45 protein-coding genes, 1 tRNA gene and 3 pseudogenes (1 of these 49 running past the window's edge) are annotated in these 57,671 nt (G+C 59.7%); 33 read left to right on the top strand and 16 right to left on the bottom strand.

Features of this window, described 5'->3' with window-relative positions:
• The 14 genes from ACZ9IM_RS17455 to ACZ9IM_RS17390 all read left to right on the top strand — a co-directional run.
• Positions 1 to 699: the 3' portion of a WecB/TagA/CpsF family glycosyltransferase gene (locus ACZ9IM_RS17455; RefSeq protein ID WP_476224554.1), read on the top strand. Its footprint begins 9 nt before the window's first position; the window shows 699 of its 708 coding nt (coding positions 10-708); its start codon lies beyond the left edge, outside the window; its stop codon occupies positions 697 to 699.
• A 23-nt stretch (positions 700 to 722) separates the two neighbouring features.
• Positions 723 to 1,802: a glycosyltransferase gene (locus ACZ9IM_RS17450; protein ID WP_476224552.1), complete on the top strand. Its 1,080-nt coding sequence runs from the start codon at positions 723 to 725 to the stop codon at positions 1,800 to 1,802.
• On the top strand, positions 1,799 to 2,911 hold the full coding sequence (locus ACZ9IM_RS17445; RefSeq protein WP_476224551.1) for a glycosyltransferase: 1,113 nt from the start codon (positions 1,799 to 1,801) through the stop codon (positions 2,909 to 2,911). Before ACZ9IM_RS17450 ends, ACZ9IM_RS17445 begins: the two co-directional genes overlap by 4 nt.
• Positions 2,908 to 4,221: an O-antigen ligase family protein gene (locus ACZ9IM_RS17440; RefSeq protein ID WP_476224550.1), complete on the top strand. Its 1,314-nt coding sequence runs from the start codon at positions 2,908 to 2,910 to the stop codon at positions 4,219 to 4,221. The genes ACZ9IM_RS17445 and ACZ9IM_RS17440 overlap by 4 nt, the downstream gene beginning before the upstream one ends.
• 17 nt (positions 4,222 to 4,238) lie before the next feature.
• Positions 4,239 to 5,192: a glycosyltransferase family 2 protein gene (locus tag ACZ9IM_RS17435; RefSeq protein WP_476224549.1), complete on the top strand. Its 954-nt coding sequence runs from the start codon at positions 4,239 to 4,241 to the stop codon at positions 5,190 to 5,192.
• A 13-nt stretch (positions 5,193 to 5,205) separates the two neighbouring features.
• On the top strand, positions 5,206 to 6,624 hold the full coding sequence (locus tag ACZ9IM_RS17430; RefSeq protein ID WP_476224548.1) for an oligosaccharide flippase family protein: 1,419 nt from the start codon (positions 5,206 to 5,208) through the stop codon (positions 6,622 to 6,624).
• 82 nt (positions 6,625 to 6,706) lie between these two features.
• Positions 6,707 to 7,771: a UDP-glucose 4-epimerase GalE gene (gene galE / locus ACZ9IM_RS17425; RefSeq protein ID WP_476224547.1), complete on the top strand. Its 1,065-nt coding sequence runs from the start codon at positions 6,707 to 6,709 to the stop codon at positions 7,769 to 7,771.
• Positions 7,768 to 9,240, top strand: coding sequence for a family 16 glycosylhydrolase (locus tag ACZ9IM_RS17420; protein WP_476224546.1), 1,473 nt, complete (start codon positions 7,768 to 7,770; stop codon positions 9,238 to 9,240). Before galE ends, ACZ9IM_RS17420 begins: the two co-directional genes overlap by 4 nt.
• A gap of 100 nt (positions 9,241 to 9,340) precedes the next feature.
• Positions 9,341 to 9,646, top strand: coding sequence for a hypothetical protein (locus ACZ9IM_RS17415; protein ID WP_476224545.1), 306 nt, complete (start codon positions 9,341 to 9,343; stop codon positions 9,644 to 9,646).
• Between the two features lie 349 nt (positions 9,647 to 9,995).
• Positions 9,996 to 11,186 (top strand): methyl-accepting chemotaxis protein, encoded by a 1,191-nt coding sequence (locus ACZ9IM_RS17410; protein WP_476224544.1) that lies wholly within the window; start codon positions 9,996 to 9,998, stop codon positions 11,184 to 11,186.
• Positions 11,183 to 11,830 carry a hypothetical protein gene (locus ACZ9IM_RS17405; RefSeq protein WP_476224543.1) on the top strand — a complete coding sequence of 216 codons (648 nt, stop codon included), beginning with the start codon at positions 11,183 to 11,185 and terminating at the stop codon, positions 11,828 to 11,830. Before ACZ9IM_RS17410 ends, ACZ9IM_RS17405 begins: the two co-directional genes overlap by 4 nt.
• A gap of 357 nt (positions 11,831 to 12,187) precedes the next feature.
• On the top strand, positions 12,188 to 13,474 hold the full coding sequence (locus ACZ9IM_RS17400) for a CmpA/NrtA family ABC transporter substrate-binding protein (protein ID WP_476224542.1): 1,287 nt from the start codon (positions 12,188 to 12,190) through the stop codon (positions 13,472 to 13,474).
• A gap of 15 nt (positions 13,475 to 13,489) precedes the next feature.
• A complete protein-coding gene (gene ntrB / locus ACZ9IM_RS17395; RefSeq protein WP_007907331.1) occupies positions 13,490 to 14,341 on the top strand; it encodes a nitrate ABC transporter permease in 852 nt (283 codons plus the stop codon).
• A gap of 65 nt (positions 14,342 to 14,406) precedes the next feature.
• Positions 14,407 to 15,198 (top strand): ABC transporter ATP-binding protein, encoded by a 792-nt coding sequence (locus tag ACZ9IM_RS17390; RefSeq protein WP_008074309.1) that lies wholly within the window; start codon positions 14,407 to 14,409, stop codon positions 15,196 to 15,198.
• A 335-nt stretch (positions 15,199 to 15,533) separates the two neighbouring features.
• On the opposite strand, the gene ACZ9IM_RS17385 is transcribed toward ACZ9IM_RS17390, so the two are convergent.
• Complete coding sequence (locus tag ACZ9IM_RS17385) at positions 15,534 to 16,478, bottom strand: proline iminopeptidase-family hydrolase (protein ID WP_476224541.1); 945 nt, start codon at positions 16,476 to 16,478, stop codon at positions 15,534 to 15,536.
• Between the two features lie 93 nt (positions 16,479 to 16,571).
• A complete protein-coding gene (locus ACZ9IM_RS17380) occupies positions 16,572 to 17,330 on the bottom strand; it encodes a LuxR family transcriptional regulator (RefSeq protein WP_476224540.1) in 759 nt (252 codons plus the stop codon).
• 180 nt (positions 17,331 to 17,510) lie between these two features.
• On the opposite strand from ACZ9IM_RS17380, the gene ACZ9IM_RS17375 reads away from it, so the two are divergent.
• The 6 genes from ACZ9IM_RS17375 to ACZ9IM_RS17350 are packed head-to-tail and all read left to right on the top strand — an operon-like array spanning position 17,511 to position 23,699.
• Positions 17,511 to 18,398 (top strand): proline iminopeptidase-family hydrolase, encoded by an 888-nt coding sequence (locus ACZ9IM_RS17375; protein WP_427625263.1) that lies wholly within the window; start codon positions 17,511 to 17,513, stop codon positions 18,396 to 18,398.
• Between the two features lie 3 nt (positions 18,399 to 18,401).
• Complete coding sequence (locus tag ACZ9IM_RS17370; protein ID WP_429580920.1) at positions 18,402 to 19,349, top strand: ABC transporter permease; 948 nt, start codon at positions 18,402 to 18,404, stop codon at positions 19,347 to 19,349.
• A complete protein-coding gene (locus ACZ9IM_RS17365; RefSeq protein WP_218395056.1) occupies positions 19,346 to 20,200 on the top strand; it encodes an ABC transporter permease in 855 nt (284 codons plus the stop codon). The genes ACZ9IM_RS17370 and ACZ9IM_RS17365 overlap by 4 nt, the downstream gene beginning before the upstream one ends.
• The gene (locus ACZ9IM_RS17360) at positions 20,197 to 21,183 is read left to right on the top strand and encodes an ABC transporter ATP-binding protein (RefSeq protein WP_401170938.1); all 987 of its coding nucleotides are present in this window, start codon (positions 20,197 to 20,199) and stop codon (positions 21,181 to 21,183) included. Before ACZ9IM_RS17365 ends, ACZ9IM_RS17360 begins: the two co-directional genes overlap by 4 nt.
• A complete protein-coding gene (locus ACZ9IM_RS17355) occupies positions 21,180 to 22,151 on the top strand; it encodes an ABC transporter ATP-binding protein (protein WP_476224539.1) in 972 nt (323 codons plus the stop codon). Before ACZ9IM_RS17360 ends, ACZ9IM_RS17355 begins: the two co-directional genes overlap by 4 nt.
• A 33-nt stretch (positions 22,152 to 22,184) precedes the next feature.
• Positions 22,185 to 23,699 carry an ABC transporter substrate-binding protein gene (locus ACZ9IM_RS17350; RefSeq protein WP_427625256.1) on the top strand — a complete coding sequence of 505 codons (1,515 nt, stop codon included), beginning with the start codon at positions 22,185 to 22,187 and terminating at the stop codon, positions 23,697 to 23,699.
• A gap of 77 nt (positions 23,700 to 23,776) precedes the next feature.
• Here the strand turns inward: ACZ9IM_RS17350 and ACZ9IM_RS17345 are convergent, their stop codons facing one another.
• From ACZ9IM_RS17345 to ACZ9IM_RS17290, 12 genes and pseudogenes are all read right to left on the bottom strand, one after another.
• Complete coding sequence (locus ACZ9IM_RS17345; RefSeq protein ID WP_476224538.1) at positions 23,777 to 24,724, bottom strand: Csu type fimbrial protein; 948 nt, start codon at positions 24,722 to 24,724, stop codon at positions 23,777 to 23,779.
• A gap of 72 nt (positions 24,725 to 24,796) precedes the next feature.
• Positions 24,797 to 27,154, bottom strand: coding sequence for a fimbria/pilus outer membrane usher protein (locus ACZ9IM_RS17340; RefSeq protein WP_476224646.1), 2,358 nt, complete (start codon positions 27,152 to 27,154; stop codon positions 24,797 to 24,799).
• 215 nt (positions 27,155 to 27,369) lie between these two features.
• Positions 27,370 to 28,158: a fimbrial biogenesis chaperone gene (locus ACZ9IM_RS17335; RefSeq protein ID WP_427627749.1), complete on the bottom strand. Its 789-nt coding sequence runs from the start codon at positions 28,156 to 28,158 to the stop codon at positions 27,370 to 27,372.
• A gap of 30 nt (positions 28,159 to 28,188) precedes the next feature.
• Positions 28,189 to 28,685 (bottom strand): annotated as a pseudogene (locus ACZ9IM_RS17330) (Csu type fimbrial protein).
• A gap of 56 nt (positions 28,686 to 28,741) precedes the next feature.
• Positions 28,742 to 29,131, bottom strand: a pseudogene (locus tag ACZ9IM_RS17325) (spore coat protein U domain-containing protein); the annotation flags it as partial.
• A 110-nt stretch (positions 29,132 to 29,241) separates the two neighbouring features.
• Positions 29,242 to 29,742 (bottom strand): Csu type fimbrial protein, encoded by a 501-nt coding sequence (locus tag ACZ9IM_RS17320; RefSeq protein ID WP_192344530.1) that lies wholly within the window; start codon positions 29,740 to 29,742, stop codon positions 29,242 to 29,244.
• Positions 29,743 to 29,933: 191 nt separating this feature from the next.
• Positions 29,934 to 30,500, bottom strand: coding sequence for a Csu type fimbrial protein (locus ACZ9IM_RS17315; protein WP_476224537.1), 567 nt, complete (start codon positions 30,498 to 30,500; stop codon positions 29,934 to 29,936).
• 142 nt (positions 30,501 to 30,642) lie between these two features.
• Positions 30,643 to 31,707, bottom strand: coding sequence for a 2,3-butanediol dehydrogenase (locus ACZ9IM_RS17310; protein ID WP_476224645.1), 1,065 nt, complete (start codon positions 31,705 to 31,707; stop codon positions 30,643 to 30,645).
• Between the two features lie 89 nt (positions 31,708 to 31,796).
• The gene (locus ACZ9IM_RS17305) at positions 31,797 to 32,909 is read right to left on the bottom strand and encodes an acetoin dehydrogenase dihydrolipoyllysine-residue acetyltransferase subunit (protein ID WP_476224536.1); all 1,113 of its coding nucleotides are present in this window, start codon (positions 32,907 to 32,909) and stop codon (positions 31,797 to 31,799) included.
• Complete coding sequence (locus ACZ9IM_RS17300) at positions 32,906 to 33,925, bottom strand: alpha-ketoacid dehydrogenase subunit beta (RefSeq protein WP_123494889.1); 1,020 nt, start codon at positions 33,923 to 33,925, stop codon at positions 32,906 to 32,908. The genes ACZ9IM_RS17305 and ACZ9IM_RS17300 overlap by 4 nt, the downstream gene beginning before the upstream one ends.
• A 33-nt stretch (positions 33,926 to 33,958) precedes the next feature.
• Complete coding sequence (locus tag ACZ9IM_RS17295) at positions 33,959 to 34,936, bottom strand: thiamine pyrophosphate-dependent dehydrogenase E1 component subunit alpha (protein WP_095631147.1); 978 nt, start codon at positions 34,934 to 34,936, stop codon at positions 33,959 to 33,961.
• 33 nt (positions 34,937 to 34,969) lie between these two features.
• Positions 34,970 to 36,028, bottom strand: a complete 1,059-nt coding sequence (locus tag ACZ9IM_RS17290) for an ATP-NAD kinase family protein (RefSeq protein ID WP_476224535.1) — start codon at positions 36,026 to 36,028, stop codon at positions 34,970 to 34,972.
• A gap of 373 nt (positions 36,029 to 36,401) precedes the next feature.
• Between ACZ9IM_RS17290 and ACZ9IM_RS17285 the strand changes: the two are divergent.
• Positions 36,402 to 38,288: pseudogene (locus ACZ9IM_RS17285) on the top strand (sigma-54-dependent Fis family transcriptional regulator).
• 111 nt (positions 38,289 to 38,399) lie between these two features.
• Positions 38,400 to 40,400 (top strand): peptidase U32 family protein, encoded by a 2,001-nt coding sequence (locus ACZ9IM_RS17280; protein WP_476224534.1) that lies wholly within the window; start codon positions 38,400 to 38,402, stop codon positions 40,398 to 40,400.
• Between the two features lie 206 nt (positions 40,401 to 40,606).
• Here ACZ9IM_RS17280 and ACZ9IM_RS17275 read toward each other — a convergent pair.
• Positions 40,607 to 40,681: transfer RNA gene (locus ACZ9IM_RS17275), tRNA-Gln, on the bottom strand.
• Positions 40,682 to 40,833: 152 nt separating this feature from the next.
• Here ACZ9IM_RS17275 and ACZ9IM_RS17270 point away from each other — a divergent pair.
• The 4 genes from ACZ9IM_RS17270 to ACZ9IM_RS17255 all read left to right on the top strand — a co-directional run bounded on the left by ACZ9IM_RS17270 (position 40,834) and on the right by ACZ9IM_RS17255 (position 47,088).
• Positions 40,834 to 41,946, top strand: a complete 1,113-nt coding sequence (locus ACZ9IM_RS17270; protein ID WP_476224533.1) for a CapA family protein — start codon at positions 40,834 to 40,836, stop codon at positions 41,944 to 41,946.
• Positions 41,947 to 42,368: 422 nt separating this feature from the next.
• Positions 42,369 to 44,108, top strand: a complete 1,740-nt coding sequence (locus tag ACZ9IM_RS17265) for a dipeptidase (RefSeq protein ID WP_476224531.1) — start codon at positions 42,369 to 42,371, stop codon at positions 44,106 to 44,108.
• 90 nt (positions 44,109 to 44,198) lie between these two features.
• A complete protein-coding gene (gene dapF / locus ACZ9IM_RS17260) occupies positions 44,199 to 45,017 on the top strand; it encodes a diaminopimelate epimerase (RefSeq protein WP_476224530.1) in 819 nt (272 codons plus the stop codon).
• A 97-nt stretch (positions 45,018 to 45,114) separates the two neighbouring features.
• A complete protein-coding gene (locus ACZ9IM_RS17255; RefSeq protein WP_476224644.1) occupies positions 45,115 to 47,088 on the top strand; it encodes a preprotein translocase subunit YajC in 1,974 nt (657 codons plus the stop codon).
• Between the two features lie 92 nt (positions 47,089 to 47,180).
• Here ACZ9IM_RS17255 and ACZ9IM_RS17250 read toward each other — a convergent pair whose 3' ends face one another.
• On the bottom strand, positions 47,181 to 48,746 hold the full coding sequence (locus ACZ9IM_RS17250; RefSeq protein ID WP_476224529.1) for a carbohydrate porin: 1,566 nt from the start codon (positions 48,744 to 48,746) through the stop codon (positions 47,181 to 47,183).
• 167 nt (positions 48,747 to 48,913) lie between these two features.
• Here ACZ9IM_RS17250 and ACZ9IM_RS17245 point away from each other — a divergent pair, with 167 nt between their 5' ends.
• From ACZ9IM_RS17245 to ACZ9IM_RS17215, 7 genes are all read left to right on the top strand, one after another.
• Positions 48,914 to 50,188, top strand: coding sequence for an ABC transporter substrate-binding protein (locus ACZ9IM_RS17245; RefSeq protein WP_476224527.1), 1,275 nt, complete (start codon positions 48,914 to 48,916; stop codon positions 50,186 to 50,188).
• A gap of 21 nt (positions 50,189 to 50,209) precedes the next feature.
• On the top strand, positions 50,210 to 51,172 hold the full coding sequence (locus ACZ9IM_RS17240; RefSeq protein WP_476224526.1) for a carbohydrate ABC transporter permease: 963 nt from the start codon (positions 50,210 to 50,212) through the stop codon (positions 51,170 to 51,172).
• Complete coding sequence (locus ACZ9IM_RS17235) at positions 51,169 to 52,011, top strand: carbohydrate ABC transporter permease (RefSeq protein WP_427627728.1); 843 nt, start codon at positions 51,169 to 51,171, stop codon at positions 52,009 to 52,011. Before ACZ9IM_RS17240 ends, ACZ9IM_RS17235 begins: the two co-directional genes overlap by 4 nt.
• A 27-nt stretch (positions 52,012 to 52,038) precedes the next feature.
• Positions 52,039 to 53,184 (top strand): ABC transporter ATP-binding protein, encoded by a 1,146-nt coding sequence (locus tag ACZ9IM_RS17230; RefSeq protein ID WP_427627726.1) that lies wholly within the window; start codon positions 52,039 to 52,041, stop codon positions 53,182 to 53,184.
• Complete coding sequence (locus ACZ9IM_RS17225) at positions 53,181 to 54,683, top strand: glycoside hydrolase family 32 protein (protein ID WP_476224525.1); 1,503 nt, start codon at positions 53,181 to 53,183, stop codon at positions 54,681 to 54,683. Before ACZ9IM_RS17230 ends, ACZ9IM_RS17225 begins: the two co-directional genes overlap by 4 nt.
• A gap of 75 nt (positions 54,684 to 54,758) precedes the next feature.
• Positions 54,759 to 55,751, top strand: a complete 993-nt coding sequence (locus tag ACZ9IM_RS17220; protein WP_476224524.1) for a LacI family DNA-binding transcriptional regulator — start codon at positions 54,759 to 54,761, stop codon at positions 55,749 to 55,751.
• Between the two features lie 271 nt (positions 55,752 to 56,022).
• On the top strand, positions 56,023 to 57,671 hold a 1,649-nt coding region (locus ACZ9IM_RS17215; protein ID WP_476224523.1), incomplete at its 3' end, for a DUF5801 repeats-in-toxin domain-containing protein.

Here is a 57,671-nt window from a genome sequence, read left to right as displayed (position 1 = left end):
CTGGAATTAATCGGGCATTACGCACCCAATCTGCTGGACGCCAACAAGGCATTTTCCTTCATCAATTTTGCGTCCGTCGGCGGTCTGCTCGACCGGCCCCCGACTTCCATCGCCTATTTTTGCGACGGCATGCTGATGTCGACCTTCATGTCGCGCATCACCGGGCGCACGATCGGCCGGGTCAGCTTCGACTTCACGTCCATCGCCGATTCTGTGTTCAGCTATGCCGAGAAACACGGCAAGCGCCTCTATTTTGTCGGTGCCCTTCAAGCCGAACTGAACCTGTTCCTCAATAAGATCAAGGCTCGCTACCCCGCCCTGATTGTCGCCGGTCATCACAATGGCTATTTCGATGCAGCACAGGCCACGTGCATCCTGGCAGACATCTGTCGCAGTGAAGCGAACATCCTGATCGTAGGCCTGGGCGCCGGGCTTCAGGAACAGTTCGAGCAGGATGCCCTGCGTGCCGGCTTCAACGGTGTGGCATTCACCTGTGGCGGTTTCATTCGCCAAGAGGCCACGGCAACGCATGATTATTACCCTGAACTGATCAACCGCCTGCATCTGCGCGCGTTCTATCGGATGTACCGCGAACCGCACACCATCAAACGCTACCTGATCGATTACCCGACCAATTTTGTTCATCTGTTGGTGATGATCATCCGGCGAAAAGTGACCATCAACATCACTTATCCCTGAACATCCAGTACCGAGTCACGACCATGCATATCCTGTTCACCCTCAAGGACTTCAAGCCCGATGGTGGTCTCGAGCGTGTCCAGCAACGCCTGGCCAGACAGTTTCTGAAAGATGGTCAGCGTGTCAGTTATTTCGTCATGAATGGCGACACGCCAGACGATGAAGGAACGGCCACGCTCAATGGCGGCGGCAATGGAATCGTCGGCCTGCTCAAGTCCATCGTATTGCTGCGCCGGATTATTCGTCGCGAACAAGTGACCCACCTCATCGCCGCCAAAGAACAAGCCAACCTCTGCACCTGGTTTGCGACCTTGGGTAGCCCATGCAAGGTCATCTATAGCCGTCATGCAGCACTGGATTGCGGTGAACAAAAAATCAGCCCCGCCACCCTGCGCCTGCTCTATGCGTTGTACCTCTGCGGCAACGGCCAGGTAGTGACGGTTTCCAACGGCTTGCGCCAATCCCTCTCTGACCTGGTGCCCTGGGGTCGCGAACGCATTCGTTATTGCCCCAATGCAGTGGTCACTGAGCAACTGCTCAGTGCCGCACAGACGCCCATGTCCACCGGTTTGCCGGCGCAGTTCTGGCTGGCAGTGGGACGGCTGATAGAACCGAAAGGTTTCCACCTGCTGCTCGATGCCTATGCCATGGCCTTGCGCAGCGCCGCGCTGCCGGACGTGGTGATCATCGGCGATGGCCCGCAATTCGCCGCGCTGACCTCACAGGCCTGCCGCCTGGGCATCGAGGACCGTGTGCATTTCACCGGTTTCCTGAGCAATCCCTACCCTTTTATCAGACAGGCGAGACTGCTGATCCTGAGTTCGTTTCATGAGGGCTTGCCGACCGTGCTGATCGAAGCCCTGGCGCTGGGCACCCCTGTGTTGGCCTGCGACTGTGAAACCGGGCCCCGGGAATTGCTTGATAACGGCCGCCTTGGCGATCTGGTCAAGGTCAATGATGTACCAGCGCTGGCCGAAGGGATGTTGCGCAGCCTGATCTCGCCAAGCCAGGCGACGCCACGCGGTGAAATGGCCGTTGAAGCCGTCCGACAGTACACCAGTCAACATGCCGCGCAAGCGTATTACCAGGTTTGGAATCAATGAAAAGGCTGCTGATTATTCTGCAGGACTTGAGCGGGGGCGGCGCCGAAAAAATGATGGCGCGGCTCGCCTGTGCGCTGACTGACGCAGGCAATGACGTGACCTTGTTGATGCTCACCGGCACAGGTGTGAACTCGGCATACCTCGACCCCCGGGTCAAACAGGTGCAGTTGCACAGTGCGCGCAGCTCCAGAGCAGTGCCGGCGCTGGCACGCTTTCTTCGCCACAATCGCTTTGACGCACAACTGGCCGCCCTCACCCATGTCAATGTCGTAGCCATCGCCGCGGCTGCGCTGTCAGGTACGCTGGCGCGCCTGCATGTCAGCGAACGCAACGCGTTTTCCCATGACAAACACGTCAATCCCGCGCTGATGGTGCGTATCGCCTATCTGTTGGCACCACTGCTGTATCGGCTCATTCCCAATCCGGTGATCTGCGTCTCGCGCGGTGTTGCTCAGGACCTGGTCGACACCACCATCACGCGCCCGCAGGATGTCACCATTGCTGACAACCCGGTACTCGACAACGATTTTCGCGACAAGACGCCGGGACGTCCAAACCACCGCTGGCTGTCGAAAAAAACCACCCCGGTAGTTGTCGCCGTAGGTCGCCTGGCACGGCAAAAAGGCTTTGACGTATTGCTCGATGCCTTTGCCCGATTAGCCGATCCCAGTGTTCGATTGATCATTTTCGGCGAAGGCGCGCTCAGAGCCGAGTTGCTGGCGCAGGCAGTCACCTTGGGCGTGGCCGACCGCTTCGATCTGCCGGGCTATACCAACGATCCATTGGCGGAGGTGGCAGCGGCCGATTGCTTTGTGCTGTCGTCGCGTTTCGAGGGCAGTCCCAACGCGCTGGTCGAGGCCATGTCCACGGGCACCCCGGTGGTATCGACCCACTGCCCCTATGGCCCGCAAGAAATTCTCGACAATGGCGCGATCGCCCCGCTGGTGGCGGTCGACGACCCTGACGCACTGGCACAGGCGATCACCGTGGAACTGACGTTGTCTCGTGATGCAAACCGTCAGGCACGCATCGATGCCGCTGCCCGTTTTGTGAGTGCCTGCGCGGCGAAGACTTATCTCGATGCCTTGCTCGGGAGCCAATCGTCATGAACAAACTGGAAGTCAGGTACACCACCCTGCGCGACGCTTTCACATTGTTCGGCGTGTTGTTCTATACCCAGGTCATCGGATTTTTTTTCGGGTTGGCTGATACGTCGAATCCGGACGCCGCCGAAAGAGACCTCGAAGGCAACGTGGTCAACCAGATCTGCGGCCTGATCACCCTGCTGGTTCCTTTGTTCTTCTTCATCCGCAACAAGGTCTTCATCAGCAAAAGCTTTTACAGGAACAACGCCTTCCTGCTGATATTCATGCTTAGCCTGGCCGTATCGATCAGTTGGTCCTACGACCCGATGTTGAGTTTAAAACGGTTTGTGGCGCTGATCAGCGTGGTGTTCTTTGCAGGTTTCATTGCCTACAACTACAGCCTCGAGAAAATCGCTTTCATGCTCGGCTGCACCATCGGCGCGATAGCGCTGTTCGGTTTGATATTCGCGCTGGTAAGGCCCGACATCGTCTTCATCGATGGCGGCATTCGTGACGGTGCGTTCAAGGGGATTTTCCCGGAAAAAAATGCCGCTGCCCGGCTCAACGCGATCGCCATTCTGTTACTGCTGCCGATGATCCGTCAGCGCAATCCCTGGGCCATCGTCTACTCATTATTCTCGCTGATCGCGATTGCGCTGGCCCAATCTGCCACGGCAATCGCACTGATTGTTGCCGGCACCGTGAGCTATTGGTACTTCCTCACGCTGATTCGCTTGCACATCAATCGCTCACTGACAGCATTCCTCGCTACCACATTCATCTATGTGCTGATCTGCCTGTTTCTATACGGCAATTACACCCTGCTGCTGGAACTGATGGGGCGTGACGCATCACTCACCGACCGCACGCTGATCTGGGGCTTGCTCACACCGCTGATCGACGCCGAATTCCTCAAGGGTTACGGCTTCGGCGCTTTCTGGTCCAGCCCGGGTGCCGAGGCATTCATCAACCGCTGGGGTTACATCGGCAATGCCCACAGCGGCTACGTGGAGACCTTGCTCAACGGCGGTGTCATCCAGCTGACGGCGCTGATCCTGATGCTGATCGAGGCGTTGATCAAACACTACCGGGCCGTGGTAGCGGATCAGTCGGCGCGGTTTCACGCCAGCGCAATGGTCATCATCGCAGCGTTCATGCTCACCAACTATGTGGCGTATGTCGTTCCCAACTACCGCTGCGCAGAGTTTCTGGTGTTCTGCGTCCTCGCGCTGTCCTTGCGGCATCACCACGCGACATACCCCGAGTTGTCACGGCCAACCCTGGGTCAGCGTCCGCCTGGCAAGGCATTACCACGCGACTCAGCCAATGCGTAACAGAAGGAGAAATAACCATGCCAGACCAAGCCCCCTCTTCACGCCCTACGGTATGTGTCGTGATCGCGATGTACAACGGCGCCGACAGCATCGAGCAAACACTGGCGTCCGTGGCCGGGCAAACCCGACTGCCCGATCACGTCATCGTCATCGACGATGGTTCCACCGATGATGGACCACAACGCGTCAAGGACTTCGCGGCGCCGTTTCGCCTGACGCTGTTGCATCAAGCCAACGAAGGCCAGGCCAGTGCCCGCAACCACGGACTGCAGCACACTGAAGAGACTTATGTGGCGTTTCTCGATGCCGATGACAGATGGTATCCGCAAAAGCTGGAGCGACAACTGGCACTGTTTGAGGAACTGAGTCGTCAGGGACGGCCGGTGGCGCTGATAGATTGCTACGTGCACAACGACTACAGCGACGGTACGCGAATACTGGAAAACCGGCAAAAAAACGGTAGGCATTTCGACGATTTCATTCGCGCCAACGTCCTCAATGGCGTGTCCTCCGCGATGGTCAGACGTGACGTGATCATGCAACTCGGCGGTTTCAATCCCAGCCTGCGTTACTCCGAAGACCGCTTCATGTGGACCCGGATCGCCGAACACTGGGAGGTTCACACCGTGCCAGAGGTGCTGCTGCAGCGCATGGTCAACAGCGGCAACATGACCGCGCAACCGACAAGGTATTACCCGTACAAGATCAGGTTCATCGAAGCGTTCCTCTCCCACTTTGGCCCGCAGTTGAGCAAGCAGCAACGGATCGATTTCGCGCTGGGCGCCCACTCCGACTTTCTCGAACTGTTTTCCCGCAGAGGCGAGCATGCCCAGGTGATCGATGTGTACCGGCGAATGCTGGAGTACTCCTGGCAAACGCTGATCTTCAGGAACGGCAAACCGACCTTGCGCTTGCTCTATGCATGCGTCCAGTCATTGCGCAAGGCAGTTGCATCAACCACCGCTCATTGAGCCGGTATCCGCCATGGCCAATCACCGTCTGGTTAAATTGATCTGGATTTTCACCGAGAAATTCGGCCTGATTTTCCTGTCGATGATTACCTTTGTCGCGTATGCCAGGCTGCTGTCGCCCACAGAGTTGGGTGTGGGCACGGTCATCATTGCCATCGTCGAGTTGATCGGCATGATGTATTCCTCGGTTCTGGAAGACCCGCTGGTACGACTCGAGCGGCTGGAAGACAAACACATCGCCACAGCCTTCTGGGCGTCGGTACTCGTCAGCCTGGCGTCCATCGTCGTCATCTCGGGTGCGGCGATGCTGTACACGCCTCACCCGATGCTGCAATGGATGACGGCGGTGGCCTCGGTAAAAATCCTGTTCACCATGATGGCGCGGGTCTATGTGGCGCAAATGCGCCGTAGCGGCAACTTCAGGATGCTGGCCTCGCGCACGCTGCTGGGCAAGGTATGTGGTGGCGTGGGCGGCATCGCTGTCGCGCTCTGGGGATTGGGCGCCTGGGCGGTCATTGCTCAGGCACTGATCATGGAGTTCGTGTCCGTTATCGTATTGATGCGCGCAGACCCGCGCCGCATTGCCTTTTACATTGACGGCCCGCTCTTGCGCGAACTGTTGAGGGCTGGCGCACCGGTTGCCGTCAACGCGCTGAGTTCGCAAACGCTACAGCGCGGGGTCACCGTCATCCTGGGCATGACGGCCGGCACCAACGCGGTTGGCATGTTCAACATGGCGATGCGCATCATCGATCTGCCGCGCACGGCGATCTATCACGGCCTGATCAGCTATGCGCTGCCGGTGTTTGCCCGACGCAGCGCCGATCCATCGCGGTTGCGCGCGATCATCAGCGATTCGACCGCCGTCAGCTGCTTCCTGCTGACGCCCCTGTTCATCGGCATCGCACTCACGGCGCACGACCTGATCCTGTTGATCTTCGGCGCCAAATGGACCGAGGCCATTGTGCTGCTGCAAGTGCTTGCGTGCACGGCAGCCATCGGTAATACCGCCATGTACGCCACGACCGCACTGGTCGCGGTCAATTGCAGCCACCTGACCATCAAGGCCGAAGTGGCAACCACCGTATTGGCACTGGCGCTGGTCTATGGCTTCGGCAGCCTCTATGGCGGCATGGCCGCCGCCCTCGCCCTGCTGGCCCGGATGGCGATCATCACGCCACTGCAAATCCGCGGGTTGAACAGTGCAATCGGCTATGGCTGGCGGCGATTTTTCGAAACCAACTATCGCAGCGTGATTGCTTCGTTCGTCATGGCGGCAATCGTCCTGATGGTTTCTTCCCGCCTGGGTGTTCAGGGCTACTTGCACCTGATCTGCAGCATCGTGGTTGGCGCGCTGAGTTATGCCGTGGCGTATAGCGTGATGCATCCGCGCTGGCCGCAAGAATTCAAATCGGTTTTCACCACCCGCTGAGAGGACGCACCCGACAACCTTTTCCCTTCCCGGACCCATTCTCCTGACTCGTGCAATTTCCTTGTGACAGGAACGCCTCATCATGCACAAAACCACGTTGATTACCGGTGGGGCCGGATACATCGGCTCCCATACCACCCTGACCCTGATTGACGCCGGTCGACAGGTGCTGGTCCTCGATAACCTGTGTAACAGCTGCCGCGAATCGCTCACGCGCCTGGAGTATCTGACTCGCAAGCGAGTCGATTTCATTGAAGGTGATATTCGCGATAGTCAGCTGCTCGACGATATTTTCAGCCGCTACGACATCGATGCCGTGGTGCATTTTGCCGGCCTCAAATCCGTGGAGGAAAGCGTTCGCAAGCCGCTGGATTATTACGCCAACAACGTGGTTGGCACGCTCAACCTCTGCCATGCGATGGCCCGGTCTGAGGTCTTCAAACTGGTGTTCAGCTCGTCGGCCACCGTGTATGGCGCCCCCCGGCAGATACCGCTCATCGAAGACATGGGCGCAGGCAAACCGATCAATCCCTACGGTCGCACCAAGCTGCTGATCGAAGAGTTGCTCACCGACCTGTGCCTGTCCGATCCGCAATGGAGCATTGCGGTGTTGCGCTACTTCAACCCGATTGGTGCTCACGCAAGCGGGCTGATCGGAGAAAACCCCAATGGCAGACCCAACAACCTGCTGCCTTGCCTGACACGGGTCGCGATGAGGCAGGTGCCCGAACTCATGGTGTACGGCAGCGACTATCCCACTGTCGACGGAACGTGCGTGCGCGATTACGTCCATGTGCTCGATGTTGCCGATGGACATCTCAAAGCGTTGCGGGCGTTGCAGAACACAAACGGCATCCACGTCTGGAACCTGGGAACAGGCATTGGCCATAGCGTGCTGCAGATCATCCACAGCTTCGAGAACATTACCGGTATTACCATCCCCTTCCGGTTCGCACCGCGCCGCGACGGCGATATCGCCGAATGCTGGGCCGACCCCACCAAGGCCGGGCGTGATCTAGGCTGGTACGCACAGCGCGACCTGATGCAAATGATCATCGACACCTGGCGATGGCAATTGTCTAACCCGCATGGGTACCACTCCCAACCCGGATTGGCGGCATCGCCTGCGTTGAAGCAATGGATATGAGCAGGTTCATTCTTTTGGCGACCCTGCTATCGATCGTTTGCAACGCATCGGGTGGTACTCCCCCGCCGCTGGCCAACGGCCTGGTGCTGTGGCTCGACGCCGCCGACGCGTCGAAAATGACCCTCGATGCCCAGAACCACCTCCTGCGGTGGCACGACAAGTCCGGCGAAGCCAATGACGTTACCGTAGACAATGGCGCAGACGCCGCACTCCCCCAGCGTGTGGAGAACGCCATGAATGGCCATCCGGTGGTGCGCTTGAGTGGTACTTCAGCCTTCCTTGGCAAGGCCATTCGTACGGCAAAAGGCCCTGTTACCCTATTGATCGTGTCACGCAGACTAACCGGGCAAAGCGGCGGCGAGACCTGGCAGCGACTGTTCAGTTCGCGCCCGATAATCGCCGATAACGACAACGTGCCACCGAACTTCGCGATCAGCGTGCAACAGCGCACCGCCTACGATCCGACCCTCTTCGTCCTGGAACTCAACGACGTGCCCATCGGCCCGTACGCGGTGGGGCGGAACGTAGTCGGCAGCGTCGAACATTTGCGCGGCGACATCGCCGAAATACTGATGTACGACCGGCACCTGGCCTCCCTGGAGGAACGGCAGCGCGTATTTCAGTACCTGGCAAACAAGTGGTCCGTCGCCCTCCCCAAGGCTGCCAATTCCTGGACCCGCGTCGGCCCGCTGGGAACGATACCGGAACGGACCAACACCGGACTGCCGCTGTCCGATCAGGGCAATGCCGGCCAGTGGAGGCTGGACACACGATTCTCCGACGACTTCGATGACGCGACCCTCAACGCCAGTCGCTGGCACGTCAACAATGCCACCGGTACCGACTCGCTCGGGCGCAAACCGGCGCTGTTCATGCCGGACAACGCTTACCTGAGCGATGGCCATCTGAACATCGTTTTCCGCAAGCAAACCTTGCCGCAAAAGTACGTAAGACTCGGCTTTGAAGGTTACAGCTCGGCGATGGTCCGAACGATTGAGCGCAGTTTTTACGGCTACTACGAAGCCCGCGCCAAACCGATGGATTCGGCCGGCTCCAGCGCCTTCTGGCTCGCGTGGACGGGGCTTGCCGACAATGCCACGGAAATCGATATTTTCGAAATCGGCGGAAAAACCAAAAACGCCTCCTTCGACCGTCGGTACAACATGAACGCCCACGTTTGGGCCACGCCGCAAAGCACCGAGCATTTGAGCGATGGCAGCAGCTGGATCAGCCCTTGGCGGCTGGCCAGCGCATTCCATATCTTCGGTTTCGATTGGCAGCCCGACACATTGCGCTGGTACGTCGACGGCGTACTGGTGCGCGAGGCAAAGAACACCCACTGGTTCTTCCCCATGCATATCCTCTTTGACAGCGAGGCCATGTGGAATTGGTTCGGCGTTGTCGACGACGCCGATCTGCCCTCCATCTTCAGCGTGGACTACCTCAAGGTGTGGCGGCGCGGTAGATAGTCGCAACTCGACCGGTTTTCTTGAAAGGCCCCAACCGCTTTTCACCGGAGCCAGGCATTACCAAAAATCCAGGAACACCCCCATAAAAGAGGTCGCAACAATGAACGGTACGATGACTTCCGATCAAGCGATAGCCTGCCTGAATCTGGCGCTTGAGCGTAACAAACAACTGTTCAGCGACGCCTATCACTTGAGCCACGCCGCCCTTGACCTTCTCGATCAGCCCCACATGGACGCGGAAAAGTTCACCCAGTATCAGAGGAAAAGACGGCAGGCCGATCTTAAATACCTGGAAGCTATCGAGCACTTGCGATTAATCATGGCTGAATACCCTGTCCATCTCTTCTCTGCGCAGAACTCAATACATGAGCCCCAGTTTCGACTGAGGGATAACAACGAAATCTGACCTGTCAGGGATGCCGGATCGACCGTTCTGGTCAACATGCTCTAACGCCCTGCGCGAACCAGAACAGAGCACTGCGGCTCGGAAATTCTCGCGACTGGTGCGTTGATCGCCTTTTGTGCCTTCGCAGCCCTATGGCCATCGAATGGAACCCCTCCCACTGCTTGAGCGACAGGCTGACAAGTTGTCGATGGCACGGCTGGCAAACAACTTGCTTAGGTCTGATCAGGCTTGAGCCATCAACGACGATGGCTTCGCAAACACCACGGACAACGGCGTCCGCTCCCCTGCGCATTGCGACAGGTGGGCGTGCGCCGTTTTTGCTTTCACCCCGGCATAAAAGGAAATCCTCATGCCTGCTCAAGGAATGCTCCCCCCGGGTCATGCCATCGCGCCTGCGTACAGCGGTGTCGGCAAGTCACGCCCTGCTGGCATTGCATTGCGGTCATTGTTCGACCCTGGCATGGCCCTGCTTGAACGCAGCAGGATCGGCCTCTGGTTACCACTCGGATTGGCCCTCGGGGCCTGCGGTCTCGCACTGGCCGAACAGCCAGCAAGCGCACTGACCCTGTTACCTGGCGTCCTCTATCTGGGGTGCGCGTGGCATCTTCGTGAGCGTCATCAACGCCATCTACAGATATTCTGGGACACTGAACTTGCACAACTGCTGCGCAGCTCCCGGGATGCCGACCCAGCGACGCTACTGGTGGCCGCCAGCATGCAACTGCGCAACAACGAACGCTTGCGCAGCGAAGTACAGTTCGCCAGTCGTGCGCTGGAGCAAATGTCTCAACAGGCCCGCGACCAAGGTGAGGAACAGAGCCAACGAATCGCCATGATCGCCGCCGCCAGCGAGCAAATCGATCAGACCTTACACAGCATCGATGCCTTGGCCCAAGGCGCGCTGGCAGCCTTCGCCAACGCCCATGCCATGAGCGAAACCGGTTGTCTGGAAGCGCGCTCAGTGGGTGACAGCATGCGCGCCATTCAGCACAGCCTGGGCAATACCGCACACGCCGTGGAAGCATTGCTGCAGCGCACTAGCGCAGTAGAAAGCACCGTCAATAGCATTCAGGCACTGGCCAAACAGACCCAGTTATTGGCACTCAATGCCTCCATCGAAGCGGCCCGTGCCGGCGAGCACGGTCGCGGTTTCGCCGTGGTCGCCGATGAGGTCCGCAGCCTGGCCCAAGCCACGGACCGGGCTACCCATGAAATCACCACAGCCGCGACGGCGATCGCCATGGCCGTGCGCCAAGTGGATGGCGAGGTCAAGGAACACCGCGACCTGCTGGCAGCCGGTAGCCAACAGAGCGAGCAACTCGCCGCCAACCTAGACGACCTGGCTCAACATAGTCAGATCAATCTGCAACACCTCGGCGCCATGCAACAGGCGCTCAGCGAGCATCAGCATGCCAATCATGCCCTCAGCGAACAGTTGCAACAGGTCAATGCCGCGGTGCAAGAGCAGAGTACGCGGACCCATGCGCTGCACGACCTGACCCATTATCTCAACCAGCTCACCGTCGGAAACCGCCCATGAACCTACAATTCGCCGCCGCACTCGATGGTGGGCAATCCCGACGAACCCGTCTGCCACAAAACGACGCAGGACTCAGACAGATGCTTTTGCTGGGTCTCGACCTGTTGCAAGGTCTGCAGCAGCATCGCGGTCTCGGCGGACAGACCACCCGCGAGGCACAGCAACGTTGCCAGGCACTGGGTCATTCGCTCGACCAACGCTGGAAAGAATGGCCGTATAGCGCACAGTGCCAGGCATGGAACGCATTACGCCGCGAGCCAGCGGATTTCGAGGGCCATTGCCGGTTGCTGCAAGACCTGCTCGGCGCCATCCAGAACCTAGAACTGCGGCGCTGCGCGCTTAATTTGCAGCCCCCGAGCATCGCCGAGCGCTGTTGGGAGCTGGAAGACCTGGGGCGGCTGCGCGGCCTGTCGGTGCGCGCCGCCGCCCATCAGAGTTGCCCACTGCAAATGCTTGTTCAATTGCAGTACCTGCACGAGCGCTTGCTCAGGCATGCCCCCCGCTCGCTGCACAACGCGCTCGAACGACTGCAACGCTGCCTGATCGGTACAACGACAGTGTCCATCTCCCCGGCGGAGTGCTACGCCCTGCTCACCCCATTGCTCGACGAACGCCTCGACGCCATCCGCCGGGATCTGGGCTAAGGCTTACCTCCATTCGACTACGCAGCGGTGCGCAGGAGAGCTGTTTTAGTTCACCTCGCACCCAAGCTGCCCAAAAAGCGATCAGTGCTTCGCTCTCCCCCGGCTCTACGCCCCCTTCGATATCTTTTTAGAAAACATCACAAAACCACTTCAAGCCTTTGTACCAATTGATTTTTTTCGCATAAAAAAACTCGGACATAAACTTGGCAAGCCCTTTGCTATTGCTGTCTTACAGACTCATGCGGCACGCCAATGGCGGCGTGCTGCACTTTCCGGACAACGGCGTCCGTCAGGTCCCTCTATCGAGGGTGCCTGGCGCACGCCGTTTTTGTTTGCCCCTAAAAAAAGGATGTGGTTATGACTGATGAGCGTGACTCGCAACATCCGGTACACCCCGGCCGGCGCACCTTCCTGAAGCAATCCCTGGTGGCGGCAGGCACTGTCGCCGGAATCGCCGCCCTCGATGTTGTCGCGCCGGGCTTTCTGCGCAGCGCGGTCTGGGCCGCCGGCAGCGACGCGCCGGAGAAAGCTGCACTGAAGGTCGGGTTCATTCCCCTTACCGACTGCGCATCAGTCGTGGTGGCGGCAACCCAGGGTTTCGGCGAAAAATACGGCCTCACCATCACCCCGAGCAAAGAGGCGTCCTGGGCCGGCGTGCGCGACAAACTGCTCAACGGCGAACTGGATGCTGCCCATGTGCTCTACGGCCTGATCTATGGCGTGCAACTGGGCATCGGCGGGCCGCAGAGAGATATGGCCATGCTCATGGGACTGAACCAGAACGGCCAGGCGATCACCCTCTCCAAACAGCTGCAGCAAGCGGGCGTGACCAATGGCGAGCAACTGGCCGCCAAGGTCAAGCAAGGTGGCACGCCACTGACCTTCGCCCAGACGTTCCCCACCGGCACCCATGCCATGTGGCTCAATTACTGGCTCGCCAGCCTCGGCATCAACCCGCTGACCGATGTGAAGACCATCGTGGTGCCACCGCCACAGATGGTCGCCAACATGCGCGTGGGCAACATGGACGGTTTCTGTGTCGGCGAGCCCTGGGGCGCCCGGGCGATCGCCGACAACATCGGCTTCACCGCCCTTACCACCCAGAAACTCTGGCCCGATCACCCGGAGAAAATCCTTGGCACCACCCGTGCCTTCGTCGAGCAATACCCCAACACCGCCCGGGCGCTGACCATGGCGGTGCTCGACGCCAGCCGGTTCATCGAGGCCAGCGTAGAGAACAAAAAAAGCACCGCCCAACTGATCGCCGGCAAGGCCTACGTGAATGCGCCCGTCGAAGTGATCGAACAACGCTTCCTCGGCCACTACGACGACGGGTTAGGTAAGCAATGGACGGACGAGCATGCGATGTCCTTCTGCAAGGATGGCAGCGTCAACTATCCCTACCTGTCGGACGGTATGTGGTTCCTCACTCAGTTCCGTCGCTGGGGCCTGCTCAAGGAGGATGTGGACTACGCCGGTGTGGCCAAGTCTATCAACCAGACAAAACTCTACGGCGAAGCCGCCAGCCAGCTTGGCCTGACTGTACCGGGCAGTCCGCTGCGCAGTAGCACCCTGATCGACGGCAAGGTCTGGGACGGCTCCAATCCGGCCGCCTATGCCAACTCCTTCACCATCAAAGCCTGACCGGAGTAACCCGCCATGAACGCACCCCTCAAGTTGCCAGCGCCGCCCACCACTACGGCGAGTACCCAGCCAGAGCGTCGCTCTCCCCTCCTGAGCGGGTTGCGTCAACGCGCCAGGGATGGCATTGCCCCAATATTGGGTATCGCCCTGTTTCTCGCCGTCTGGGCGTTTATAGCCGCACGCAGTGAGGGCCTGCCCGGCCCGCTCGCTACTTGGTATTCAGCCCTGGAACTGTTCAGCGCGCCCTTCTACGACAACGGTCCGAACGACATGGGCATCGGGTGGAACGTACTGGCCTCCCTTGGCCGGGTCGGCATCGGCTTCGGCCTCGCCGCCCTGCTCGGTATTCCGCTGGGCTTCGCCATCGGCCGCTTCGCCTTCCTCGGCGGTATGTTCGCGCCAATCATCAGCCTGCTACGTCCGGTCTCGCCGCTGGCGTGGTTGCCGATCGGCCTGTTGGTGTTCAAGGCCGCCGGCCCGGCATCGATCTGGGTGATTTTCATCAGCTCGATCTGGCCGATCATTCTCAACACCGCCGCGGGGGTCGCCAGCGTGCCGCAGGACTATCTGAACGTCGCGCGGGTGCTCAAGCTCAGCGAGTGGAAGGTGTTCACCCACATCCTGTTTCCTTCGGTGCTGCCACATCTGATGACCGGTATTCGCCTGTCCATCGGCGTGGCGTGGCTGGTGATCGTCGCCGCAGAAATGCTCACCGGCGGTGTCGGTCTTGGCTTTTGGGTGTGGGACGAATGGAACAACCTCAATGTCGAGCACATTCTCATCGCCATCATCATCGTCGGTCTGGTCGGCCTGCTGCTCGAGCAGGGCCTGTTGTGGATCGCCAAACGCTTCGACTACACCAACTGAACCGACGCCCGCGCGGGTGTTTGGGTTGCCCGCACCTGACGCTTACCCGATGCAGGAGAACCGAGATGACTAAATTCGTCGAGCTGACCCAGGTCAGCAAGCACTTCGACACTAAAAAAGGCCGCTTCCAGGCCCTCAGCAACGTCAACCTGAGCATCGCCCGTGGCGAGTTCGTCTCGTTGATCGGCCATTCAGGCTGTGGCAAATCCACCGTGCTGAACCTGATCGCCGGTCTGCTTGAAGCCAATGGCGGCGGCTTGATATGTAACGGTCGCGAAATCGACGGTCCCGGCCCTGAGCGCGCAGTGGTGTTTCAAAACCACAGCCTGCTGCCCTGGCTGACTTGCTTCGGTAACGTGCACCTGGCCGTGGAAAAGGTATTCGGCAAACGCGAAAACAAGGCCGCGCTGAAGGCGCGGACCGAGGCGGCGCTGGCAATGGTCGGTCTTGAGCATGCCATGCACAAGCACCCCAGCGAGATTTCCGGGGGCATGAAGCAGCGTGTCGGCATCGCCCGCGCGCTGGCCATGGAGCCGAAAATACTGCTGATGGACGAGCCCTTCGGCGCACTCGACGCCCTCACCCGCGCGCACCTTCAGGACGAGCTGCTGCGTATCGTTGCCGCCACTCAGAGCACCGTGGTGATGGTCACCCATGATGTCGATGAGGCCGTATTGCTCTCCGACCGTATCGTGATGATGACCAACGGGCCGGCGGCCACCGTCGGTGAGATCCTTAGCGTTGGCCTGGCAAAACCGCGCAATCGCCTGGTACTGGCCAACGACCCCGAGTACCACCGCTATCGCACGACGGTCCTCGAGTTCCTCTACCACCGCCAGCAAATGCCGGCGGCTTGAAAACGAAGTCCGAGGAAGCCCTCCCGCACTCCGATCTACTCACTTAAGAACGTTTTGAGTCAGTGAGAAACCTGTGGCGAGGGAGCTTGCTCCCGCTTGAGTGCGTAGCACTCACAAAAATCGGCAATCACCGCCAGATTTTTGGGGCCGCTACGCAGCCCAACGCGAGCAAGCTCGCTCGCCACAAAGGTAAGCATGACTGAAGCGTCTCGCTTAAGTGAACAGCATTGCGCCGCGCGCGGGCATTTTGTTATCCCTCGCCTTCTTTTGGGCCGCGTCCACATCTGCAAGCGCGACGGTAGATTCTTCATGCCCCGGGACAGGAAAGACACGGGTCAGAGTGGGAGCTCTTCAAGCTTGCGATCGCCAGCCATCGCCCCCTTCAAGCACTCATCCAGGAACGTCACCACCGTCCCCATGCAGCCGACCCGCTCCTCGACATGGGGCATATGGCTGGAGTTCTCGAACAACGCCCAACGAACTTTCGGGATCTGCTGCAGAAAGGGTCTGACCACCGTCGGTGTTGCTTCATCGTAGCGACCTGAGATCACCAGCGTCGGCACGTTGACCTGCGGCAAGCGGTCGACGATGGTCCAGTCTTTCAGGCTGCCTATCACATGAAATTCCGTCGGCCCGCTCATCGCATGGTAAACGGTGGGATCGGCATCGACCTGGGCAAACGTACGCGCGACTTCTTCGGGCCAGGGAATGACGCGACACACATGGTTGTCGTAGAAAACCCTCGAAGCGTCCTGATAGGCAACCGCTTGAAAATCCCCTGTCCGTTCGTACTCAAGCAAAGTTTCATGGACACCGGCAGGCAGCAGTTGACGTAAACGGTTGGCTTCCTGAACCCAGACGCGCATGTCCGACGGGGAATTAGCGAGGATCAAGGCCCGTAGTCCCGCAGGTTGCCGTACCGCGTGTTCGCTGGCGAGCATGCCGCCCCAGGATTGCCCCAGGAGTGCGTAATTGTCGCTGATACCGAGATGATCCAGCAGGTTGTCCAGCTCCTCGAGAAACAGCGCCACGTTCCAGAACGAGGTGTCTTTTTCCGGCAGGTGGGTCGAGCGACCATTACCCAGTTGATCGTAATGCACCACCGCCCGCCCACTCGCGGCGATGTCCTTATAGGCATCGACGTAATCATGCGTGCAGCCCGGGCCGCCATGCAAAATCACCAGCGGCGTGTTTTTGCCGTCAAAGTGACCTGTGACGCGATACCAGGTCTGATAAGGACCAAAAGGTGCGAAGCCTTCGCGAGTTCCGATAGATTCCATTTCTTCGTGCCGCCCCTGAAAAACCGTACGGCACACGATAGCGGGATCAGACCTTCAAAATAACTAGAGAAATAGATAGGTTTTTGCCCTGTTTCAGCTATCGAGCAATCGATAGTGGGTGGCCCGAACCACGGCCTGGACCCGATTCTTGGCCCCGAGTTTATGCATGGCCGAGGTCAGATGGAGGCTGATGGTGGCCAATGAACGATTCAGTTGGTTGGCAATCTCGGCGGCGGTCAGCCCCTCGGCCGCCCATTTAAGGCATTCGCGTTCACGTTTGGTCAGATGAATGGGAGGTGTGTGAGCCTCCTTGCCAAGCAACGGATAGGCCGCTTCCTGCAAGGCATGGGAAATCAGGCTGAAATCGGCGAGGGTCCGCCGGGCATCGCACAGGACACTGCTGCTGCTGATACGCAGCCCGGTCAAGGAGGCAAAGCCGCCTCTGGGCAGATGAATCGGGACCGACACACCACAGGTCATCTGCGCGTCTTCCAGATAATTCACCACTGGCGCATGGCACTGACTGATGACCGGCTCCAACAGGGTGTCAGTTCCGGGTTTATAGGACCAGACAAAGGGTGAAACACGATTGAGTGCTACCTGCTGGACAGGGTCGATCTGGTAGTAACCCTCTGCACACCAACGCGTATGCCAATCGGCTGGCGTGTTGCGCAGTTTGAGCACCGCGGGCGTGATCAAATTGCCTTCATGGTCCAGCGGCACCGGACTGTAGTCGTACACCAAAGCATCAAAGCCCAGCTCCTCGGCCAATAGCAAGGCGTTGTCCATCTGCTCATCCAGGCTCTTGCCCGACAACAGACGGGGATTGAGGTCTGCTAGCTTGGTCTGCATCCATTGCGCTCCCTAATTAATTTCAATCCTGAAATTCAGCACGTAGAATGCCACGCCTCGGCGCGGGACTGCCAGACAAAACCTATACGAAATACTAGCTTTTGGGCGCATGACTTACTCAGTAAGGTTGAGCCATTTGGTCAGCGTCCGAACCGGCCAGCATCATAAAGGGAGAGTGCGATGTGGCGTGAAATCGAACCGGACCAGCACTATAACGTTGAAGTCGACGGCCACAATCTGGTGGTTTACAGCTTTGGCGAGGGCGATGAGGTCCTGCTGTGCCTCAATGGAGGCCCGGGGCTTCCCTGCGATTATCTGCGTGACGCCCATGGCTGGCTCAAGGACAAGGGGTTGCGCGTGGTCGCCTTCGACCAACTCGGCACCGGCGCGTCTGACAGACCTCAAGACCCATCCCTGTGGGATATTTCCCGTTATGTCGCTGAGGTGGAAACCGTCCGGCAGGCCCTCGACCTGGGCCGGGTGCATTTGCTGGGGCACTCCTGGGGCGGCTGGCTGGCGATCGAATATGCCATTTACCACCCTCATGCACTCAAAACCCTGATTCTGGAAAATACCGTAGGCGATATCCCGCACCTGTCTCAGGAACTGGAGCGTCTGCGTGGTGCTCTTGGCAGCGAAACCGTGGCGATGATGCAGCGCCATGAAGCCATGGGCACCCTCGATCACCCTCAATACCAAGCGGCAATCACCCTCCTCAACTATCGCCACGTCTGCCGACTGGACGAGTGGCCGGCGCCGGTCACGCGCTCTCTGAGCGACTGGAACATGGGGCCCTACACAACCATGCAGGGGCCAAACGAGTTTCTCTACGTCGGCAACCTGAAAAACTGGAACCGCCTCCAGGAAATGGCCGATTTCACCATGCCGGTATTGATTACCACCGGCCAGCACGACGAACTGACGCCGGCCTGTGCCATGCGCATGAAAATGGCGCTCAAGGATGCGGCACTGCATGTGTTCCCCAACAGCAGCCACATGCCCTTCTACGAAGAACCTCACGCCTACTTTCCGGTGTTACTGGATTTCCTCCAGCGGCACCGAGGTTAGTCGATGAATCTGTCGCGTTACCGTTTCATCCTGTCACGCCCCCTGCAGCTGCTGCCGGTGCTGTTCGGCATCAGTCTCATCACGTTTGTGCTGGTGCGCTCGATTCCCGGCGACCCGGCGCGCGCCCTGCTCGGCTCGCGCAGCACGCCAGAGGGGCTGCTCAGGGTGCGCGCTCAGTTCGGCCTCGATCAGCCACTGTGGATGCAGTACTTCTACTTCCTGAAAAACCTGTTCAATGGCGACCTCGGCCAGTCATTGCTGTACAAGGTCGACGCCTTGAAGCTGATCAGCACGCGCATCGAGCCCACGTTGTTTCTGGTGCTTGGCAGCGTGCTGCTGGCCATGTTGATCGCGGTGCCGCTGGCCACCGTTGCGGCCCGTAACAAGGGCGGTTGGGGCGACAACCTGATCCGCCTGTTCACCACCGCCGGCCTCGGCATGCCGGCATTTTGGCTGGGGATCATGTTGATCCTGCTATTCAGCGTACAACTGGGCTGGTTTCCGGTTTCCGGCTACGGCCGTTCCTGGCCGGACAAACTGCACCACATGGTCCTGCCCTGCCTGACCATTGCCCTGGCGTTATCGGCGGTATTGATACGTAACCTGAGGGCAAGCATGCTGATGGAATTGCAAGCCGACCATGTCACGGCAGCCCGGGCTCGCGGCCTGTCTGAAGACGTAGTGTTTCGTCGCCATGTACTGCCCAACTCACTCGTACCCGCCGTCAACCTGCTGGCGGTGAATATCGGCTGGCTGATCAGCGGCACGGTGGTCATTGAGAGTCTGTTCGCCATTCCCGGGATCGGCCAGTTATTGGTCCGAGGCATCTTCACCCGTGATTATATGGTGGTCCAGGGCGTGGCGATGGTGCTGGCCTGCGCCACCGTGGCGGTAAACTTTCTCGCCGATGTGGTGACAGTCGCTATCGATCCACGGGTGAAGATCCGATGAGCAGCCAGGCAACGACGGTCCCCCGACTGAACCTGCGCCTGGGTTTGCGCAACCCTCGACTGGCAATGGGATTGGGCCTGGCAATCCTGCTCGGCTGGCTGGTGCTGGCGATCTTCGCGCCCTGGATCGCGCCCTTCGATCCAATCGCCCAAAACACGGATATTCGCTTGCTGGCGCCCCATCTGGCCCACCCGTTCGGCACTGACAATTTTGGCCGCGACGTTTTATCTCGAGTGATCTGGTCGGCCCGCATCGACTTGCAGCTGGCGGTCATCGGGGTGATTTTCCCGTTTCTGATCGGCACGTGTGTCGGGGCTTTGTCCGGCTACATCGGCGGGCGTTTCGACACGTTCTGCATGCGCCTGATCGATATCATCCTGGCCTTCCCGTTCCTGGTGTTAATGCTGGCGATCATGGCGATCCTCGGTCCCGGCCTGATGAGTTTCTATATCGCCATGGCACTGGTGGGCTGGGTGTCCTACGCACGATTGATCCGCTCGCAGATCCTGATACTCAAGGAAAGCGATTTTGCCCTGGCCGCCAAAAGCCTCGGCTTCGGTCATGGGCGCATTCTGTTCAGGCACCTGCTGCCGAACGCGATGTTCGGTTCGATCGTGTTTTCCATGTCCGATGCGGTACTGGTATTGCTCAACGGCGCGGCGGTCAGTTACCTCGGCCTCGGGGTTCAACCACCAACCGCCGAGTGGGGCACGATGGTCGCCGAAGGCCAGAGTTTCATTACTTCCGCCTGGTGGATCTGCACCTTCCCTGGATTGGCGATCGTCACCCTGGCCATGGGCTTCAGCCTGTTGGCCGATGCTGTTGCCGAACACTTGGGTGAACGCTCGTGAGTGCGCCTGTGCTGAAGGTCGAGGAGCTCAGCGTTATCGCCCGTAAGGGTGAGCACGAGGTGACGCTGGTGGATCGTTTGTCCTTTGACCTGGCCGAGGGTGAAGTGCTCGGACTGGTGGGAGAAAGCGGCTCCGGCAAGACCCTGGCTTGTCGCGGTTTAATGAGACTGTTGCCGTCGCCGAACCTGCGTGTCGAAGGCACCGCCGTGCAACTGGCCGGGGAAAATCTATTGCACCTGGACGAGGCCGGCATGCGTCGCATGCGTGGGCGTCAGTTGGGGATGATTTTCCAGAACCCCAGCAGCCATCTCGACCCGTTGATGCGCATCGGCGAGCAGATTGGCGAAGGTATTCGTCTGCACCAAGGCGCCAGCAAGCGTGAAGCCCGCGCTCAAGCCATCGACGTCCTTCGTCAGGTGGGCATTCCCGATCCGCAGCGACGAGTCGACAGTTACCCTCACGAATTCTCCGGCGGCATGCGCCAGCGAGCGATGATCGCCGTGGCACTGGGTTGCAACCCGAACGTGCTGATCGCCGACGAACCGACCACCGCCCTCGACGTCACGGTGCAAGCGCAGATCCTGCGCCTGCTGTTGGATCTTCGTGACCAGCGTGGCCTGTCGATCATCATGATCACCCATGACCTGGGGGTCGTTGCGCAGACCTGCGACTCGATTGCGGTGATGTACGCCGGACGCTTGTGCGAGCACGGCAACAAGCACGAGGTGCTGGCCCATCCACGCCACCCTTACACCGCGGGGTTGATCGACTGTCAACCGGCCACCAGTCACGGTCACGCATTGCTCAAAACCATCGCCGGGCAACCGCCCCTGCTCGACGCCCTGCCCCAGGGTTGCCGCTTCAATCCGCGTTGCCAGCAAATCGGCAACCGATGCACAACACTGATGCCGGGTTTGCAGCCGGTCAGCCATGGACACCGCATCGCTTGTCATTACCCCTTGGCCGCCGGAGACCGCTCATGACCCTGCTCAAGGTCAAGGATTTGCATGTGCGCTTCCCCGCGCCGGGCACTGGTTTGCTGGGCATGAACCGGAAATGGCTGACGGCGGTCAACGGCGTCTCGCTGACCCTCTCGGCGGGTGAAACGCTCGGGCTGGTCGGCGAGTCGGGCAGCGGTAAAAGCAGCCTGGGGCGGGCGATCCTGCACCTCAATGAGATTTACGCCGGGCAGGTGCTGTTCGACGGCATCGACATGGCCCATGCCGGGAAGATCGATATCGAGAGACTGCGTCATGAGACAGCGATGGTTTTCCAAGACCCTTATGCCGCCCTCAATCCACGCCTGAGCATCGGCCAGACCCTGGCAGAAGTGCTCCGGGTACAACGCAAGGTGCCGGAATCGCTGATTGCCGCCCGTGTCGATGAACTGCTGACCCTGGTCGGTCTGCGCCCTGAATTGGCCTCGCGCAAACCGCACGCCTTGAGCGGTGGCCAATGCCAGCGTGTCGGGATCGCCCGTGCGCTGGCCGTGGAGCCGCGCCTGATCGTCGCCGATGAATGCGTGGCCGCGCTGGACGTGTCCATCCAGGGGCAGATCATCAACTTGCTGCTGGAGCTGCGCCAGCGCATGAACCTGGCGATTGTGTTCATTGCCCATGATCTGGCGATCGTTCGCCGGCTCTGTGATCGAGTGGCGGTGATGTACTTGGGCAAGATCGTGGAAGAAGGACCGGTGGAAGAAGTATTTCGCTCCCCGCGACATCCCTATACCGCCGCGCTGATCCAGTCGATTCCAGAAATCGATCCGGCCCGGGCGCTACCCACCGACCCTTTGCCCGGTGAACCGCCCAGCCCTTTGCAGTTGCCATCCGGCTGCGCCTTTCACCCACGCTGTCGCTACATTCGTGCCACTTGTAGCCAGGTGGCGCCCCCTACCCGTCAACTCGACGCTCGCCGTTACGACTGCGTGCTCGAGGAGCCTCTGTTTTAAAAAACCACGTACTCATCAAGAAGGAGTTTGACCATGAGATCCAGGCATTTGAAATTGCTCGCCGCAGCCACATTGACCGCTTGTACCCTTGCCAGCGGCATTGCCCAGGCGGCGGGTGTACTCACCATCGGTTGCCGTGAAGAAAGCACCACGTTCGACCCGATCAAAAGCGCGCAAAACCGCGATACCTGGGTATTTTCCAATGTCTACGACACACTGATCCGGGTCAACAAGGCCGGCAGCAAGATGGAGCCCGGCCTGGCTGAAAGCTGGAAAGTCTCCGACGATGGCCTGACCTACACGTTCAAAATGCGCGCGGCGAAATTCTCCGACGGCTCGCCGATCACGGCCGAAGATGCGGCATTCAGTCTGTTGCGCACTCGTGATAACAAGGCCTCGCTGTGGAGCGATGCCTACAAACTGATCGACACGGCGAAAGCGGCCGATCCACAGACCCTGGTCGTTACCCTGACTACCCCGTCGGTACCGTTCCTCTCGCAATTGGCCTCGCCGACCGTGTCGGTGCTCTCGCAGAAGGCCATGACCCGCATGGGCGAAGATGCCTATGCTCAGGAGCCAGTGGTGTCAGGGGCATTTTTTGTCAAGGAATGGCTGCGCGGCGATCGCGTGAAGCTGGAAAAGAACCCGCACTTCTGGCAGGCCGACAAGGTCAGCCTGGATGGCGTGGAGTGGATTTCCATTCCGGACGACAACACCCGGATGCTCAAGGTGCAGGCAGGTGAGCTGGACTCCGCGATCTTCGTACCGTTTTCGCGAGTCGATGCGCTGCGCAAGGATCCCAACCTGACCATCCACTCCGACCCTTCCACTCGGGAAGATCACCTGCTGATCAACCATGAGCACGGGTTGCTGAGCAAGCCTGAAGTACGTCAGGCACTGGACATGGCGATCAACAAAAAATCGGTGGTCGATACCGTGACCTTCGGCCATGGCCAGGAGGCTTACTCCTACATCCCCAAAGGCTCGCTTTACCACTACGCCGACAACCTGAAGCGTCCGTTTGACCCGGTCAAAGCCAAGCAGATGCTGATCGATGCCGGCGCAGCGGGCATGAAGCTGAATTACGTGGTCAATGCCGGTAACGAAGCTGATGAGCAGATTGCGGTGCTGGTTCAACAGCAACTGGCGGCCGTCGGTGTGACCGCCACCCTGCAAAAGGTTGACCCCACCCAGAGCTGGCAGATGCTGGTCGACGGTGACTACGACCTGTCCGTGATGTACTGGACCAACGACATCCTCGACCCGGACCAGAAGACCACGTTCGTTCTGGGCCACGACACCAACATGAACTACATGACCCGCTACAAGAACGACAAGGTCAAGGATCTGGTATCGGCTGCCCGCATTGAAGCGGCCCCGGCCAAGCGTGAACAGATGTACGTCGACCTGCAGAAGATCGCCAAAAATGACGTCAACTGGATCGACCTTTACTACAGCCCTTACATCAACATTTCGCGCAAGAACATCGAAAACTTCCAGCAGAATCCACTGGGACGTTTCTCTCTTGAGGAAACGGTGAAGAACTGAGCAATCGTTGCGCTGAAGCATGGAAAAACAAAAGGACCTCTTTTCAGAGGTCCTTTTTTTATGCCTGGAATCTCGTACTAGAACCCCACATCCAGCACCACGCTGTCCATGTAGGTTCCCGGTGGCGGCGTGCTCTGGTCGAGGTAGATTTTGGCGTTGTAGTTGAAGATCTGACTGCCAGTGCCCAAGCCGTTGCCGGGGTTGACCTCGGCATCGGAACTTGTGCGACGCGCCGTGCTGACACTGCCCCAACGAGTGCTTCCGGCACTCTTGAAAATGTCGTAATCCAAGTAATTGCCGCCTGAGATCATGCGCCTGCGCCCGCCCACGCCGACAGCATGCTGACCATCGTCCAGCCCCACCGTGTAGGCACTGCCCTTGGTGCAGACCAGGTTGATCGTCTGGCCAGTGACGGTGGAGAAGGAGCTGATTGCCGAGGCGCTGCCAAAGCTGATGTTCGGCGCAGTGATCGTGCAATCGTTGTCCACGGTCATATTGACAGTCAGACTCGTGGTACCGCTGTTGATGTCTCGCCCCTGACAGCTGCCACCGCCACCATAGTCATGGCAATAATCCCAACTCCAGAAAATGTTGAGGGTTTCAGAGTAAATCCCGGCCGCCACGTTGCTGCCGATGATCGTATTCAGATAGATCGGTACAGCCTTGGCAACCGTTGGATTGGAAAGCAGGCCGAGGTCATCGATGATCGAGTGTCGGGCGAAGTCGAACGCTACGCCGCGAGTGATCGGATAGCTGCTGCTGTTGTTGGCAAACAGTGTGTAGCCAATCACATCACTGGTTGGCCCGACCACCCCTGCGGTTGCAGACGTGATGGTGGCGTAAAAATGATCATCGCTGGTCAACGGCGATACCAACGAACCGGTGCAACTCAAACCGGCATGGGTGGTGGAACTGGTTTGCAAAGTGGTACGCACCGCGATCGAACTGAGCGAGCCAAAACCCGCCGGTGAAGTACTGGCCACCTCGCACAAGGCATAAGCCTGACACGGCAGAAAAATCGCCATCAGCCTGATCACTCTACCCGGCCATCGGTCAAAAAATTGCACACCCACCTCCCTGTTCTATTCAATGCGGTTTCATTGACACAGCAGCGGCCCGATCAACGGCACCTGATCCTGTTGCATGTCCAGCGTGAACTGCGCCTGGCAAGTCCGGCCATCGTCCAAGGTCACCTGCAAACTGTTGTGCTCTTCCAGGTTTTCCAGATAAACCAGCCCGTCCCAACCGACCACGGCGTGCGCCCCGCTCTGCTCGTGCCGCACGCGGCTGCCCAAGGGCAATAGGTGCTGCTGCGCGTCCACCAACACAACACTCGCGGCAATGATCCGGCTCAGTGGAAACTCCAGCAGGTAACCACTGCCACGGCGCACCGCGACTCGTTGTTCAACATTCGAACTCTGCACATTGGTCGGCAAATTCAGTGGGTCGATTTCATATTTGCCGCGGTAATAGGCGCTGCTCCATGGCACCAGCAGATGACCGTTCTTATCCGTCTGGCCCACCCGTTGATTTTCGTAACGCACCGGTATATCGGCAAAGCCACCGGTACTGACTACGACGAAAGCATCATCGATACGATTGGCAACGAACACTTGATGGTCCATCCACACCAGCGAGCCGCTGGCATCGGCCCAGCGAGTCTCGGCATCACTGCTGCCGTAAACCCCTGCCTGCAATTGCACCGACTGCAGGCGCCAGGTCAGGTCGGCCTGGCGATAATCCGGACCTTCATCGTGGGCATAACCGAGGTTGAAGCCCACGCCGCCTGCACTAGGCACCGCGCGACTGTAATTGACGCGCTGACGGCTTATGCCGGTCTTGCTGCGCTCGCCACTCATGCTCAGAGTGCCACGCAGGTCGAACGGGATGACCAGTTGCGCCTGCATCGCCCAGTCGCTATCGCCGATCTCGCGATTGGCCGACACGTAAAAACTGGTATTGCGCCACAGGGGCTTGCTCCAGGTCAGATTGAGTAACCGGGTGCGCGAATCATCCGCCGCTCGCACATCGAAATAGCCTGCGCCAAGGCTGCCCCAGCCATTGAGACTGACGCTCAGGGTCAACTGCTCGCTGCGCTGGCTGAGGCTGACATAGGGGCTGTCGACCACGGTCAGGTCGGCGTACTGGTCACGGCGCTGCATACGCTGATAGGCAACGCTGTAGTGCTGACTGCTGTATTGATAACCGAGGCTGACTTGCTGACCGCTATTGCCGTCGAACCGGCTTTGACTGACCGCCGTGTTGAGCACGCCGAAATTGCCCACGCGCAGGTTGCCGCCAACGCCACCAAGGGCTAGCGCGTCCGAGGCCTCGGCATGGGTTTCGAGGGTCAGACTGTCGTTCAGACCGTAACGCAGGCTGCCGGAGGTCACACCCGGACCGTAACCGAAATCGCGGATCCCGAAGTCACGGCGCAGGGTACCGGCGGCCACCGAGAAATCCATCAAGCCTTTTTGCAGCAGGTTGCTGGTGACATAAAACGGCACGGTGGTCGAGACCTGTCGACCGAGGGCATCGGTCGTGACCACCACTGCTTCGCCCGCACCGTTGATGAACGGAACGTTGGTCAGCGTGTAGGGACCGGGCTGCAACTCGGCGCTGCTGGACTTGTAGCCGTTGATGAACAGGTCGACCGATGAAGGTACCGCCGCCTCCCCGGCGAACTGCGGCAACGGGTAGGTCACAAGGTCCGGGCGCACGCCGAAATCACGCGACACTTGCACACCGCCCAGGCGCACCGAACTGCTCCAGGGCAAGGCACCACTGATCAGGTCGCCCGCCTCGTAAGTCAGCAGGCGTTCATCATCGGAATAACGCCAGGTGGTGTCGTAACGCCGATAACCATTGTTCAGTGTGTCGTTACTGACTCCGGAAATCGTGCGCCGGTATTGCCCGGTGTTGGACAGCGTGCCCCAACTGTCAAACAGTCGCACTTCGTTCCAGGCCGCAAGGTAGGTGCCGCTGTCGTCGGTGTCATTGAGGTACAAGTCGTAGTTGAGCAAGGCGCCAAAACTGCTCAACGCCGCAGTGCGCGGATACGCCTCTTGGCTGCCGACAAATTGTTCCGGCAACCAGTCCGGCGGGACCGTCAACAAAAGCCGCTGCCCCTGACTGTCGTAGTCACTTGTCAAACCTTGCAGACTGTCGAGGGCGACCTCAGCGTTGAGTTCTTGCGGCAATTTCATACCGATTTCGCGTAACGCCGCGACCGGTACAAAGAAGCGCCCGCCGCGCAGCTCCACTGCCACCACACGCCCGGTCTCCATTTGATTGACGATCAGTTCCAGAAACAATTGCGCGTCGACAATTGCCTCCATGCCGATGGGGGCTGGCGGCAGCTCTGCCCCCAGGCCGTGGTGGGCGAATACCAGACAGTAGAGGCCAATCGCGGCCCACAGCGGACGCTTGATACTGCGAGCCCAATCCTGGCTCATCACCGCTTTACGTCCGTCAATGGACATTTCCTTACTGTGGCGATCAAGAGATGCGCACAACACTTGTGATGAGGGGGCTTGCTCACTGGGTCGCGGAGCGGCCCTAACATCAGCGACATCGTTTTATCGGGTAGAACGCGGCTGCAGATTTTATGACTGCTTCGCAGCCGAGCGGGAGCAAGCGCCCTCGCCACACTGTTCCTATCACCGGGCTATCACCGTCCCGGTGCAATATTCTGAACCTGCGGCGCACCATTGACCCGCACTTGCAAGGCCTGGTCCGCACTGATCGGCGCCGGTGTCGGCCACCGCATGATCGCCCCCGGCAGCACATAGCCGAGCAGTCCCTCAACCAGCGGCCGTGTCTGACCACCCTGCTTGAACGCGACATCGGTCAACCGGGCATGCACCGCGCCCTGATTGCGCACTTCCACGTAGGAACGGCCATCGACCGCCACTTTGCGCCAGCTCAGATCAGGCGCCCCGGCGCCTTTGGGGTCGCGTTTACGGGTCATGTCTTCCTTGCTCCACAGACCGGCGCCGTAGGCAAACAGCGGCACCGAATAACGCATTTGAAACCGGATGGCGGCAGCGGTTTTGCCATCTTCAGCCGTCACGGGTCTGGCCGCGGGAATTTCATCGATAATGATGCGATAGGCCAACTCCTGCCCCGGCGGTATATCTCGGGTACGGGTCAGGCGCACGAGTTGCTTCTGCCCGGGTTCGATTTTCGCGACCGGCGGGCTGCCAATGACATCGCGCTGGTTTTGATACTGATCGCTGAAACCACTCTGGCTCCAGGCAAACACGCGGATCTGCAGATTCGCCGTCTCGTTGCCGCGATTTTCCAGCCACAACGCACTCGCTTGTTGATCGGCCTCCAGCACCGGATCGATCGGCCAGATCAACACCGAACTGGCCGCCTGCACCTTGACCCCGCCCAGCAATGCCATTGCCAGCACAGCGCAACGCGCGGCCGGTAACCTGCGCAAAGGTGAATACATATGCCTGCTCCTTATGCCCGAACTACCGAGCTACCACGACAGCTGCACCTGCAGCACGTCGCTATAAATTCCTCCGGGCTGATCACCCGGTAACTGTACTTGTGCGTAGATAGGCAATCGGATGTTGTTCGCATCGCTGTAGGCCACGGCCACGCTCTGACCGATGCCCAGGCTCTCACTGAAGGCCGCGTCACTGAATAATTGATAGGCCATACGGGCACTGCCGTCATCAAGCTGCAGATGTCGCCCGTTGCTGTTGTACTGGCCGCCATCGACGCTCATGTTCAGGCTCACGCCCGGCGTGCATTGCAACTGCACGCCGTCGCTCAATTGCACTTGCACAATGTTGGTCGCTAGCGCGATTGAGTGCCGAAATCGAGTTTTCCGTAAGTGGAAACCCCGCCCATCACCAGACATGCCCCCGTCACGGTCGCGCTGACCTGAAAACTCTGACTGGTGTCCGCCGCCAGCGGCAGAGGCAAACCAGTCGCGCCGATCAGGATCAGCGCGGCAGGACTGCATCGCACTAGAAAGTCAGTGCTGGCGGAACCAGCGGGGTGAACTTCGGTACGCTGGACTTCGGGCTGTCGCCACCGGAAGCATCGAGGAACAATTGATAAGGGATGGTCTGGGTAGCATTGTCCAGGCGCCGCGTGGTGCCGTCGGCATGGGTGCCGCCGTCGATGGTCACCGTGAAACCGGTCACCGAAGAGTTGCAGGAGACTTCCAGCGTGCCGTTGCCGGCATCGCTCAGGTTGGCATTGATCGGCTTGGTCCAGGTCGGACCTTGCGAGCCGAAATCCAACAGGCCGACATCACCGATCGGACTGCCGTCGCTATTGGTTATGTCATTGGTCACTGCACAACTGGCGATGATGATCAGCCGCGCATCAATCTGCCCGCTGATCGCCGCTTGCGCCTCCTCGGCCAGTAGTAAAACTGTGCCAAGGGTCATCACCACCCAACTTTTCATTGTCTTGCACCGATCCTAATTCCATCAGGATTCAAACAGTGGCCGTCCATTTACGAACGACGTTTCCTTGTACTGCCCGAATCCATCGGACAGGTGTCACTCAATGCCTGCTACCAGCTCACGGTCACTTTCAAGAGATCGGAATAACGGCTGACGCGGGGGATCTCGGCCAGCCGTTCGATACGGCCGTACAGAGGCAAATCCACCGTACCTGAATCCGGTACCCGCCCACTCAAGAGCACATTCACCGGCAGCGGAATCTGCCGTGCAGCGTCTTGATAGAGGCGATAAGGAATGGGTTTGCTGTGCTCTGCACTGCCCGCCAGATAACGGACCTCGCCGACGCCGCCATGAAGTCCGCCGTCGACCTGTAATTGGTAAGGGGTATCGGGATTGCATTCCAGGCGTGGCAGCCGTGTGTCAAGCAATGCTGCACTCAATGGCCCTGAAGGATCGTCCAGGCGGGCGGTAGTGCCGAAGTCGAGGACGCCCAATTGCTCGATACCCGCTTCACGCTGTTGGCCAACCAACTGGCAACCGCGCTGCACATTGACCCGGACCTCAACCTGAAGCTGCGCCGCCAATGCTGTCGTACTGAGCATCGTGCTCATGACCGCCAAAACCCCTAGCCCATTCAAATTCCCATTCCCTTTAAGGGGTTATTCGCAGGCTGAGGTTAGCATCCAAGTGGGAAACAACACGTCAAATCCGCACCTTTGCGACGAAGGGGCATGTTTCGTGTGTATCAGGTATCGATAGGATTTTTGAAGGAAAAAACCGTGCTTGACCACGGTCTTCAAGGTCAAAAGGTAATGGTGGCCGTCATTGTGTCGGCATAGGTGCCCGGCGGAAGAAGCTGCCCCGCCGCCACCCGACCATAGACCGGGATTACCTGGGCGGCGCCACTGCCGGTTCCAGTGATGAGACCCGTGCCACCGGTGTCGCCCCAGTTGATCGCCCGCGTGGCGTCCGAGTACAGCGCATAGAACAGGATGCCTGCTGGAGTGCCGGACATCTGCCGGGCTGTCGCGGTGCCGCCGCTCGTCCCGGCACCGAGGCCCACACTATACGCTGTCGTGTTGGTGCAGTTGACCGACAGGCTGGACTCGGCATCGGCTTGCACACCCGTATAGGCGCCGAAGGCCAAGGGCGAGGCGCTGATCCCGCAGCCGGCCACAATGCTTGCAGAGACGGTGAAAGTCGCAGTGGAGGTCGCTGAAATGGCCAGAGTGGGCAGCAGGCTGAGGGTAAAAACGCTCAGGATGCCGACACGGGCGAGAATGCCCCTGTCGCGGTGCATCCGGGTCTTCGTGCCATTACTCATCCAAAGGGGATGTGAGGAGGATTGCGTGCAATGCAAAAACGTCATGGCGATAACTCCCTGTAGTACTTGGCGAACGATCAGGTTTTTTCAAAGTTCTGAAAGAACCTGATCGTCCAGCCTGGATTCCAAAGCGTAGTCCAGAGTGGGCCTCTCACGGATGTTTCGTGGCCGCACGCCTCAGGTGGCCTCAGATTCGAGCGGGTGAAACGATGATTTTCACGTTGTGCTCCTTGTTGTTGACCAATTCCTCAAAGCCCTGCCCGACGATCTGTTCCAGTTGAATGCGCCCGGTTACCAGCGGTGTGATGTCCAGCCGGCCATCAGCGATAAAAGCAATCACGTCAGCGAACTCGCCGTTGTAGGCGAGCGCACCCAGCACCTGTTTTTCGGTGGCGACCAACTCGAAGAAATTGAACTCGCTGGGTTCTTCGAAGATGCCCACCAACACACACATGCCGGCCTTGCGAATGAGGTCGATAGCGAGCTTGGCCGTGTGTTTGTTGCCGATGCATTCGAAGCTGACATCCGCCCCAAGTCCGCCGGTCAGCCGCCGTACCTCTGCCAGAGCGTCACATTCATTGGGGTCCAGCACATGGCTCGCCCCAACCTCCAGAGCCTTGGCCTTGCGCGCTCCTGACATTTCCAGGGCGATGACCTGGGCCGCACCAGCGGCCTTGGCGCACATGATGGTGCACAGGCCGATGGTTCCCGCGCCAACCACTACCACATTTTTCCCCAGCACACTCCCGGCCTTTTTCACCGCGTGCATGCCCACGGCCAACGGTTCGATCAGCGCCCCGGCTTCGGCGGGAAAGTTGGCCGGCAACTTGTACAGCAGATTGGCCGGCACGTTGACCAACTCGGCGAATGCACCATTGTTCATCAGCCCGGTGAAGGCCAGGTTCTCGCAAATGTTGTACAACCCATGGGTGCAGTAATAACAGGTGCCACAGTGCTGACAGGCATCGGCTGCCACCGGCTCGCCCACACTGAACCCTTCAACACCGGCTCCAAGTTCGACGATTTCGCCACAGAACTCATGACCGAGAATGCACTGCCCCTTGATACCGGTCAGCGGGTGTGGCGCATCCACCGGGATGAACACTGGCCCGGCCACGTATTCATGCAGGTCGGAGCCGCAAATACCGCACCATTGCACGCGAATCTGGACCCAACCCGCAGGTGGCGACACGGGCAGCGGAACGTCTTCGACACGGATATCGTGACGGCCATGCCAGACAGCGGCACGCATGCGGCGAGTAGGATCAATTGAAAGGCTCATGTTGAAATCTCCTTGAAGTCGTTGGCCTTGGCGATCCGCAAAAGGTCGCCATGGGAGCATCAGTGTTGTTGCACAAAGTCCAGAATCAGCCGGTTGACCTGCTCGGCCGCTTCCATCTGCACCATGTGCGCCTGGCCCGGTAGGATTTCGATCCGGGCTGTCAGGCCGGCACTGTGGGCCGCAGGAATGATCGCGTCGTCACCGCCCCAGATCAGCAACACCGGCTGCCGGCTTTCTTGCACCACGTCGCGCAGATCGAACTGTTGCCGTCCTTCTTTGAACAATCCCGAAACCAGCTGGCGCAGGGCCGCGTCCACCCCTTCCAGGCGCTTGTACTTGAGCATGTCTTCGAGCATCTGCCGATTGACCAGTTCGGGGTCGGAGAACAGTTGCACCAGCTGTGGCTTGAGGGCATTGCGGCTGGCCGCCTCGACGAAACCTTGCAGGTAATCGCCGTTGATTTCCGCGCCCAGACCGGCGCTGCCGATCAAGCTCAGGGAACGTACCCGTTGTGGAGCCAGACGCGCAGTGTTCAGTGATACCGCACCGCCCATGGAGTGACCCACCAGATGCGCTACGGGAATGTCCAGGTGATCGAGCAATGCCAGCACCACGCCGCTCAGCTCATCCAGGTCTGCGCGTTCCAGCTGTTTGGTCGACTCGCCATGGCCTGGCAGATCCAGAGCGATCACCCGGCGTTCGGCAGCCAGTGCTTCATGATTGAACATCCAATTGTTCAGATCACCGCCAAACCCATGCACCAACAGCAACGGCACCCCGCCTTCGCCGCGCTCGAAGTAACGGATCAGCCGCCCGTCCAGTTCGACCTTCTGCGGCTTCGGCCCACTGTCTACCTCGGCTCCGTCACCCGGTACGAACGCGGCCTGAAACTGCTCGATCACCGCATCGATTTCGGCCTCGCTGGCTTCGCCGTCGACCACAATGCCGAGCAACGCACCGACCGCAAGGGTTTCATCCTGGCGCGCGATCTGCCGACGCAACACACCGGAAAACGGCGCCTCGACGCTGCTGGAAATTTTGTCGGTTTCCACATCGAGTACTTCATCGCCCTTGGCGATCGCCTGGCCCTCCTCCTTGAGCCAGACATCGACCCGGCCTTCTGTCATCGACAAGCCCCACTTGGGCATCGTCAGGGTATGGATCTGGCTCATGAACGCTTGCTCCACTCGATCAACTTGAGCACGGCGTTTTCGATCTTCGCCGCATCAGGGATATAGAGGTCTTCCAGGGCGTCGGAGAATGGCACCGGTGTGTGCGGCGCAGTCACCATCTCGATTGGCGCCTTGAGCGAGGCGAACGCTTTTTGCGCCACCAGGGCCGAAATGTCGGTGGCCATGGAACAGCGCGGGTTGGCTTCGTCGATCACCACCAGGCGCCCGGTTTTTTCCACGCTTTCGAGAATGCTGTCTTCGTCCAGCGGGCTGGTGGTGCGCAGGTCGATGACCTCGCAGTCAATGCCTCGCGCGGCCAGGCTGCGGGCTGCCTCCATCGCCGTATTCACCGTGCGCCCATAGGAGACCAGCGTCACGTCCTTGCCATCGCGCAGGAAATTGGCTTCACCGAACGGGATGGTATAGAGCTCTTCCGGTACCTCGCCCTGCATGCTGTAGAGCAGTTTGTGCTCACAGAAGATCACCGGGTCGTTGTCGCGGATAGCCTGGATCAACAGGCCCTTGGCGTCGTAAGGGGACGACGGGCAGACGACTTTCAGCCCGGGGATGTGGGTCCACAACGATGTGAGCATTTGCGAGTGTTGGGCCGCTGCCCGCAGGCCCGCGCCGACCATGGTGCGAATCACCAACGGAGTGGAGGCCTTGCCACCGAACATGTAGCGAAACTTGGCCGCCTGATTGAGGATCTGGTCCAGGCAGCAACCGGCAAAGTCGACAAACATCAATTCACACACCGGGCGTACGCCGCAGGTCGCTGCGCCTACCGCGGCACCGACATAACCCAACTCCGACAGCGGCGTGTCAAGCACGCGTCCGGGGAATTGGTGATAGAGGCCCTTGGTCACGCCCAGTACCCCGCCCCAGGCGTCGTTTTCACCGGGAGCACCGGCGCCGCCAGCGACGTCTTCCCCCATGATGAACACGGTGGGATCGCGGCGCATTTCCTGGGCCAGAGCTTCATTGATTGCCTGCTGATAACTGATTTTTCTCGCCATGATGAAGGTCTCGATTCTTGTTATAGGGGGCGTTCAGGGATAGGAAACGTAGACGTCGGTCAGCAGGTCGGCCGCACTCGGCTTGGGGTCGGACTTGGCCTTGCGCACGGCATTTTCGATCAGCAGGTCCACTTCGCTATCGATCTGGTCCAACTGGCTGGCATTAATCAAACCGGTCCGGGTGGTGCGTTCGCGAAACTGCATCAGGCAGTCATTGTGCTCGCGGAAATACTTGACCTCGTCCGGTGCCCGGTAGGTCTGGGCGTCGCCCTCGAAGTGACCGTAATAGCGGGTGAGCTTGACCTCGATCAGCGACGGTCCTTCACCCGCTCGAGCCCGTTCCACGGCGGCACCGGCGGCTTCGTGAACAGCGAAAAAATCGAAGCCGTCGACGGTGACCCCAGGCATGCCGAAGCCGGCCGCGCGGTCGGCGATGTGATCGCACGCCACAGACCAGTTGGAGGCCGTGGCCTCGGCATAACCATTGTTCTCGGCAACGAACAGGCACGGCAGGTTCCACACCGAAGCCATGTTCATTGCTTCGAACACCGCACCTTCATTGGAGCCGCCGTCGCCGAAGAACACCACCGCGACGCTGTCCGTACCTTTGAGTCTGGCGGCCAGAGCCGCGCCCACAACCAACGGTGCGCCGGCTCCGACGATGCCGTTGGCGCCGAGCATGCCCTTCTCGAAATCGGCAATGTGCATGGAGCCGCCCTTGCCCTGACAAACCCCGGTTTTCTTGCCGTAGATTTCGGCCATCATGCCGTACACATCAACGCCCTTGGCGATGCAATGGCCGTGGCCACGGTGGTTGGAGGCGATGCAATCATCATCCCCCAGGTGAGCCATGACACCGGCGGCCGAGGCCTCTTCGCCGGCATAAAGATGGACGAAACCGGGAATCTCGCCGGTGGCGAACTCCACGTGCAAGCGCTCTTCAAAAACGCGGATGGTGCGCATCACCCGATAGGCATGCAGCAATTGATCAGCGGTCAGCTGTGTCGACATTTTTATTCTCCAGGGTGTCTTGAGGCTCAGGTTTCAAGGTGCAAGGTTCAAAGGGTGTTGCGGATGTTCACGGCCGATGGCCAGCAGCCGCTCTCGCGCTGCATAGGCCAAGGCCGCATTGACGTCGATGCTCAGCGGACCGCCGGCATCGAGGGTAACGGTGGGTAAGTCATGGGCGTTGAATTCGATTTCCCGCTCGCCATCCAGGGCCAGGGTGCCGCTGGTCAGGCACAGACGATGGGCAACGCCGGGTTCAAGGCTGGCGGCGGCGAGCACGCCGCAGCCTTGCAACAGCCCGGGCGCCAGTGGCACCAGCAACGCTTCGCAAGATTGCGGATCAAGGCGCATCCAGGCGCCATTGGGGGCTTGGCGCGATACCGGAAACCACAAGCCACAGAGCGCCGAAATGCCAATGGACTGAGGTTCGGCGAAGGTTACAAACACCTCCGCCAGATCGATCCCGCGGCTGATGGCGCGGGCGCCGATAAACGGCAGCGAGGACACCGCCACGTCCACCAAGGCCACTTCGCACAGGTCGCGGTTCGCAATCCGCACCAGCAGACGTTTATTGCGGCGCAAAGCGATTTCGGGTGGAATCCGCCCGCTGGCGAACAACCCGCCGGCCAGCCCGGCACTGGTGGCCTCACGCAGTTCCGGGAAGGCATTGTTAGTCCCTGTCGACAGCGTCAGCAGTGGAATGTCGCCGACTTCTGCAGCCACCGCTTTGTGGGTACCGTCACCGCCGAGTACGGCGATCAGCGACACGCCGCGTTCAGCCATCCAGCGCGCAGCCTGGCGAGTGTCCGCCACGCTCTGGCGCAAGGTAAGGTCGAGGAACTCCAGGGTGGGCCAGTGGCTGTCACGCGCCTGGCGGCCATGACTGTTCTTCAACACCGCAGCGGCGATGCCGGTCATGTCGGTGGGCATCAGCACCCGCTCTACACCGGTGGCACCAAAAGCTGCCAGCAGCCGCTGGATCACCGAGACCTTGTCGGTGCTGGAAAACAACCCGGCATTCGCCGTCAGGCGCCGTACATCCCGGCCGGACGCCGGGTTGGCAATGATGCCGACGGTCAATGGCAAGCGACTCATGCCAGCACCACAGGTAGAACAGAGAAAAGGCCTCGGCTGGAGGACATAGGGCACCTCTTTTTATTATCGGGTTGGCAGCGCACTTGTTGCTGGGACTAGGTTGCAGGGGCTACGTTTCAGGGACTAGAGCAAGGCCGGTGCCAGATTTGCAAAAAAGCGCCAGGATGCCTGTTCCAGAGCGGCTCCGACTTGAGCCCATGAGGGTTGGGATCACGCTCGATTGAGACGTCCCATGTCAGCCAGCACGGGTTTGTGGTGAGACCTTGAGACGTTGCGTCTCACCGCCGCCGTGAGTGAACCGATGCTTGTCGAGCGTTCCTGAACGGCGCTTAATGGCCGCACAACTAAAAGAACATCGAACCGGAGACCTTAAATGCTTTCCGCCCACTCGAAGGCGCACGTGGATTGCGTCAGCCGTGTTTTGAAGAACGCAGCGCACCTGCCGCAACTGCCTGTGCCGGACTTGATATTGGACTCCTGGCGCCGCTCCATGGAGCAACACCACCTGGACCCCGGCTCATTACAAGGGCCACGGATCCTTTCGCAGAACGTGCTGCAGGAGTGTCAAGAACGCTCCGAACTGTTCCTGCGCATCGCCAGCGAAGAAGTCGCCCGCCTCCATGGTCGCGTGCGCGATGCCGATTACTGCGTATTGCTTACCGATGCCCAGGGCCAGACCATCGACTACCGCGTGGAAAGCACTATCCGAAATGACTGCCGCAAAGCCGGCCTGTACCTGGGCACCTGCTGGTCAGAAGGTGAGGAAGGCACCTGTGGGGTGGCCGCGGTGCTGACCGCACGAACACCGGTCACGGTGCATAAGCGAGATCACTTCCGCGCCGCTTTTATCGGACTCACCTGCTCTGCTGCTCCCGTCTTCGACCCTCGGGGTGAACTGCTCGGAGTGCTTGATGTGTCCGCGGTGCGCTCTGCGGACGACCGCCGTTCGCAACACCTGATCCGGCAGATGGTGGTGCAGAGCGCGCGGGAAATAGAACAGGCGTTTTTCATGAGCAGTGCCCAGGGCTACTGGGTGCTGCGGGCTCACAACAGCCCGGGCTACGTCGACAGCCAACCCGATTACCTGCTCGCCTGGGACGATGACGGACGCCTGCAGGCGCTGAACCCTGCGGCGCGGCAGTGGCTGTTGCAAAGCTTTGGCTAGCTGCCGGAACACATCGACCAAGTGTTCGATCAGCAGTTATTGCATCGGGCCAGGGACGAATCGCTTTGCCTGCTTCACGGCCAAGGTGGCCGCCACGCCTTGCATGGACGACTCAGCGCGCCACGGCGGGTCAAACGCAACCCTGCGCGCCGGGTGCTGTCACCCGCCGAGCTCGACCCGCGCCTGGAAGAAAGCCTGCGCCTTGCGGTACGGGTCAAAGACCGCAATCTGCCGGTTCTGATCCAAGGGGAAACCGGTTCTGGCAAGGAAGTCTTCGCCCGGCAGCTGCACCAGGCTAGCCTGCGCCGTGAGCGACCTTTTATCGCGGTGAACTGCGCAGCGATTCCCGAAAACCTGATCGAAAGTGAGCTGTTTGGTTATGTGGCCGGCGCTTTCACCGGTGCCTCGAGCAAAGGCATGCAAGGGCTGCTGGAACAGGCCGATGGCGGCACTCTGTTTCTCGATGAAATCGGTGACATGCCCCTGCCCCTGCAAACCCGCCTGTTGCGGGTTTTAGCCGAGGGCGAAGTGGCGCCCCTCGGAGCATCACGGAGCAAAGCGATAGACATTCAGGTCGTCTGCGCGAGCCACCGCGATCTGGAAGCGCTGGTGACCTCTGGGGAGTTTCGCGAGGACCTGTACTTTCGCCTCAGAGGTGCGCGATTCCAGTTACCGCCGTTGCGCGAGCGCAGCGATCGGCTGGCCTTGATCAACCGGATACTCGAAGAAGAATCGTCGGCCTGTGCGATAGCGGTGCAACTGGGAAGCGCCGCGCTGGAATGCCTGCTCGGCTATCGCTGGCCGGGAAATGTGCGCGAACTGCGGCACGCGCTGCGTTACGCCTGTGCGGTGTGCGAGACCCATTTGGTTCTGTTGAGTGACTTGCCTGAGCAACTGCTCGGCCATCGACCCAATGATCCGGCTTCAGCTGACACCGTGGAACGCTGCGCCAGTCCGGAACGCCAGGCACTCATCGATGCCCTCGTGCGTCATCGCTGGAAACCCACCGCCGCGGCCAAGGCCTTGGGCATCTCACGGGCAACGCTGTATCGGCGGGTGCATCAACATGACATCGACATGCCTGGCAGAGGCTAACCACAGCTTCATCCGGCCGCCCCGCTCGTCGCCGGAGGGGCCTATGGGTGCCGATCAAACATTTCGCCGCTACAATGCGCACCTTGACCGTGACAAGCCAGACTAAAAAATATGTCCCTGCCCAAACATCACCTGGAACTGCTCAGCCCCGCCCGCGACGTGGCCATCGCCCGAGAGGCCATCCTGCATGGCGCCGACGCCGTGTACATCGGGGGTCCGAGTTTCGGCGCCCGCCACAACGCCTGTAACGAGGTGAGCGATATCGCCCAATTGGTGGAATTCGCCCGTCGCTACCACGCCCGGGTGTTCACCACCATCAACACGATCCTGCACGACAACGAGCTGGAGCCGGCCCGCAAGCTGATCCACCAGTTGTACGACGCCGGCGTCGACGCGCTGATCGTCCAGGACCTGGGCGTGATGGAACTGGACATTCCGCCGATCGAGCTGCACGCCAGCACCCAGACCGACATCCGCACCCTGGCGCGGGCGAAGTTCCTCGACCAGGCTGGCTTCTCCCAATTGGTACTGGCCCGCGAGCTGAACCTCCAGGAGATCCGCGCCATCGCCGACGAAACCGATGCGGCGATCGAATTCTTCATCCATGGCGCACTGTGCGTGGCGTTCTCCGGCCAGTGCAATATTTCCCATGCGCAGACCGGTCGAAGCGCCAACCGTGGCGACTGCTCCCAGGCTTGCCGCCTGCCCTACACCCTCAAGGACGAAAAAGGCGGTGTCATCGCTTACGAAAAACACCTGCTGTCGATGAAGGACAACAACCAGAGCGCCAACATCCGCGCGCTGGTGGAAGCCGGCGTGCGCTCGTTCAAGATCGAGGGTCGCTACAAAGACATGGGCTATGTGAAGAACATCACCGCCTGGTATCGCCAGCGCCTGGACGATGTCCTCGAAGACCGCCCGGACCTGGCCCGCGCGTCCAGCGGCCGCACCGCGCACTTTTTCCTGCCCGATCCGGAAAAGACCTTCCACCGTGGCAGCACCGACTACTTCGTCAGCGACCGCAAGATCGACATTGGCGCCTTCGACACACCGACCTTCACTGGCCTGCCGGTGGGCGTGGTGGAGAAAGTCGGCAAGCGCGATCTGCTGGTGGTCACCCACGAACCGCTGTCCAACGGCGACGGCCTCAATGTGCTGGTCAAGCGTGAAGTCGTGGGCTGGCGTACCAACATCGCCGAGCCGAAGGGCGAGTTCGAAGAGGACGGGGAAAAGCGCTACCGCTATCGTGTGGAACCTAATGAGATGCCGAAAGGGTTGCACCAGTTGCGACCGAATCACCCGCTGAGCCGCAACCTCGACCACAACTGGCACCAAGCCCTGCTCAAGACCTCCGCCGAGCGCCGGGTGGGTGTTGCCTGGGTCGCTCGCCTGCGTGAGGATCGCCTGGAACTGACGGCCACCAGCGAGGAAGGTGTCAGCGCCAGTGTCGCCCTGGACGGTCCATTCGGTCTGGCCAACAAGCCGGAGCAGGCGCTGGAACAGCTGCACGACCTGCTCGGCCAACTGGGCACTACTCAGTACCACGCCACGGCTATCGAGCTGGATGCACCGCAGGCGTATTTCATCCCCAACTCGCAGCTCAAGGCCTTGCGCCGCGAGGTCATCGAAGCGCTGACCGCGGCCCGCATCAAAGCCCACCCACGGGGTGGTCGCAAGGCCGAGACCAATCCGCCACCGGTGTACCCGGAGTCGCACCTGTCGTTCCTGGCCAACGTCTACAACCAGAAAGCCCGCGACTTCTATCACCGCCACGGCGTCAAGTTGATCGACGCTGCCTATGAGGCTCACGAGGAAACCGGCGAGGTGCCGGTGATGATCACCAAGCACTGCCTGCGTTTCTCCTTCAACCTCTGCCCCAAACAGGCCAAGGGCGTCACCGGCGTGCGCACTAAAGTCGCGCCGATGCAACTGGTGCATGGCGATGAGGTGCTGACGCTGAAGTTCGACTGCAAGCCTTGCGAGATGCACGTGATCGGCAAGATGAAGGGGCACATCCTTGACCTGCCGCAACCGGGCAGCGTGGTGCAGCAGGTCGTCGGCCACATCAGCCCTGAAGAGCTGCTCAAGACCATCCCTCGTGCGCCCCACTGAGTGACTGGCGAGCGCGCCGCTACGGCGCCGCGCTCGCTGCGCTCGCAAGACGGTTGAATGTTAAAGGACTCACTCAGATGGATTTGCAGGCATAAAAAAACGCCAGGCCGGATCGGCGTTGGCGTTGGCGTTTTCTGTAAAGACGACTCTCCAGGACTCCCGCACTACCTGCCGGCGGAGCCATACTTGGATGAGTATAAGGAAAATGGCAGGGGCGGCTGGATTCGAACCAACGCATGGCAGGATCAAAACCTGCTGCCTTACCGCTTGGCGACGCCCCTGTATCTGTAGCGAGTGCCCTTGCGCTACAAGCCCTGTAAGGGTCGCTGCAAGAACGGGCGGGAATTTATCAACTTTCTCTTCGTCTGGGAAGGCCAACACAAAAATATATTTGTTTTAAAACAGATGCTTACTCTTGATGCTGGAGGGTGCCATGGCGGCTGTTACCGATACTCTGAAGCTGTTTCTCGCCGGCGATGTCATGACCGCCCGCGGCATCGACTCAGTACTGCCACATCCTGGCGATCCGCGTCTTTACGAAGACTGTGTCAAGAATGCCGGCGTTTACGTCCGGCTGGCAGAAAGACTCAATGGCCCGATTCCCCTCCCCGTCGATTTCACCTATGTCTGGGGCGCTGCGCTGGATGAGTTCGAACGTCGCCAGCCACACGCACGCATCATCAATCTGGAAACAGCGGTGTCGCGCCGCGGACGACCGGAGCCAAAAGGCATCAATTACCGCATGAGCCCGGAGAACTTCCCGGCCATCAGCGCAGCCGGCATCGACTGCTGCGTGCTGGCCAACAACCATGTGCTGGACTGGGGAGCCGCCGGCCTGGCCGATACGCTGGATACTTTGTCGAGCAACGGCATGTGCAGCGCCGGCGCCGGGCACAACCGGCAATCTGCCGAAGCACCCGCTGTACTGCCGCTGCCTGGCGGGCGACGCTTGTTGGTGTATGGCCTCGGCGCACCTGACAGTGACATACCGCCGGACTGGGACGCCACGGACAGGCGCGCAGGCGTTGCGCGCCTGGAGGATCTGTCGATGCACAGCCTGCGCCCTGTGGCCGAACGGATTCTCCAGGGTAAAAAACCGCGGGACCTGGTGGTCGCCTCCATTCACTGGGGCGGCAACTGGGGGTTCGATATCCCGCGCGAGCAGGTCCGGTTCGCCCATGCCTTGATCGACGAAGCCGGAGTTGACGTAGTGCATGGACATTCCTCACACCACATCAAGGGCATCGAGGTGTACCGCGAACATCTGATTCTCTATGGCTGCGGTGATCTGCTGAACGATTACGAAGGCATCGAGGGCCACACAGCCTTTCGCGGCGACCTGGGGCTTCTGTACTTTGCCTCGCTGGACCCGAACGGGCACCTGCAGTCGCTGGATCTGGTCCCCACTCACCTGCGTGGCTTTCGCATCTGTCGCGCCGAAGGGGATGACCGTCAATGGCTGCACGACACCCTTTCTCGCGAGTGCGCACGCTTGGGCAGCAGCATCCAGCCGGGCTCGAAAAATGCCTTCGAGTTGCGTTGGTAAGAGCCTCTGGACATGTGAAAGCCCAGGGAACTCTCCAATGCCAGTCAGCTAGCAATTTCAGCCACGACGCAATCCATGTAGCAGCTGCCGAGCCCGCGAGGCTGCGTTCGGCTGCGTAGCAGTCGTGAGTCCGATAGATGCAGTCTGCCTGACACACCACAATTTCTGATTTTACGACTGCTTCGCAGCCGAACGCACCCTCGCAGGCTCGGCAGCTGCTACGGATAACATTACGGCTTAACTGACTGGCACTAGGCAACCTTCCCGGTTTTTTTCGTTTCTGCGTCGCTTTTGCATTTTTGTGCGACAGATCCCACGTCAGGGACTCCCGTACCACTCCCATGTGGTGTTAGTTTGGAAAAGTTTCTGACTCATCGACCAGATATTTCTTACAACCTGCCTGCAAAGGAATGCCCCCAACAATGGATTTTTCACTCAAGCACCTGGCCGCGACAACCCTGATGCTGGCCAGCCTTTCGTCGTTCACCACGTCAGCGCACGCCAACATCACCCCGCAACAGAGCGCGACCATCCTCAAGACCTTCAGTGACACATCGGTCACCGATTTCAGGCAATTCCTGGGACGCCTGGCCACGAGCGACCTTGCCCACACCAGCGACCTCGGCCCGGCAATCAGTGCCTTCCAGGGCGACAAACCGCTTACCGCTGAACAACAGAACGAGATCCATCGCCTGCTTGGCCTCTATGCACGGGTGAAATACGGCAACGCGGCCACCGAGACCCTGCGCGAGCTGGTGGCAATCCCGACCTTCCGCGTGGACGGCGTTGCCCAGCACGACAATCCCGAATTCATCAAGATCGCCGACAAGCTCAAGGGCCTTGCCCAAGCGTTCAACCTGAATTTTCGCAACATCGACAACCGCGTCTATGAAATCTCCCTCGCAGGCAATGGCGACGAAGTCGTAGGCATTCACGCGCATGCCGATGTGGTGCCCGTAACGCCGGAGAACTGGGTCCTGAAAGACGGCACCCGACTCGATCCGTTCAAGGTCACTCTGGTCGGTGACCGCCTGTATGGCCGCGGCACCGAGGATGACAAGAACGGTATCGTGGTGGCGCTCTACGCCATGAAGATCATCAAGGAAGAGAAGCTGCCGCTGGCGAGGAATTTCAAGCTGCTGGTAGACACCACCGAAGAAACCACCGGCGACGCCATCCCCTATTACTTCGAACACAACCCGACGCCCAACTACAACCTGGCGCTGGATGGCGGCTATCCGGTGGTGATTGCCGAGAAAGGCTACGGCACCGTCATGGCCAGTTTTCCTCGGCGCGCCGCACAGGGCAAAGGCGCCGAAATCACTGCAATGACGGGGGGCCTGGCAACCAACCAGATTCCATCGACGTCGGTCGCCACCCTGGTAACCGCCAAGCCCGCCGAATTGGCTGCCAGCCTGCAGAAGGCAGGTAGCGATTATGCCAAGCGCAATGGCAGCAACTTCGAGGTGAGCGCCAAGGTCGTCGGCAAGGACGTCAAACTGACAATCACCGGCGTTTCCGCCCACTCCTCCGAGCCCGAATCGGGCGTCAATCCGGTAGCAAGGATGCTGGACTTCATCAACAGCCTCGACGGGAAGGTCGCGCTCAAGCACAACCACATTACCGACGCCGCCCGCTACGCCGCCGACAACTGGGGACTGGACTACCTGGGTGGCAAATTGGGGGTCGGCTTTTCCGATGACTTCATGGGACCGCTGACCGCATCCCTGACCTATGTCGGGATGGATGAAAAAGCCTTCAAGCTCGCGGTCAACCTGCGGGTGCCCAAGGGCAAATCCCCGGAAGTGCTCAAGACCGAAATCGCCGACAAGCTTGGCACCTGGAGCAAGAAGACCCACATTGCGGCGGCCTTTGACTACTCGATCGCCGAGCCGATGCACCGCAACCCTGAGGGTGAATGGGTCAAGGCCCTGCTGGCCGTGGCCAGCGAAAACCTCGGCATGGAACACAAATTCGGCACCTCTGCCGGCGCCACTTCGGTCCATGAGTTACCTAATGGCGTGCAGTTCGGCCTGGCCAGGCCCGAGGTCAAGTACACCGGCCACAACGACAACGAGTTCAAGACCGTCGACCAGTTCCTGCTGGACCTGCAGATCGTGACCGAAATGTTCGGGCGCATCGGGCAGATGCCGAAACTCTGATCCTCCCCTTTCGGACCCGCTATTCTGGCGGGTCCACTTCTATGCGACTGAGGCTGGTGGCCTTCCATGCCTGGTCGACAGGATCCTTTTATGCCGCTGAGTTTTCATAAAATGCACGCCAATGGCGATGACTTCGTCATCGTGGACTCGCGAAATTCGGCCAATCCAATGACAAGCGCCATAGCCCGGCGAATGGGTGATCGGCACCGAGGAATCGGGTTCAATCAACTCGCGGTGGTGCTCAATTGCGATGATGCCGTTGCGCGCCTGATGTTCTGGAATGCCGATGGTTCCACCCTGGATGCGTGTGGCAGCGCAACGCGAGGGGCCGCGGATATGCTGATGCGCGAATCAAATACTACGTCGATAACACTGCGAACCAACCGTGGCCTACTCACGTGTGAGCGAACCTCAAGCGGTGCGATTTCCGTCAACATGGGAGAACCGCTTTTCGGCTGGTCGGAAATTCCCCTGGCGCTGGAACTGGATACTGCTGTTTTACCACTGGCGGGTGACCCAGCAGCGACCAGTATGGGCAATCCGCACTGCACCTATTTCGTCGATGATCTAACCGCCGTCGATATAGCGACCCTCGGTCCAACCATTGAAACCAACCCTCTATTCCCCCTCAAGACGAATGTGCATTTCGTCCAGATCATTAATCGAAAGCACATTCGATTGCGCATTTGGGAGCGCGGGGGCGGGATTCCACTCGGCTCAGGCTCCTGCTCTTGTGGCGCCGCTGTTAACGGCATTCGTCGTGGCTTGTTAGATCATTGCGTTGAGGTCGAATGTGATGGCGGCACCGTAACGGTTCAATGGGATGGCGTGGGACCTGTCTTTCTCATCGGGCCGGTAGAGACAACGTTCTCGGGAACCGTTCACGACAGCCTCTCCTACAGGCTATGAATCGGCAGCCATCGCGTAACTGACCTATTCTGAATCGACCGACAAAAGATCACCCTTTTGAGGTACCTGAACTCGTTACAGCAATGGAGGCTGGATGATGAAGGAGCATTCAATTGAGTTTCGCGCCGCAGAGGTGCATACGCCGCACACTTCGCCCCTCGCCATGACCCGTTCCACCCAAACTCCCACGCTCAATAGCCGCATCGAGCTTTACACCCAAGAGGCGATGGTCAATTGGCTAGGCCCGTTGCAGCTGATGCGCACGGGCTTACAAACGGCCGTTGCCACCACGATGGGAGCCTTCGCAGACCCGCGCGAAGTGCTGGCGATGCTCAACCCCCGGGACTCTAACCCGCCCATCCAGGTGGTTGCCGACGGTGACGTGTGGGTCGATTATCTGGCCGATACCGGCGATGGCTGGGACTCTACCTACTCGATGGCGCTGTGTGTCAGCCGTGCTGCCGAGTTGCCGGAACACCAGCTCTCACTACCGCGCGGCGACGTGCTGCTGCTCGGCGGCGATCAGGTCTATCCCACACCGGCCCGCAATGGATATCGCACCCGTTTCCTTGACCCTTTCCGCGCCGCATTTCCCGCGCCGGTACCCAAGGAGCGCCCTGGTGACCAGGCCCAGCCCGTACGGCAGCCGGGTGCGCCGTGGATATTGGCGACGCCTGGCAACCACGATTGGTATGACGGTCTGCGCGGTTTCTCCCAACTGTTTTGCGAGCAGAAGCCCATCGGCGCCTGGGAAACCCGCCAGCGCACCGGTTACTACGTGCTGCAGTTGCCCAATGGCTGGTGGGTCTGGGGCCTGGATCTGCAGTTTGAATCCATGATTGACCGACAGCAGAAGCAATACTTCCAGCAGATGCACGCCAAATTGCAGCCAGGCGATCGCGTGATCCTCTGCACACCCGAGCCGAGTTGGGTGGATGAGGCCGAACGGCTGGCACGCGAGGAGAGCAAGGCCTTGCCCTCGATCGAAACCCAGACGCCGCGCTTTCGCAGCCTGCGCGAGATCGAGGAACTCTTGGGTGACCACCTCGCGGTAGTGTTGGCCGGAGACTCACACCACTACGCGCGCTACCAGCCAAAAGCGGGCACCCAGGCGCCGCAGCGCATCACCTGCGGAGGCGGTGGCGCCTTCTTGAATGCCACCCATCACCTTCCCGATCCGCCCAAGCCGATCAACGTTGGCGGAGCCCGCCAGCATTACGAGCTGGCAGCGGTCTACCCGGCCAAAAAGACCTCCGAGCAACTGCGTAATCGGGCATGGCGGCTACCTACCCGCAATCTCTCGTTCTGCGCCATGCTGGCCATCTTGTACCTGCTGTTCGACTGGATGGTACAAAGCGCCAGCACGGTGCCCCACCCGGCACGAGGCAACCGCAGCCTGATGGACGTGTTGTCTGACCTCCAAGCGTCTATTCCCAACATCAGCGAAGTTTGGCGACATCTGCTCCTGGTCTTGTCACACAGTCCTTCGTCGGTGATGTTCGCCGTGATCATTGTGCTGGGTTGCGCCGTGTTCTCTGCCGCCGGGGTCAAGCGCACCCGAAAGCTCGCCTATGCCATTGGAGCTGTTCACGGGGTCCTTCATCTGGGACTGGCGATCGGACTGCTGTGGCTGATGGGCCGTGTCAACATCCACTACCTGCAGTTGGAGGTTGAAAACCTGCACCAGGTTTTGTTGTTCCTGGCGGAGACACTGGTGCTGGGCGGCAGCTTGGGAGGCCTGTTGTTCGGTGCCTGGATGGTGATGGGCAACACCTTTTGGGGGCTACATAGCGAGGCGGTTTTTTCCTCGCAGTGCATCGCCGACCACAAGTGTTTCCTGCGCATGCACTTCAAAGGCGACCAACTGACCATTTACCCACTCAAGTTGGAGAAGGTCTGCCGGCGCTGGTCCCTGGGGTCGGGAGTCGCCAAACTGGCGAAGGTGCAGCGCACCTGGAGGTTGCGGGCAACGCCTGAAAGCACTGGCCCGCGATTCGTGCCAGCCTCGGGTGAGCTCGAACTGCAACTGATCGAGCCGCCCATCGTGATTCAAAGCGGAAGAACCGCCTGATGAACGCTTCGTAGGAGTCAGGCTTGTCGGCGAAGGCGCTTTCAAAGACACCTTCGCCGGCAAGCCTGGCGCCTACACAGATGAAGCAGATATCAGAACCAGGTTTCCATCTGTATGCCGTACTGCCATACACCGCCGGCGTTGAAGTCCGACTTGCCGAAGTTGTCTGTGGAACTGTATCCGTCCAGATCCGAAGACCAGTTCATCAGGCTTGCGAATACTCGCAATTCTGGACGGGTGAGAAGGTCTCCAACGTCAGGTTTGAATGTCGGGGCAATCGTGAATTTCCAGAAGTTACCGTCGACCGCATTACGTTGCAGGTAGCCCTTGGGGTCGAGGTCCATGGTTTGCCAGCTCATCTCGTAGGCCATCTCGAAATTGCTGTTGATTTCATTGGCCAACCGCACGTTCAAAGTCATCCAGCGGTAGTCATCACCCTTGACGTATCTGTCCTTGCTTTGTTCGGCCAGCAAACTGGGGCCTATGCGCCAGCCGGGGGCAATGGGCGTCTCGCCGTAAAGCGCCAGACGCAGCGCGCGGGCATCGTCGATCAGCTCGCCATCCGCACCGATGTTCTTGACCTCTGCCCCCAGACCTTGCCCGTAGAGCAGCGCTGTTTTAAAGAAGCCTTCGCGGCCGAAAAAGTCTTTCTGGTGATTGGCCAGCATGCTGTGCAAGCCGGAATCCGCAGGCGTCAGGCCCGCTTCATTGGTACGAGTCCGAAAGTCGTTTTTCTTTGAGCCAATGCCATTGAACATCCACTGCCACTGACCATTATCGAAGAACTGGTTGGAGGTCAGGATGTAGCTTTCCACATCGGCATTGACACCGCCCTCACTGAAATCCCCATAGTTACGCCCCATCAAGGAATAATTCGAGCGCCAGTTCTTGTTCATCTGCACATCGTAGATTCCACCTCCAGTGCCAGCCAGATAGACGACGTCCGAGTCCAGCCAGTGGATATCGAAGTTGTCTCTGTCGAATCGTTTACCCGCCCACAGGGTGGAGTTTTCGAACACTGAATTGCCCTTGAAGGCGGCGAGATGATCGAGCTCGGTAAACACCTGACGCACGTTCAGATTGCTCTCGTCGGCGGTCCAGTCGTTGGAGCTTTCCACACCGTCGGCGATGGACACCGTGAATTTGGATCGGGTGCCGTTTTGCGCATAGAGTTCTTTCGACAGGTCTATGCGCATGTAGGTGTCGTCTTCGTTACCAAGTCGCCCGACGGCACCACCGACTGAACCGGCCGGGGTTGTATAAGGGCCGCCACGACCACCACCCAGCCCATCGTTGATCAGCAATCCGGAGCGGGCGTAGCCCTTGAAGCTGAAACCGTCAGTCAGGTGTCCGCTACTGTCTTGCTTTTCCATGCTTTGCTGACGGGCTTCGAGTTTTGCCAGCCGGGTGTCCAGCGTGGGGGCTGCTGTGGCTGTCGCCGTGGATGCTGCCGGCTGCAAAGTGGGGGTGGCGAGTTTGATTTGCTGCAATTCCCTGGCGAGTGCCTGGGTTTGCTGTTCGGCTGCGGCGGCGCGTTTTTCCGCCGCGCTGGCACGGGCTTCAAACGCAGCCATGCGCTCTTCCAGGGTCGCGGCCTGAGTGGTCGCCGCCGAGGTGCTGAGCACGCCTGCGAGTAGCCATCTTGATGCTTTCTGCATGGGGGATTTCCTGTTTGTTTTTATTTTTCTGTCCTGCGACCGGCCTTTTTTTCGTGAATTGTTAATTGTCAAAATCCACCAAAAAAAGGATGCCTCATCGCAAATACACTGCTACATTTGGCGATGTTAACGTTAACTTTTCTAAAAACAAAAATAAAGAGGGCTTTATGAAACACCTCAAATCTCTTCTTCCAGCAGCACTGCTTACCCTCTGCGCCGGGCTTCCATCCCTCTCGAGCGCAGCCGATTTGACGATCTCGTGTGGGGCGGTAGGTGCGGAGTTACAACTCTGCAAAGAGGCTGTCCAGGCGTGGTCGAAACAGACCGGCAACAACGTCGAGGTGGTTTCCACGCCTAACTCGGCCACCGAGCGATTGTCGTTCTACCAACAGATCCTCAGTGCGCAGTCCAGCGACATCGACATCATTCAAATCGATATGGTGTGGCCGGGGATGCTGGCCAAACATCTGCTGGATCTGCGCGAGGTGCTTCCCGCCAACGCGACCCAGGGCTATTTCCAGGCACAGGTGGACAACGCCACGGTGAACGGACGGCTGGTGACGATGCCGTGGTTCACCGACTCGGGCCTGCTGTATTACCGCAAGGACTTGCTCGAGAAGTACAACCAGCAGGTTCCCCGAACCTGGGAGGAAATGACCGCTACCGCCAGGAATATTCAACAGGCCGAGCGCACTGCCGGGAATCCCAATGCGTGGGGTTACATCTTTCAAGGGCGCGCCTACGAGGGCCTGACGTGTAATGCGCTGGAGTGGATCAGCAGCCAACCGGAAGGCGGACTGGTCAATTCACGAGGCGACATCGTGGTCAACAGTCAGGCCTCAAAAACAGCGTTGACCCTGGCGAAAAGTTGGGTTGGAGACATCTCCCCGCGGGGCGTGCTCAATTACACCGAGGAGGAAGGCCGTGGCGTATTCCAGTCGGGCAATGCGCTGTTCATGCGTAACTGGCCGTATGTCTGGGCCCTGGTCCAAGGTCAGGACAGTGCCGTAAAAGACAAGGTCGGGGTTGCTCCCCTGCCCCGCGGCGGCGAGGCCGGCAGCCATGCATCCACCCTCGGTGGCTGGGGCCTGGCGGTATCGCGTTACAGCGCCCATCCAAAACTGGCCGCAGAACTGGTGAGCTACCTGACCAGTGCCCAAGAGCAAAAACATCGTGCCCTGATAGGCGCCTATAACCCGGTTATCGAGTCGCTGTATCAAGACCCCGAACTGCTCGCGGCCATGCCTTATTACGCTCAGCTGCACAGCATTCTCAACGATGGGGTGATGCGCCCCGCCTCCATCACTGCCGATCGCTATCCACGGGTCTCCAATGCGTTCTTCGATCGAGTGCATGGCGTGCTGGCGGGCGAGTTGCCTGTCGATCAGGCGCTGGCCGAACTGGAAAGCGAACTCACGCGCATCAAACGCCGGAACTGGTAAGCCACAAGGAAGGAAATCACCATGTCTGTCTCTTCTACCCATGCCCCCTATGATGAGCTTCTGCTCACTAGGGAAACGCCCGTACAACGTCGCCGAGTGCGCGCCGCCTGGCTGTTTCTGACGCCGATGTTGCTGTGTCTGGCCCTGGTGGCAGCCTGGCCGCTACTGCGCACATTCTGGTTCAGCCTGACCGACGCCAACCTGGCGGACACCGGTGGCGGAACCTTCATAGGCTTTGGCAATTATCTGTTCCACAACGGTTCCAGCTGGTCGGGCATTCTGGTCGATCCGCAATGGTGGAACGCGGTGCGCAACACCTTGCATTTCACCGTGGTGTCGGTGGGACTGGAAGTCGTACTGGGGCTGCTGGTGGCGTTGCTGCTGAACATCAAGTTCACCGGACGTGCTCTGGTGCGTGCGTTGATTCTGATTCCCTGGGCGATTCCGACCATTGTCTCGGCGAAGATCTGGTCATGGATGCTTAACGACCAGTTCGGCATCATCAATCACCTGATGCTGAGCCTGGGCCTGATTGACGCCCCTCTGGCCTGGACGGCCGATGCGGATCTGTCGATGTGGGCGGTGATCATCGTCGATGTCTGGAAGACCGTCCCTTTTGTCACGCTGCTGATGTTGGCCGCCTTGCAGATGTTGCCAAGCGATTGCTACGAAGCCGCCAGGGTCGATGGTATTCATCCACTGAAGGTGTTCTGGCGTGTCACGCTGCCTCTACTGATGCCCGCACTGCTGGTGGCGGCGATCTTCCGCATCCTCGACTCGCTGCGGGTATTCGACGTGATCTATGTGCTGACCTCGAACTCATCGAGCACCATGAGCATGTCGGTGTATGCCCGCCAGCACCTGGTGGAGTTCCAGGACGTCGGTTACGGCAGCGCAGCCTCGACGCTGTTGTTTTTGGTGGTTGCAGTCATCGCCCTGCTTTATCTCTACCTCGGACGCCGTCAACTGGAGGTCCGGTCATGAACCTGCGCCTACTGAAAAAAGCCCTGTTGCGCCTCGGATTCTGGTGCCTGATCGGGGTGTTGCTGCTGTATGCAGTCTTCCCTTTCTACTACGCCATCGTGACTTCGTTGAAGCCGTCCAGCGCCTTGTTCCAGGTGAGCTACTGGATCGACAACCCCGACTTCTCCAATTACGCGGCGGTGCTCAATCAAGCCTCATTCCTGCGGGCGATCGGCAACTCGCTGGTGGTTGCGCTGTGCGTGGTGACGCTGGCGCTGTTCCTCAGCCTGACCGCCGCCTATGCCTTGGGCCGGGTGAAGTTTCGGGGGCGTGGCACGGTCTTGATGATGGTCCTTGGCGTGTCGATGTTTCCCCAGGTCGCGGTGCTGTCAGGGCTGTTCGAAGTGATCCGCGCCCTGGGCCTGTACAACACGTCCTGGGCGTTGATCCTGAGCTACACGATTTTCACCCTGCCCTTTACCGTCTGGGTGCTGACCACGTTCATGGGGCAACTGCCCCATGAACTGGAAGAAGCGGCAATCATGGATGGCGCCTCGCCCTGGGTCACGCTGACCCGTGTGCTGTTGCCGCTGCTCTGGCCCGCACTGGTCACCACTGGCTTATTGGCTTTCATCGCCGCGTGGAACGAGTTCCTCTTTGCCCTGACCTTCACCCTCACCGACACGCAACGCACGGTGCCGGTCGCCATCGCCTTGATTTCCGGCGGCAGCCCCCATGAGTTGCCTTGGGGGTTGTTGATGGCCGCCTCGGTGGTGGTCACCGTCCCACTGGTGATTCTGGTGCTGATCTTCCAGCGCCGAATCGTTTCCGGTCTCACTGCCGGCGCGTTAAAGGGTTGATGCCCAACAAAGACAAGGAACAGCATCGTGATCAAATTGAAACTGGACAACGTAAACAAACAATTGGGCGGCGCGCGGATTCTTCGCGACGTCAGCCTGGAAATCGCCGCGGGTGAATTCGTGGTATTTGTTGGCCCTTCGGGCTGCGGAAAATCGACCCTGCTACGGCTGATCGCCGGCCTGGATTCGATCTGCGGCGGCGACCTGCTGATCGACGGGCGTCGGGTCAACGACCTGGAACCGCGCGAGCGTGGTGTCGGCATGGTGTTTCAGTCTTATGCGCTGTACCCGCACATGAGCGTCTACGACAACATCAGTTTTGGTCTCAAACTGGCCAAGACGGACAAGACCAGCCTGCGCGAGCGCGTGCTGAAAACCGCGCAAATCCTGCAGTTGGACAAACTGCTGCAACGCAAGCCAAAGGAGCTGTCCGGTGGGCAGCGTCAGCGTGTGGCCATGGGCAGAGCCATGGCGCGGGAACCGGACATTTTGTTGTTCGACGAACCGCTTTCCAACCTGGATGCATCCTTGCGAGTGCAGATGCGCAACGAAATCGCCCGACTGCATGATCGACTCGGCTCGACGATGATCTACGTCACCCACGATCAGGTTGAAGCGATGACCCTGGCCGACAAAATTGTCGTGCTCAATGGTGGTCGCGTAGAACAGGTCGGCTCACCGCGCGAACTCTATGAGCGCCCGGCCAGCCGCTTTGTCGCCGGTTTTCTCGGTTCGCCCAGAATGAATTTTCTGTCGGCGCGCCTGCAGACGCCAGGCGAAACCAGCCTGGTCGACACCCTCGTTTGGGGTATCACATCCCTGCCCTTCGACAGCTCGAACCTGGCGGCAGGCACGCCGCTGAGCCTGGGGATTCGCCCGGAACACGTGTCGCTCAAGGCGGCGGATGGAACCGCCGGCGTCGTGGTGACCGCGGTGGAATACCTGGGCAGCGAAACTTATGTGCACCTCGAGACAGGTCAGGACGAGCCATTGATCTGTCGTTGCGAGGTCAGCGCCGGATGGCAAGCGGGCGATCGGGTTGAGCTGCAGCTGGACATCGACAACCTGCACCTGTTCGACGCCGACGGCGCGGCCTTGAGCCGTCATCCACACGCCATTGAAACGCTGCCGGCTGGCGTCCCTCTGCGCTCGGCACGAGCAAGCGCCCTATGACTGTGTCTTTGAATTCCATGAGTGTTCCAATGTCCGCTGCAATTGAGCTTGCGCAATATGCGCTGAGTGATGGCCTGTCTCGCGTCATCGATGATTATCGTCCCGGTTATCATCTTGCCCCCCCAGCGGGCTGGATGAACGACCCTAACGGGGTGGTGTACTTTCGTGGCGAATACCACGTGTTCTATCAACACCATCCCTTCGACGCGAAATGGGGCCCGATGTATTGGGGGCATGCCAAGAGCGCCGATCTGGTCCATTGGCAGCATCTGCCCATTGCGCTGGCGCCCGGCGATGACTTCGACCGAGACGGTTGTTTTTCCGGCAGCGCGGTGGTGTGTGGCGATACCCTGGCGCTGATTTACACCGGGCACACCTGGCTGGGGGACGTGGGCGACGAACGCTACATCCGTCAAGTCCAGTGCCTGGCCACCAGCACCGACGGCATCCGGTTCGTCAAGCATGGCGCCGTCATCGAGACCGCGCCGCACGACACGATCATGCACTTTCGCGATCCCAAGGTATGGCAGGAGGATGACTGCTGGTACCTGATTGCCGGCGCACGCCTGGGCGATAAACCGCTGCTGCCGCTGTACCGTTCCACGGATCTGCATACCTGGGAGTTCCTAGACTATGTGTCCAGCGGCAGCGAGGGCGATGGCTATATGTGGGAGTGCCCGGACCTGTTCCGGCTGAACGGGCGCGATGTGCTGCTCTACTCCCCTCAGGGCATGCAACCCGAGGGTTACGAACGGCTCAACAAGTACCAGACCGGTTATCGAGTGGGCCGACTCGACAGTGAATGGCACTTCAGCGGCGGGCCTTTTATCGAGCTGGATAACGGCCACGATTTCTATGCCGCGCAAACGCTCCTGGCCGCCGATGGCCGGCGCCTTGTGTGGGCGTGGCTCGACATGTGGGAAAGCCCGATGCCGAGCCAGGCTCATCACTGGTGCGGCATGCTCGGTGTGCCGCGCGAACTTGAACTGCACGCCGATCGCCTTTGCGTGTACCCGGCACGGGAGCTCACCGCTCTGCGCATGGCGCCATTGCCGGGCGTGCCTTGGTGGGAGGGTTCGGGAACCCGGTGCGTGCCGGAAGTGAATGGCGAGATGCTCGAAATCCATGTGCATCTGGATTTGCGTGGCTGCACCAACGGCCACCTCGGAATCGCCTTGCGTTGCAGCGACGATGACCACGAAGAAACCCTGCTTTACTACGATGCGTCGCTACAGCGTCTGGTGCTTGACCGCAGCCGCTCGGGTGCGCAAGTCACCGGTCAGCGCAGCGTGGCGATTGACCCGACACAAGAGCGACTGGAACTGCGCGTATTTCTCGATCGCTCGTCCATCGAGGTGTTCGACGAAAACGGGCGCTTCAGCCTCAGCAGTCGGCTCTATCCGCGGCCCGACAGTCTGGGCGTGAAGCTGTTTGCCAATGGGAGTGGCGGGCGTGTCTCGATTCACAAGGCATGGCCTCTGGCCTCGGGATGGCTGTGAGCGGTGTCATTCGAGTCGCGGGAAACCCGGGCCCTGTGTCATGATCCTGCGTCAACCTGACCGGCCTCGCCTCGCATGACTTCAGTGAAAGACGTTGCACAGCTGGCCGGCGTGTCCCTGATGACGGTTTCTCGAGCGCTCAATAATCCGGAAAAACTGAGCCCCGAAACCCTTCAGCGGGTGCGTCGCGCCATTGACGAACTGCAATTCGTACCGAGCCTGTCGGCGCGCAAGATGCGCGGCGACAACCTCCAGTCGCGCACCATCGGGGTGTTCGCACTGGACACCGCAACCACACCGTTCGCGGTCGAGTTGCTGCTGTCCATCGAACAGACCGCGCAACAGGCGGGCTGGAATGTGTTCATCCTCAACCTGTTGAGCAACCCGCCTACCGACCAGAACATTGACCTGATGCTGTCGCACCGTCCCGACGGGTTGATCTTCAGCGCCATGGGGTTTCGCCAGGTATGCATTCCCGAACGCTTGAAGAGCAAACCTCTGGTGCTCGCCAATTGCCTGGCAGATGACAGTGACCTGGTCAGTTATGTGCCAGATGACGAAACGGGGCAGTATCGAGCCGTACATCACGCGTTGAGCCAAGGCTATCGGCGCCCTCTGTGCATCAATCTGCCCAAACAGAGCCTGGCCTGGGGCTTGCGACAAAAAGGCCTGCAGCGTGCCTGTCAGGCATTTGACCTTGCGCCTGACGCACTCCTGCAATACGACCTTTCCGATCATGACGCCTATGGTGAAACCGCAGCCATCCTCGACCGGCACATCATCGAGGGTCGCCCGCAATTCGACATCCTGATCTGTGGCAACGACCGGATTGCCTTTTGTGCCTATCAGCTGTTGTTGGGCCGAGGCCTGAAAATTCCCGCCGATGTCGCCGTGCTCGGCTATGACAACATGATCGGCATCGCCGAACTGTTCATCCCGCCGCTGACCACGGTGCAACTGCCGTACTACGAGATCGGTCGCAATGCGGCCCGGCACCTGATAGAGGCCCTTGAGGTAGAAGGTGCCCAGCCCGTTGATTGTCCGTTGGTAGTCAGAACGTCGTTATGAGCCATCAAAACCCTTTACCGAGGGCCAGCGCTCGGTAAAGGGCTGAGTGTTTACTTGAGCGGAACGAAGTTATCCGGCATTCGATTCACCGCCAATTTCCCCCAGCATGATGACCTTTGTTCATGATCGCTGCCACGCCGCGCCCTCACGCCTCATCCCGCCTCCCCCTCCCGAGTAGTCCGAAACTCCCACATCGTCTGGGAGTATCCGCCGATGCGCGATCCTCGGCGCTTATCCATAGTTGCGACCAATGGTCAACGGTCAGGCCTTGATGACCGCAATTACCCAGGAAAAAGTCATGACAATTGAGCAAAATTCATTGCTGACGAACGCTATGAGCGTCGTGGCGAGCGGCGCGAACGTTTCGCTGGACGAAACGTCCGGTTTGCAGAACGCCACCGCCACGCCAACCCCTACGGGAGACGCTGACGACAACGACATTCTGGTGACCTCCCTGCCCTCGACCTTCGCTACCCGTTTGACCGCACTGGGTGCCGGGACCGCAACGGGGGCAGCGTTGAGTGGCTATACCGGTGCCGTGGGCAATACGGGCAGCAATGCGTTCACCGTCACCGCGGACCCCGGAGCCACTATTACCAATATCAGCTTCGTCGACAGCAATGGCGCACCGCTCAATGGCGTGGACAGCGGCCTGGATACCCTCAATGGCACCAGCATCCTTCTCTACACGGATGCGAACAACGACAACATCGTTCTGGGCCGGGCCGGTGGCTCGACCGGCGCGATCGTGTTCGCCGCCTATATCGAAGAAACCGGATCGCCGGTCTCCGGCGGCAAGATCTGGACCGTGGAGTACCAACCGCTCAAGCATCCAGATGCTGCGAACGCCGATGATTCGCTCAATCTGCTGAATAAGGTGTTCATCGGAGCCAGTCAGGACCTGGAATTCAGCCTGGCCAATGCGCCCTCCGGTCAGAACCTGTTCCTGATGTTCACCAAAGCGAACCCGGCAACTGCAACGGTCGATGGTGTCTTGCGGATCACGGATCCCGTCATCATCGCCACCGGCAAGGATCCGGCGAATCAGTCAACTGGCGCCAGTATAACGACTGGCGACACGATCAACACCAGCCAGGCGGGTGGCCCTACCACCTTCGGCACCAACAGCCAGATGATTACGGAACAGGAAGGCATCCGTTATTCGTTCGTCACAGGTGCCAGGCAGGATATGACCATTCCTAACCTGGATCAGAACGAAGCAGATGTTGAATCCAACATCGACTTTACCGGCGTCTTCAATGCGAAGATGGCCAATTTCGACGTCGTGCAGTTGCAAAGCGGCAAGAGTGCTGTGGTAAAAATCAGCGCATTCAGCACCGCTGTTGAATCTGGCGCGGCTTTCATCGACGGCTATGCGGGTGATACGCCGGTTGCCATCACCAATGTTCGCGTCTTCAACAGCGCCGGGGTGGTGATCGAGAATTCAAACGGATCGGTGAATGATTCGACCATTTTGATCACCTTTTCCGGTGGAGTTGCAACCATCACCGGCGTTAAAGCCGGCTATCAGATTGAATACACCACAACGTCGGATCACAACCGTGTGCTCATCGAGAACGGGGCGGCCCTGGATGCCAAGGGCACTGCCCATGCCGATTTTGATATCGGTGGTTTCACGCTAGTCCAGGCCTCTATTTCGAAAACTGAAATCGGCTCCAAAATGATCTTCGAGGACGACGGGCCGACGGCGACCGGTACTGCCGCAACGGGAACCGTCGACGAGGACGGCCTGGCCAACGGCATTGCCGGGGGTACGGGCGACGTGGCTGGCGAGGCGACCACCGCCAGCGGCAGCGTGACCGGCATCTTCCAGTCCGGCGCCGACACGCCGCTGACCTATGCCTTGTCGAGTAACACCAGCGGCTTGCCGGCGCTGAGCTCGGGCGGGGTGGCGCTGGT

It is taken from the genome of Pseudomonas sp. TE12508 (genome assembly GCF_056279485.1).
This window is presented reverse-complemented; position numbering and strand designations above follow the sequence as displayed.

Coding starts and splice junctions, on each gene's coding strand:
- ACZ9IM_RS17235 (WP_427627728.1), top strand. CDS start 51,169: ATGAACCTGCGCCTACTGAAAAAAGCCCTGTTGCGCCTCGGATTCTGG.
- ACZ9IM_RS17390 (WP_008074309.1), top strand. CDS start 14,407: ATGACTAAATTCGTCGAGCTGACCCAGGTCAGCAAGCACTTCGACACT.
- ACZ9IM_RS17310 (WP_476224645.1), bottom strand. CDS start 31,707: ATGCGTGCCGCTGTCTGGCATGGCCGTCACGATATCCGTGTCGAAGAC.
- ACZ9IM_RS17440 (WP_476224550.1), top strand. CDS start 2,908: ATGAACAAACTGGAAGTCAGGTACACCACCCTGCGCGACGCTTTCACA.
- ACZ9IM_RS17225 (WP_476224525.1), top strand. CDS start 53,181: ATGACTGTGTCTTTGAATTCCATGAGTGTTCCAATGTCCGCTGCAATT.
- ACZ9IM_RS17290 (WP_476224535.1), bottom strand. CDS start 36,028: ATGAGTCGCTTGCCATTGACCGTCGGCATCATTGCCAACCCGGCGTCC.
- ACZ9IM_RS17435 (WP_476224549.1), top strand. CDS start 4,239: ATGCCAGACCAAGCCCCCTCTTCACGCCCTACGGTATGTGTCGTGATC.
- ACZ9IM_RS17280 (WP_476224534.1), top strand. CDS start 38,400: ATGTCCCTGCCCAAACATCACCTGGAACTGCTCAGCCCCGCCCGCGAC.
- ACZ9IM_RS17250 (WP_476224529.1), bottom strand. CDS start 48,746: ATGCAGAAAGCATCAAGATGGCTACTCGCAGGCGTGCTCAGCACCTCG.
- ACZ9IM_RS17405 (WP_476224543.1), top strand. CDS start 11,183: ATGAACCTACAATTCGCCGCCGCACTCGATGGTGGGCAATCCCGACGA.
- ACZ9IM_RS17400 (WP_476224542.1), top strand. CDS start 12,188: ATGACTGATGAGCGTGACTCGCAACATCCGGTACACCCCGGCCGGCGC.
- ACZ9IM_RS17385 (WP_476224541.1), bottom strand. CDS start 16,478: ATGGAATCTATCGGAACTCGCGAAGGCTTCGCACCTTTTGGTCCTTAT.
- ACZ9IM_RS17265 (WP_476224531.1), top strand. CDS start 42,369: ATGGATTTTTCACTCAAGCACCTGGCCGCGACAACCCTGATGCTGGCC.
- ACZ9IM_RS17365 (WP_218395056.1), top strand. CDS start 19,346: ATGAGCAGCCAGGCAACGACGGTCCCCCGACTGAACCTGCGCCTGGGT.
- ACZ9IM_RS17315 (WP_476224537.1), bottom strand. CDS start 30,500: ATGACGTTTTTGCATTGCACGCAATCCTCCTCACATCCCCTTTGGATG.
- dapF (WP_476224530.1), top strand. CDS start 44,199: ATGCCGCTGAGTTTTCATAAAATGCACGCCAATGGCGATGACTTCGTC.
- ACZ9IM_RS17420 (WP_476224546.1), top strand. CDS start 7,768: ATGAGCAGGTTCATTCTTTTGGCGACCCTGCTATCGATCGTTTGCAAC.
- ACZ9IM_RS17430 (WP_476224548.1), top strand. CDS start 5,206: ATGGCCAATCACCGTCTGGTTAAATTGATCTGGATTTTCACCGAGAAA.
- ACZ9IM_RS17410 (WP_476224544.1), top strand. CDS start 9,996: ATGCCTGCTCAAGGAATGCTCCCCCCGGGTCATGCCATCGCGCCTGCG.
- ACZ9IM_RS17355 (WP_476224539.1), top strand. CDS start 21,180: ATGACCCTGCTCAAGGTCAAGGATTTGCATGTGCGCTTCCCCGCGCCG.
- ACZ9IM_RS17350 (WP_427625256.1), top strand. CDS start 22,185: ATGAGATCCAGGCATTTGAAATTGCTCGCCGCAGCCACATTGACCGCT.
- ACZ9IM_RS17270 (WP_476224533.1), top strand. CDS start 40,834: ATGGCGGCTGTTACCGATACTCTGAAGCTGTTTCTCGCCGGCGATGTC.
- ACZ9IM_RS17340 (WP_476224646.1), bottom strand. CDS start 27,154: ATGAGCCAGGATTGGGCTCGCAGTATCAAGCGTCCGCTGTGGGCCGCG.
- ACZ9IM_RS17300 (WP_123494889.1), bottom strand. CDS start 33,925: ATGGCGAGAAAAATCAGTTATCAGCAGGCAATCAATGAAGCTCTGGCC.
- galE (WP_476224547.1), top strand. CDS start 6,707: ATGCACAAAACCACGTTGATTACCGGTGGGGCCGGATACATCGGCTCC.
- ACZ9IM_RS17445 (WP_476224551.1), top strand. CDS start 1,799: ATGAAAAGGCTGCTGATTATTCTGCAGGACTTGAGCGGGGGCGGCGCC.
- ACZ9IM_RS17380 (WP_476224540.1), bottom strand. CDS start 17,330: ATGCAGACCAAGCTAGCAGACCTCAATCCCCGTCTGTTGTCGGGCAAG.
- ACZ9IM_RS17415 (WP_476224545.1), top strand. CDS start 9,341: ATGAACGGTACGATGACTTCCGATCAAGCGATAGCCTGCCTGAATCTG.
- ACZ9IM_RS17245 (WP_476224527.1), top strand. CDS start 48,914: ATGAAACACCTCAAATCTCTTCTTCCAGCAGCACTGCTTACCCTCTGC.
- ACZ9IM_RS17240 (WP_476224526.1), top strand. CDS start 50,210: ATGTCTGTCTCTTCTACCCATGCCCCCTATGATGAGCTTCTGCTCACT.
- ACZ9IM_RS17345 (WP_476224538.1), bottom strand. CDS start 24,724: ATGGCGATTTTTCTGCCGTGTCAGGCTTATGCCTTGTGCGAGGTGGCC.
- ACZ9IM_RS17295 (WP_095631147.1), bottom strand. CDS start 34,936: ATGTCGACACAGCTGACCGCTGATCAATTGCTGCATGCCTATCGGGTG.
- ACZ9IM_RS17335 (WP_427627749.1), bottom strand. CDS start 28,158: ATGTATTCACCTTTGCGCAGGTTACCGGCCGCGCGTTGCGCTGTGCTG.
- ntrB (WP_007907331.1), top strand. CDS start 13,490: ATGAACGCACCCCTCAAGTTGCCAGCGCCGCCCACCACTACGGCGAGT.
- ACZ9IM_RS17450 (WP_476224552.1), top strand. CDS start 723: ATGCATATCCTGTTCACCCTCAAGGACTTCAAGCCCGATGGTGGTCTC.
- ACZ9IM_RS17305 (WP_476224536.1), bottom strand. CDS start 32,909: ATGAGCCAGATCCATACCCTGACGATGCCCAAGTGGGGCTTGTCGATG.
- ACZ9IM_RS17375 (WP_427625263.1), top strand. CDS start 17,511: ATGTGGCGTGAAATCGAACCGGACCAGCACTATAACGTTGAAGTCGAC.
- ACZ9IM_RS17370 (WP_429580920.1), top strand. CDS start 18,402: ATGAATCTGTCGCGTTACCGTTTCATCCTGTCACGCCCCCTGCAGCTG.
- ACZ9IM_RS17320 (WP_192344530.1), bottom strand. CDS start 29,742: ATGAGCACGATGCTCAGTACGACAGCATTGGCGGCGCAGCTTCAGGTT.
- ACZ9IM_RS17255 (WP_476224644.1), top strand. CDS start 45,115: ATGAAGGAGCATTCAATTGAGTTTCGCGCCGCAGAGGTGCATACGCCG.
- ACZ9IM_RS17220 (WP_476224524.1), top strand. CDS start 54,759: ATGACTTCAGTGAAAGACGTTGCACAGCTGGCCGGCGTGTCCCTGATG.